Source organism: Dyadobacter jiangsuensis (assembly GCF_003014695.1).
Lineage (GTDB): Bacteria > Bacteroidota > Bacteroidia > Cytophagales > Spirosomataceae > Dyadobacter > Dyadobacter jiangsuensis.
Window position 1 is genome coordinate 1 of record NZ_PYAS01000027.1, and the last position, 57,437, is coordinate 57,437.

Here is a 57,437-nt window from a genome sequence, read left to right on the forward strand (position 1 = left end):
TGACCCCTTGTTAATTTAACCAGGCTTCTATCAGTCTCAAAAATCCAAAAAGCCTATTTACAGCCAAATTGACTCGGGCCTTTTTAGTCAGCCCCTACTGAAATAGATTATTAAAGCAAAAACTTCAATTTAATCACCTCTTTCTCCGTCAAAAAGCGCCATTTGCCGCGGGGCAGGTCTTTCTTGTTCAAGCCAGCGAAAACGGTGCGGTCAAGTTTCTGCACTTCGTAACCCAAATGCTCGAACATCCTGCGGACAATGCGGTTGCGTCCGCTGTGGATTTCAAGGCCCACAACTTGTGCGTCAGGCGTCACCAAACCTACTTCGTCGGGGCGAATGAAACCGTCTTCCAGTTCGACACCGGCTTGCAGTTGCTCGAAATCCTCTGTTGCAATAGGCTTGTCAAGTTCTGCCTGGTAGATCTTCTTGATACCGCTTGACGGGTGGGTCAGCTTTTCGGCCAGTTCACCATCATTGGTCAGCAACAGAAGCCCTGTTGTATTGCGGTCGAGGCGGCCTACGGGGTACACGCGCTCGGAGCATGCGCCGGCGATCAGGTCAAGCACGGTTTTGCGCTCTTCGGGATCGTCGGTAGTGGTAATGTAATCCTTCGGTTTGTTGATCAGGATGTACACCATTTTCTCCGGGTTCAATGCCTTCTTGCCGTATTTCACGACGTCGGTAGGGCGTACTTTGTAACCCATTTCGGTGATGATCTTGCCGTTCACAGAAATCTGGCCCGAAGAGATCAGGTCGTCGGCCTCGCGACGGGAACAAATGCCCGCATTCGCGATGTAGCGATTCAGACGGATCTCGTCGGTTTCTTCCTTGTCCTTATGTCTTGCCGAAGGCTTCTTTTTATGCTCGTAATTGTCAAGATTATAGCGCGGTGCGGTTTCGTACCGGCCTACTCGTCTCTCCAACCCGCTGCGGTCCTGCTCTTCGTCGTCCTGGAAGCGGGAGCGGTAGGGTTTGTCGTCCCTATCTTCTTTTTTTTTAAAAGAACCTTCGCTACGGTTGAATGAGCGGGCCGGACGCTCGCTGCGATCACCACGCGGCTTATCGAAGCCCGGCTTAAACTCACGGTCGCCGTTGTCCCTGTCGAAACGAGGCTTGAATTCGCGATCGCCATTATCTCTTTCGAAACGTGGCTTGTCGAAACCCGGTTTAAACTCACGATCACCGTTGTTTCTTTCGAAACGTGGCTTAAACTCACGGTCACCACTACCTCTTTCAGGGCGAGATTTGAAATCGCGTGAATCCCTGTCCGGACGTGGCCTGAACTCGCGCTCGTCATTATCGCGGTCGAAACGTGGCTTGAACTCACGATTGCGGTCTCCGCCACCAAATCCCGATCTTTCAGGACGGTCGCCGAATGGCTTTCTGTCGCCGGGACGATCGCCGCCGCGAAAATCTTTTTTACCAAAATCCTTTTTAAAACCGCGGTCGGCAGAATCACCTTCGCGACGGAATGGGCGATCGTTACCGCCTTTGTCCCATTTCTTGAAATCGGGCTTACCAAAACGTGGCTTGTCGAAGCCCGGCTTGTCGAATGCACGATCTTCTCTTGGCTTCTCGTGATCAAAGCTTGGACGTGCTTTCTGACCCTTGTTTTCGGCAGGGGCTGAAAAACGCAGACTGGATTTTTTGATGCTGGGTTTGCTGAACCGGCTTTCGGTTTCAGGCTTTGCGCGCTTGAAGAAGCCGCCTCCTCCTTGGGAGCCTTTGGAATTGTTTCTGTTTCTCATCAGGAATGCAGTATCACTACTGGATTTATTTCCTCTTACAAATTTACCTTGTAACCGATTAGTGCTTTAATTCGCACAAAATGGTATGAATTGCCACTAAAACTGGTTAGCCAACGTATCTGATGGTCAGAGTACTAGTGTTGAAAAAAATTAGCCTGCAAAGATACGGGAATTTTTCCGGGTAAAAATATTTGAATGTGTTTATGTCAAAAATGATATGAAAACGTTTATAAGTACTATCGGAGAAATGCGGCCGGAAATGGCCATTTTTACCTAACTAAACCTTCATTAACAAGTGAATTATGTCAGCTGAGGCGCAACCGTTGTGGAAACCGGGCAGGAACCTGTTGGAGCAGTCCAATCTTAAAAAATATATGGACTGGCTGTTTGTCAAAAAAGGCCTCTATTTCCGCTCCTATCACGATCTGTGGGAATGGTCGGTGACCGACCTGGAAGATTTCTGGGAAAGTCTTTGGAATTACTTCAATATCAAATCACACGATTTATACCTCGAAGTGCTGCAAAAGCCATTGAGCGGCATGATCGGCACGCGCTGGTTTACCCGCTCGAAGCTGAATTACGCCGAACATATTTTCAGAAATAAAACCAAAGAACGTCCGGCGATTATTTTCCAGTCGGAAAGATCGGAATCCGTTGAGATCTCCTGGGAAACGTTGGAAGCGCAGGTTGCGGCCGTATCGACCTGGCTGAAACAGCGTGGCGTGAAGCCCGGAGACAGGGTGGCGGCAGTGCTGCCCAACATCCCCGAAGCCGTGGTAGCATTCCTGGCGGCCAATGCAGTAGGTGCGGTGTGGTCGTCATGCTCGCCTGATTTTGGCAAGCCAGCCATTACCGAACGGTTTTCGCAGATTGAGCCAAAAGTATTGTTTACCGTGGATGGTTATGTTTATAATGGCAAAACCTACGACATTACGTCTTTCGCAAGCGAGCTTTCCGCTGCGTTGCCGAGTGTTAAAGACACGGTGCTTATCAACAATATCTTCTCGGAAACCCGGCCCGAACGGTTTACAGCCTGGGACGACATCCTGCATTTTGAGCACTTCGGGATCGATTTCGAGCCCGTGCCATTCGATCATCCGATCTGGATTCTCTATTCCTCGGGAACAACAGCGAAACCGAAAGCCATTACGCACAGCGTAGGCGGCTGTCTGATCGAGCATTTGAAAGCGCTCGTGCTGCATCAGAACGTGAAGCCGGGCGACCGGTATTTCTGGTATTCTACCACCGGCTGGATGATGTGGAACTACGCATTGAGCGCGCTGCTTTGCGGAGCTACATTGGTGATGTACGACGGCGCGCCGGCCTATCCGTCGTCGCAAGTACTCTGGACTTTGGCTGAAAAGGCTAAAATCACGCATTTCGGCAGCGGGGCGGCATTTTTTATCGCTTCTATGAAAAGTGGAGTCAGCATTACTTCCGAGCGGTTGAACCATCTGGAAACGATCGGTTCTACCGGCTCCCCGTTGCCGCCGGAGGCATTTGAATGGATTTATAAGCAGGTTAAAAAGGATGTGTGGCTGATCTCCCTGAGCGGAGGTACCGACGTATGCAGCGCATTCGTAGGCGGGTGCCCGCTCCTGCCCGTATACGCAGGCGAGATCCAGTGCCGGATGCTCGGGGCGAGAATAGAGGCATTTGATGAGGATGGAAGGCTGGTTTTGAATGAGCTGGGCGAAATGGTAATCACACAGCCGATGCCTTCGATGCCTATTTATTTCTGGAATGACGAGCATGACGAGAAATACCTTTCGAGCTATTTCGAAATGTACCCGCATGTTTGGCGGCATGGCGACTGGATCAAAATCACCGACCGGAAATCCGTCGTGATCTATGGCCGGTCCGATGCTACTTTGAACCGCGGTGGTGTCAGGATCGGCACGGCCGAGATTTACCGGGCGGTGGAAAGTATCCCGGAAGTGAAGGATAGTCTGGCAGTTTACCTGGAAAAGTCGAACGGAGAGGGGACGATATCGCTATTTGTCGTCCTTACCATGGGTAAGGAGCTTACGGAAGATTTGAAGAAGCAGATTAAGGACACTTTGCGGACTCAATATAGCCCACGGCACGTGCCCGACACGATCGAACAGGTAAGCGATATTCCTTACACGATCAATGGGAAAAAGATGGAAGCGCCGATGAAGCGGATATTGATGGGACAGGATCCGGCAAAGTGTATTAATATCGATACCATGCGCAATCCTGAATCGTTGAAGGCATTCATCTAGCAATACGCGTCGTTGGCATGTTAACGCCCTGCATTCATTTGCATTAGGCAACCAAAATCGTTTAATTCACGTTGGGGAAATATCCAATTCCCGTGACGCCAGCCCATACTCCTAATATTTACAGGTATGAACTCAGAAAGACCTCAGCCGCCGATCCAGAACTCGAAATCCGTAGTTCGTTTGCCTATCATCATCGCGATCACGCTGGCGGCGGGAGTGCTGCTGGGAAGTACGTTTTTCAGCGGTGGGAAGAAATTGTCTGACGTGGCGAAAGGTTACGGCAAGTTCAGAGAGGTACTGATGCTGGTGGAAAACAACTATGTCGATTCGGTGAATACCGAGGAACTGGTGGATTTCTCGATCTCCAAAATGCTTGAAAAGCTTGACCCGCATACGGCCTATTTCAACGCCGAGGAAGCTACCGCGGCACGGTCGCAGCTGGAATCGGGTTTCGACGGCATTGGCGTCGAGTTCAATATTTATAATGACACGGTTTATGTGGTAACTCCGTTGAGCGGGGGCCCGTCGGAAGCGGCCGGTATTCAGAGCGGCGACCGCATTATTTCAGTCAATAAAGAAAACTTGTCGGGTCCCGGTGTTACCAATGCGCAGGTGTACAAGCTGTTGCGCGGTAAGCGCGGTACGAAGGTGGATCTGTCGATTGAAAGGGTAGGGTTAAAGGATAAAATGAATTTCGCCGTGGTGCGCGACCGCATTCCGACCTATTCGGTGGATGCTTCCTACATGGTGGACCAGGAAATTGGATATATCAAAGTGAGCCGTTTCTCGGAAACCACTTTCGACGAGTTTAAATCCGCATTGAAAACATTGAAAGCCGAAGGGTTGAAAAACCTTATCCTCGACCTTCGCGGAAATCCGGGTGGTTATATGGAACGGGCCACGAGCATGGCCGACGAATTTATTGCAGGCGATAAACTACTGGTTTATACCGAAGGAAAAGACAGCCGTTTCGATCGCAAGACCCGCTCGCATGTGGATGGTCTTTTTGAGCAAGGCCCGTTGATCGTGCTTGTAGACGAAGGTAGTGCATCGGCTTCTGAAATCCTCGCAGGTGCATTGCAGGATCATGACCGTGCGCTGGTGGTAGGAAGAAGGTCTTATGGAAAAGGATTGGTTCAAATGCCGATCAAACTGTCGGACGGTTCGGAGTTGCGCCTGACTATCTCGCGCTATTACACGCCAAGCGGCAGGAGCATTCAGAAACCTTATGAGCTCGGCAAGGGCGAAGATTACAGCCAGGATCTGGCGCATCGGTACGAAAGCGGGGAGCTATTCAGCGCAGACAGTATCAAGTTCGATAAGAGCAAGGTGTATAAGACCGATGGCGGCCGTGTTGTGTATGGCGGAGGTGGAATTACACCGGATATTTTCGTGGCAAAAGATACTTTGATGAACAGCAAGTACCTGTTTGAGCTGTATTCCAAAAATATTATCCGCGAATATGCGCTGCGCTATGCGAATGAAAACCAAAAAAGACTGGAAAAACAACCATTCAAGGAATATCTGAAATCATTCCAGGTATCGGATGCGATGCTGGCCGAGCTGGTAAAAGACGCTTCCAGGGCGGGTATCAAACCCAATGAAAAGGAACTGAATTTGTCCAAATCGCTCATTACCTCGCAAACCAAGGCGATTATCGGTCGCTATGTGTGGGGAAGAAAGCAAAAGAATGGGTTGAACAACGAGGTATTCCAGGTCCTCAACCCGAGCGATAATGTTTATCAACATGCTGTACAGCTTTTCTCACAGGCGGCACAGCTGGAAAAAGGCGAGTTCAGCAGTTTGAATATTCCAAAAACCAAAAAGTAAAATTCACTCCACACCATTCACTCAATGTCCCGTATTGCATTTATTACCGGAGCCACATCCGGTATCGGTAAGGCCACGGCGGAAGCATTCGCCGGGGTCGGAATAGACCTTATTTTGTGCGGCCGCCGCCAGGAGCGCCTCGACGAAGTAGCCGCAGAATTGTCGTCCAAAGTAAAAGTAACCACGCTCGTATTCGACGTCCGTGACAAAGGGGCGGTGATCGCGGCAGTCGGGTCGTTGCCCGACAATTGGAAAAACATCGATATTCTCGTCAACAATGCCGGTAATGCGCACGGCCTGGGTACGCTCGACGAAGGCGATACCGACGACTGGGACGCGATGATCGACGGTAATGTGAAAGGACTCCTCTACGTTTCGAAAGCCGTTATCCCGTTGCTGCTCGAACGCGGCAAAGGGCATATCGTCAATATCAGCTCGATTGCCGGCAAGCAGACTTATGCGAATGGTGCCGTGTATTGTGCTTCCAAGGCTGCCGTCGAGGTAATCAGCGAGGGAATGCGCCTCGAACTGACCCAACACGGCATCAAAACAACCAATGTAGCGCCGGGTGCGGTGGAGACGGAATTCTCGCTTGTCCGCTTCAAAGGCGATGAAACCCGGGCCGAAAAGGTGTACCAGGGATTCGATCCATTACAGGCCGGTGACATCGCCGACGCGATCCTTTACGCCGTCAATGCGCCTGACCGTGTTACCATTGCAGACATTACCATTCTCGCCGGCGCCCAGTCTGCGGCTACGGTGATCCATCGCAAATAGAATTTTATTTGGTTTCTGGCCGCAATTAGGCTGGTAATCGATACCTTTGTCATTCTTTTTTAGGCCCCGACTTCTATAAACAGGAAGTCGGGGAGATTTTTGAATACCTATGAAAAGTTTCGACCAGAATTCCTCCGCAGACACAGCCGCTGCCGCAGTTCCCGCTTCCCAGACCGTATTTCCTATCCTTCTGGCGCTGAGTTTCTCCCATTTGCTGAACGACACGATGCAGTCCCTCATTCCATCGATTTACCCGATGGTGAAGGAATCGTTTCATCTGAGCTTTTCGCAGATCGGGCTCATTACATTTACTTTCCAGGTGAGTGCGTCTGTTTTTCAGCCACTTGTAGGTTCATTTACGGACAAAAGGCCGCAACCATATGCGTTGGCGGTCGGGATGTGCTTTACGTTGCTGGGGCTTATATGCCTCTCGATGGCGAACAGTTTTCATATTGTATTACTTTCTGTGGGGTTGATCGGCATCGGTTCGGCGGTGTTCCATCCGGAAGCTTCACGCGTAGCGCGCATGGCGTCCGGTGGCAAGCACGGGATGGCGCAATCGCTTTTCCAGGTGGGTGGCAATGCGGGCAGCTCGCTCGGGCCGTTGCTGGCGGCATTGATATTATTGCCTTACGGGCGCTTTCAGGTCATCTGGTTTTCGCTGGTGGCATTGCTGGCGATTGTTATCCTTTCGTGGGTAGGCGGCTGGTATAAGCAAAACTTGACCACTGTTGTGAAGAAATCTGCCAGCGCCGTAAAGCAGGAAGCTACTTTGTCCAAATCCAAAGTAATCATTTCAATAGGCATTTTGCTCCTGCTGATTTTCTCGAAATACATTTATATGGCCAGCATTTCGAGCTATTTCACATTTTACCTGATCGATAAATTCGGCGTTTCAATCCAGAGCTCGCAGATTTACTTGTTTGCATTCCTCTTTGCAGTAGCGGCTGGTACGTTCATCGGCGGGCCGGTAGGGGACCGGATTGGTCGGAAATATGTGATCTGGATTTCGATTCTCGGCGCGGCGCCATTTGCATTGCTATTGCCTTACGTCGATTTGTTCTGGACGGGCGTATTGAGCTGCATTATCGGTTTGATCTTATCGTCGGCATTCTCTGCCATCCTTGTATATGCGCAGGAGCTGATCCCGGGGAAAGTGGGGATGATCGCCGGTTTGTTCTTCGGTTTTGCCTTCGGTATTGCTGGTATCGGCTCGGCTATTCTCGGCACATTAGCCGATAAGACGAGCATTGAATACGTTTTTTGGATTTGCTCGTTCCTGCCGCTGATCGGGTTGCTCACCGGATTCTTGCCGAACTTGGAGAAGAAGTCCTGAGGGGTTTAGGCGTGTCGCTTATCCAGCAGATTTAGAAAATCAGGGATGTCGCAAACGGGTAAAAGCGTTAGGGCATCCTTTTTTAGTTTTTTATCCCTGCTGAGAAAGAAATCTATTTTGTGATGAATGGCCGTATAGTATTGCAATGCATCTTCAATATCGTCTATTTGAGAAGTTAGGGCAAGGTTGACCACGTCCTGATTGGCATCAATAATCTTTACATCCGAAAGAAGTAACAATAGAAGATCTTTGGATTTAGCGCTTCCGTAGGCTTTGGTTAGCCAATAGCTTACAATATGTACAATGGAAGGGGAAATAAAGGCTCTGATTCTCTTTTGCAGCACCAGAACCATGATTTTCCTGGCGTCTTCATAGTCTTTCCTTTTCAGAAGAAAATCAAGGATAATGTTGGCATCAAGGAAAACGCTAGTTGCCATATTTCTCTCCCCGTGCTTCGTAATAGGCTTTTACAAGGTCTTGATCGGCACTAACACCCGTGGGAGCGTCCATTTCATCAATTACTTCAAGAATGTTGCGCTTTTGTTCCGCCACCTGCACGATAGATTTCAGATGATCTTCGACGATTTGAGACACACTCGTTTGCCGCGCAGCTGCATAGCTTTTAATATATGCCAGCACCGTCTCTTCAATCGTAATGTTCAGGCGAGTTTTCATATGATAAATATGCGCATAAATTTTAAGATATGCGCATATATTTCAAACATTGATTCTCAAAATCAGCTCAGAATCAGGGCATAAATTGAAATAGTAATCCTGATCTGATGCATTGCAGACGCCCGGAAAATCTCCTCTATAATTTCCCATATCTCGGATAACCTGGAAATGCAAATGCGGTGGCCAGTCGCCGTTCTCGGGGTAGGGGCCAATGGCGGCGAAGCATTCTCCTGCATTGATGGTTTTGCCTTCGTGCAAGCCTTCTAACGAGCTTAGCGACAAATGCCCGTAAAGTGTGAAGAAGGTCGTTTCGCCTATTTCGTGCACAAGAATAATAGTAGGGCCATAATCACCGTAGTGGTCGTTGAATGCAAAACTATGAACAGTTGCGTCGAGCGGGGCGTAAAGCGGCGTTCCTGCTTCCGCCCAGATATCCACACCCAAATGAATACTGCGGGGCTTTTCACTGTCGGCAGTGAAATGTTTCCGATGCCGGTAAATGACGCGGTCTTCGCCGTAGCCGCCAATGCCGTTGAATGCACTTCCTGAAAGCATTTCATCGAAAACGTAGTTGGAGAAATCAACGGTTTCCGAGAGATCATGCGTCAGCAGATCGCTATTGCCAGCCGTAAAATCCAGCTTTCGGTAAGGTTTGCCGTTCTGCACGATAGCATGGAACGTAGGATATTCACGAAGGGCCTGGGCGAGTTCTGACATATTCATTTGGTTTTAAGCAACTCAGGCAAGTCGTTGCTGACTTGCCTGAGTTCAATTTACATTATTTCGGATCAAGTGCCTGCTTGATTCTTTGGGACACATCCTGCAAATGGTACCGGGTGTTTTTGTCAGTGCTCTTTGCGATAGCTGCATTTACAGTGGATTTCAATTGCTCCAAATGCGCCCGGGCGATCGACGGTAAGTCGGTTTTTTCGAGTTCCACCGAGCGTGTCGAGAATCCATAGGTGATGCCCACCGGGATAGACTGGACATTCGCTCTGCCAGGTTTTAGTAATGAAATCAGTTTCTCCGCATATACTTTTTGGAGATTCCGGCGGTACACATCGATCGGCTTGCCGGTTTTGGTTTCCGACCATATTCCCGCTTCAAGGTCGGTAAACAGGTCGTCGAGCGTGTAGTCTTTGGCAGAGATACCTGTTTCCATAAGCCGTACCGCACGGTCGCCGGCGAAAAGGGAGGTCAATGCAAAATCCTGCAATGCCTTGACGGCCTCCATGCCGGTTTCAGGTTTCACTTTGTTGAGGATATTCTGGTCCAAAAGCCAGGTTGGCGTTTTGAAAAGTTGTGCATTCAGGAAGTCGATGGCTTCTTTTTGAGTTGCCTTTGGAACGGTGGTAAAAGTGGGCCCTTCCATATCGTAGGTAGTCGGAGTATCGTAAATACCGCCCACATTTTTGATCACATGGCCCAGATAGCGGCGGTATTGCGTTACCACGTTGCCGTAAATTTCATCCAGTTCCTTATAGCTCTCGCCGTCTTCCTTGCTCCATTCGATCAGGTTCGGAAGAATGCGTTTCAGGTTTTTGATACCATATTCCGAAGCCTTCATGGCATTGTCGCTCAAATCTTCGGTCTGATAACGAGGATCATACGGGCTGATTTCCGTTCCGAAATGCAGGCGATTGTCTTTGTAAGCCTCTTTGGTAAGGGTATTCAATGCCAATTTTTCAGTCTGGGCATCTTTGGCATCAGGGAAATTGCTGTAACCCCATTGAATGGCCCACTTATCGTAGTCGCCGATGCGCGGGAAGAGGTCGGTAATGCCGTCCTCGGGCTGTGCTACGTAGTTGAAACGCGCATAATCCATAATGGACGAAGTGTGTCCGTGTTCCGCGATCCAGGCTTTGTCCCGTAGTTTTTCAACAGGTGTAGCCGAGCTGGCGCCCATATTATGGCGTAGGCCCAGGGTGTGGCCGATCTCGTGAGAAGACACGAAGCGAACCAGTTGGCCCATCAGTTCATCATCAAATTTCTTGGTACGTGCTTTCGGATCCACCGCCGCCGCCTGAATAATGTACCAGTTACGGAGCAGGCGCATCACATTATGGTACCAGCCGATGTGGCTTTCGAGGATTTCGCCGCTGCGCGGGTCGTGTACATTAGGCCCATAAGCATTCTGAATGTCGGCAGCGAAATAGCGGATCACCGAGTAGCGGGCGTCTTCGAGACTCATAGTTGTATCGCCTTCGGGCCAGTATTCGCCGCGGATCGCATTTTTCCAGCCTGCTTTTTCAAATGCAACCTGCCAGTCGTCGACACCTGCTTTGAGGTATTTGCGCCATTTTTCAGGCGTAGCCGGGTCGATGTAATAAACGATCGGCTTTTTAGGTTCGATCAGCTCGCCGTTTTTCTGCTTGCGGGCATCTTCGGCATTCTTAGGTTCCAGGCGCCATCTTACGGCAAATACCTCGGTATCGGAGCGCTGCGATTCTTCACCGAATGTGGCATATTGATTCGCGAAATAGCCCACCCGGCTATCGAAAATGCGTTTTTTCATCGGCGCTTTCGGCAGCAGAATGAGTGAGGAGTTCATTTCAAACGTCACGACACCCGCGTCCAGGCCCGATGGCAGGTATTGACCGATCGAAGGCACTGGTGTAGGGGTCAGCAGCTGAGGCGTTACATTGAACGTCTTGATTGTCCTGATCTCCGTATTGATCGGGTAAGTGCTGATTTTGGAAATAAAAGAGGCCTCTTTCTTGAACGCGGCGAGTTTCAGGAGCTGTTTGCTCACCGAACTCAGCGAAAATACCTGGTTATCGGCGTTGAAGAATTCGGTCACATCGACTACCGATGATTTCTCAGGCTCTTTTTTGACTGCTTTAATGTCAAAAACACCGATAATAGGGTCGGAGTTGGAGTTTTTGACGGCCTGGAAAATGGGTTTGGTGCTGTCAGGGCTTGTTACCACGATCGTCACCGACCGCAATAACAGGTTGTTATCCATTCCCCGCTCCCAGCGGATCATTTGCCGGTTCACTTCCTCGCCTCCGAAGATTCCGCCGCCCGCTGCGGTTTTGGAATAGCGGGTCACCGCCATGATATCGCGGTTCAGGAGCGAATCGGGGATTTCGAAATACCATTTGTCGTCCACCTTGTGCACCGAAATCATGCCTTTCTGGCTAATGGCATTGGTACTGTCAATGAGGTCTTTGAATGCCTTTGGGCCTTTCTTTTTGTCGTCTTTCAGCTTGTCTTTCACTGCGGAAGCCACGGCGTCGACGGCCTTGTCGATTTTGACATCCTCCTGTTTGTCTTTCTTTTTCTTTCGTTGCGCGTGCGCGTCGTGCATATACACGAATGCCAGCGCCGCGAGGAGAAGGTAACGCATTAATCTCATAGAGTTTGGTTTTTGGGATAAAGTATAAAGGTGTGATTAAATGAAAGGTTAGGGACTATTTGGCCATCAACTCTGCCAGGACGCCTTCTTTAAGGGCATATTTGGAAACCTGGATTTGCCGGATACCGTGCGTTTTGAGCACATAGTCGATCAGGCAGACGGCCACCACGATCATGTCCACACGCAGCTCAATCATACCGGGGATCGCCATGCGCTCGTCATGGTTGCCAGACAGGATGAGGGCATATGCACGGTAAAACTCTTCCAAGGGTATATTGAAGTCGGTTTCTAATGCGGGCGGCCAGTCGTTGGTTCGGTGGTGGAAGTCGATATCTACCAGGGTATCGAACGTTCCCGACGAGCCCACGAGCTTTTCCGGGGCATATTGGTGGACCGCATTTGCGAGCGGGATCAGGTTTTCGTCGAAATGATTGTAAAGGCTGCGGCGGTCGGCTTGGGAAAGCGGGTCGTTCCGCATGAACTTCTCCATTAGGCGCTGTCCGCCGATTTCGAAGCTCTGTTTCCAGAAAATCTGCGAGCGGTTACCGATGATGAATTCCACGCTTCCGCCGCCGATATCCATAATCAGCGAAGGAGCGTCACCAATGTCGGCTCCGCGGCGAACACCGTAATATATGTACTCCGCCTCGCGGTTGCCGTCGATGACCGTCACCTCGATATTGGTCTTTTCCAGAATTTCGGAGCAGAACTCTTGCCGGTTTTCCGCATTGCGTACGGCGCTGGTACCGAATGCGAACGTCTTTTCGGGCATTACTTCGAAAGAATCGAGCTTCTCGCGGAAATAGGAGAGGACAGCAAGCGCGCGGTCCTGTGCTTCGGGCGTGATCACACGTTTGTTGATACCACCTAAACCGATCCGGGCAGGCCTGCTTTCGTGGAAAACAGTCTTAAAATGAGCGCCGTTAGGCTCCGCGATCAGCAGGTGAAATGTGTTGGTGCCTAAATCAATTATTCCCAGTCTGGAACTCATATTGGGCTGTTTAATCTGTTAATGACTAGTGTTTCAATGCAATGGATACAAAAATAAACGAATTTTAACGACTTATTTCTTGATTTTCTGTTGGATATAGTTTTTCTTTGCAGTCCGATTTCAGAAACCAATTCAAAGAACATTAGAAATTATAAGCATGCTTATTATTAACATTAAAGACAACGAATCGATTGATCGCGCTCTTAAGCGTTACAAGAAGAAATTTGAAAGAACTGGTACAATGCGTGAGCTTCGTGCCCGCACAGCTTTCGAAAAACCATCTGTTAAGCGTCGTTTCGAAGTTTTGCGTGCCGTTTACAAAGAGAAAACTTACGGTCACTTAGAAGACTAGTTCCTAACGGAATGGTTCTCTGAAAGACTTCTATAGGATTATTGTATCCATATCATACGAGAGGAGCTGTCTTGAATAAGATGGCTCCTTTTTGTATGTTCGGATTATGATAACGCCGTTTCTGGAATTCCTCCAATTCGAAAAGCGCTCCAGTGCGCACACGATCAAATCGTACCAGACTGATCTCGAACAGTTTCAGAAATACTTGCTTTTTCAATACGATTGCGCCGAACCCGAAACGGCCAAGGCGCCGATGCTACGGTCCTGGATCGTGAGTTTGATGGAGGAGGGGCTCAACCCATCGTCGATTAACCGGAAAATTGCTGCGCTCCGGACGTTCTATGGATATTTAAGAAAGAAAAAGCATATTGACAGTGATCCGACGAAGATTCTGTCGGCATTGAAAGCCCGCAAGAAGCTGCCGGCATTTGTGGAGGAGAAATCGATGGAAATGCTTTTTGAAGAAGGCACATTCGCCGACGATTTCGAGGGCCTGCGCGACCGGGTGATTATGGAACTGCTCTACGGGAGCGGGATCCGCCTTTCGGAGCTGGTGGAGCTGGAATTGAAGGATTTAAACTTGCCTGCCCGTACCATTCGCGTCTTTGGAAAGCGATCGAAGGAGCGGATCGTGCCGGTTTCCACTTCTCTGGTGCAGTTACTTCAAAAATATATAGCACAGCGTGCGCCGGAGGAAAATACGGACGTTCTGCTGTTAACCGATTCAAATAAAGCTATTTACCCTGTTTTTGTGCAGCGGAAGGTGAAACAATACCTTTCGGCCGTTACGACACTGTCGCAAAAGAGCCCGCACGTACTCAGGCACACGTACGCGACGCATTTGCTCAACCGCGGCGCCGATCTGAACGCGATCAAGGAGTTACTAGGCCATGCCAACCTCGCCGCAACGCAGATTTACACGCATAACTCCATCGAAAAGCTTAAAAAATCGCATCAACAAGCGCACCCCAAAGCCTGAAACCCATTTTTTAAGGTTATATTTGCCTTCAGTGCAAATTTCAAAATATAATTTCGTCACTCCATTATGAATAATAGTTTCCAGGACGCAGTTGTAACGAAGTATAATATTTTTAATAGCCTGTTTCTGAGCTTACCCTACCGCGGTATATTCCAAACAGGCTCCCTGCTTCCGATACTGACTCAGCAAAGTGAGATTGGCTTTCAGGAAGGCAAATCTCCCAAAGAAATCATCGAGCATTTTTTTTCAGAGCTCCTGGAAACGGCTACTCCCAAGGAACGTGCGGATCTGCTTTTTGCATTTATCCAATATATCGAACGCCAGGTAGTACTTTTCGACTCGGTGGAAGATGCGGCCTTCGACGAGACCCACGACCTGACCGGCAAAGGCTCGGTAACCTACCTGACCGAACGGCTGGAAAACGACGAGCTGAAAAAGAAACTGCTCGCCAAACTGGAAGATTTCAGCGTACGCATCGTACTGACTGCCCACCCGACCCAATTCTATTCGGGCAAAGTGTTGGGCATTATCAACGACCTCGAAGATGCGATCAAGGCCAACGACTTTACAGAAGTAAACCAGCTGCTGTTACAACTCGGGAAAACGGCTTTCATTAACCATGAAAAGCCGACGCCGTTCGATGAGGCGGTGAGCCTGTGCTGGTTCCTCGAAAACGTATATTATGATGCCATCCCGTCCATTCTTGAAAAACTCATTAATGGCCTGGGAATGAGTGTACATGACTGGCCTTACCCGAATGTGTTCCGCCTGGGCTTCTGGCCGGGTGGCGACCGCGACGGTAACCCATTTGTGAACCCCGAAATTACACTGAAAGTAGCCGATCGCCTGCGCGAGACGCTTTTGCGTGGCTATTACCGCGATATCCGTCAATTGAAACGCCGCCTGACATTCAAAGGTGTCGACGACGCGGTTTCGCTGGCGGAGAAAAAAATGAACAGCACCATTTTCGGGCCATTTGAGGAAGGTTACGAAAGTGCGCAGGAGCTGATCGATGAGTTATTAAAAGCACGTGAAGTGCTGGTGAACAAGCACCAGGGTCTTTTCGTGGAGTTACTGGATAATTTTATCCTGAAACTCAATCTGTTCGGATTCTTCTTCGCGAGCCTTGATGTTCGTCAGGATAGCCGCAAACACGGCAAAGCCTGGGAGGATATCCTGAAAAGACTCGAAAAGAAAATCCCGCTGCTGAAATACAGCGACTACCAAAGCTGGGACGAGGCGAAAAAGATCGATCTGCTGCTGTCATTGAATATACCACTTCGTGATGAAGATTATGAGGATGAATTGACGAAGGACATTCTCGGTTCAATCCGTGCAATCAAAACGATCCAGGAGAAAAATGGCGAAAAAGGTGCGCACCGGTATGTGATCAGTAACAACACTTCTGCATTGAATGTAATGCAGGTAGTGTCGCTGGCCAAAAACCTGATCGCAGACGAAGAAGGCAAGCTGGCGCTCGACGTCGTGCCGCTTTTTGAAACCGTGGATGACCTGGCCAATGCGCCGGGCATTATGCGGACGCTCTACGAAAATGAATATTACCGCAACCACCTGAGCAACCGCGAGAATCACCAGACGATTATGGTGGGCTTCTCGGATGGTACCAAAGATGGCGGCTATCTGCGTGCTAACTGGTCTATTTACCGTGCTAAGGAAGAATTGACCAAGGTATCTCGCGAGTTTGGCATCAAAGTGACGTTCTTCGACGGTCGTGGAGGACCTCCTGCACGTGGCGGCGGTAACAACCATAACTTCTATTCGTCACTCGGTAAGGATATCGAGGACAAGGAAATCCAGCTTACCGTTCAGGGACAGACCATCAGTTCCAACTATGGTACCGTCACAACGGCCATGTATAACCTTGAAAGGCTATTCACCGCCGGTCTCGAAAACCACCTTTTCAAAGGACATCGCGACGATGAACTGACGGACGCCGACAAAGACCTGATCGAGGAAATGGCTGAAATCGCCTATAACTCCTATCTGGATCTGAAAAACCATCCGATGTTTGTCAAATACCTGGATAAAAAGACGCCGTTGCGCTTTTACGGGCAAACCAACATCGGTAGTCGTCCGACCAAACGTGGTAACGACGACGAAGGATTGAAGTTTGAAGATCTTCGTGCGATCCCGTTCGTGGGTTCATGGGCGCAGATGAAACAGAACGTGCCGGGCTTTTATGGTTTCGGGACTGCAATCCAGGCATTGGCGAAAGAAAACAAGGTGGAGGATATCAAAAAGCTCTATCAGAAATCGCTTTTCTTCCGCACATTGATAGAAAACTCGATGCAGTCGCTTTCCAAAGCGTTTTTCCCTGCGACCAAATACCTCCGCGATGAGGAAGAGTACCGCGAGTTCTGGGACAAAATGTACGAAGAATTCCTCCTTACTCGCGAGTTGCTACTCGAAGTATCGAGTCAGAAAGAACTGCTCGATAGTAACAACGTCACCAAAGTTTCGATCAAAACCCGTGAGCGCATCGTATTGCCGTTGATCACCATCCAGCAATACGCATTACAAATGCTCGCCGGCGATCCGAAGAACTTGCAGCTGGATGTGGAGACCTATAACCAGCTGATTATCCGGGCGATGTTCGGGATTATTAATGCGGCGCGGAATTCGGCGTAAGAAGATTTATTGAGTAATTTAATATTCAGGAGCCGGGTAAAACCCAGCTCCTGTTGTTTTCTGGCCACTCGCTTTACTCACCTCTTCCCTTATACCTGATAATCTTGGTGTGAAACCGGCCGTTTCGAAAGCGCAGAGTATCTGGTAATGCGTTGGACGATCGGGGTATCCGGGCGTTAGCCAATGTGAGTTGAAAGCTTCCCTTTATTTCTTGCGTTTTGGCATTGTAACTGTCGATTTGGATATAGTTATCCTCGGAGTCGACGGTATAGTAACTATCCCCTAAAACATCACCATCACTAAGCGAAGTATGCAAGCCGACCTGGGGTTCTTGGCTTGATTCACAGCCGACAAATGGGTTACAGGATATAAGTTTATGCCGACCGGTTTGCGGAGAAAACGGAATGTTTTGAAATAACAACTCCTGGCGATTGGCACCAGCCTCGTTATAGAGTACTGAAACTAAGCCGTAGAATACACCTTGCGGTTCGTCGAGATAACTGACGACACCATGCGTAACCTGGTAGGCATTACTATATGTTTTGCTCCAATCCGCCCCATTCGTCTCGGCGGTAAGGTAACCCCAATTTGGAAGTCGTGGGAGAGGCCCGGAATTGTCAATGATTGCATCCATGATTTTACAACCAGATAGTAATGTGGCAATTCCAAGCGATATGTATACAGTTAGTAGACGGTTCATTCTCTTTGAAAGTTTGGTTCTGACAAGTCCGTACGTCTATCATCCGCCCCTACCTTTGTATTCGATAATCTTGGTATGAAACCGGCCGTTTCGAAAGCGCAGTGTATCTGGTAATGCATTGGACGATCGGGGTATCCGGGCGTTAGCCAATGTGAGTTGAAAGCTTCCTTTTATTTCCTTCGTCCCGCTGTTATAGCTGTCGATTTGAATGTAGTTATCCTCTGAGTCGACGAGATAGAAGGAGTCCCCTGCAACGTCGCCGTCGCTAAGTAGTTCAAACAATGCGGCCCTGGGTTTGTCGCTGGATTCGCAGCCCGCGTAGGAGTTGCATGATACAAGTTTATGCCGGCCTGTCTGCGGAGAAAATGGGATGTGTTGAAATAACAACTCCTGGCGATTGGCACCAGCGGACGTATAAAGTATCGAAGTTAACGCGTAGAAAACGCCTTTGGGTTCATCAGCATAAGTAGTGGATCCATGCGTAACCTGGTAGGCATTTTTATAGGTTGTGCTCCAATATACGCCATTCATTTCAGCTGTTAGGTAGCCCCAGTTTGGCAAGCGTGGGAGAGGTCCGGCGGTATCAATTATTGCGTCGACTATTTTACAACCAGCTAGCAGCATGACGATTCCAAGATATATATAAACAGTCCGTGAACGTGTCATTTAGGAGGTTATTTTGTGATGATTACTCGGCAAGTTTCGATCCCCTGGCTAGTGAGGAGGCGAATGAAATAGGTACCAACTGGCAGATTTTTACTTTTAACGCTGGCTGAATAGCGCCCTCTACGACTTATTGTCTTGTCGTCTTTCAGTATCTCAATGACCTTTCCTGACTGATCCAGCATATCTAGTTTGACGTGCGTATCAGATTGAAGCTTGTAGGAAATGTTAATCCGATCATCTGCCGGATTAGGAGTTGCAATTAAACTGGGCAGCTCGCCTTGCAGTGCAATTGTGTCATGTCCTGCTGCTGAAACCTTGTACGGATTAGCAGGCAGCTGGGCCGTTACCGTAATGTAAGCTGTTGCAGATTGGCCGTTCGAAGTAACCGTTCCTTTCAGGTAGATCTTTTGACTTTGGGAGAAATACCACGTAAATATGTCCGACGTAGTATTGGATAGCGTGTAGTTGACTCCGTCGTAGCTGTATTGCCAGCTAAAAGTGTAGGGCGCAGAGCCGCAGCTATAATACAACTCATAGTTTTTCCCACCCGGGCTGCTTACCCATGTAGGGCCATCCACAAAAGCATTCAATGGATTAGCAGGGTCTGGCCTGAATGCGCCCACGACCGGATGCGATTCAGTAATTCTTTGGGCATTATTTTCATCTGCTGTACCAGTGGCCCGCCCGCCAACCTGAATATTAGGATTTGAAAAGTTCAATAGCCTATTTTTAGCATGTTCATCGGTAATCCCGTTCCCGACCATTACCGTCCTGTCTACTGTAAATCCCAGGAACTTTATCTTATATCCTTTGGCATAGGATGGTACAGCCGTATTGTCGTCGTCGTGGCGGCATCCATAAAGGTGTCCCACCTCATGAGCGAAGGTTTTACGAGAGGTTGCGCACCACAGTTCAACAATTGAATAGGCCTTGTCGATCTCGAGAGTCACAGTTCCAGAGATTCCTCTTACGTCCCCCCCACCGTAGTTACCATCGGTCAACAATACTACGACATCAGCCTGATACTGATTCCTGAGATTTTTGGCGGTGGCGTTTTTGATTAGATCATCCCTATCACCGCCCATTGCGTTAGAGTGTTCAGTGAAGTTCAAAGGCGCTATCCCCGCTAGTACCAAAGCCGCAGCGCTCGTAATCCCACTATTATAAATACAACTGTTAAACTGCGAAATGGACAGGTTTACGTGATCTGTAAGCGTCGTGATATTGCCTGCTAATGTAAGTGCTTTTGGCGTGTAGAGCACCAGTACCCGCGGATAAACCAATGCCTGGCAAGGCTGCATTTTTGCATTGGCATCGCCGCCTTGTTTTACAACCGGCTCCATTGCTGATGTTCGCAGGTTGTCGGGTTTTGACGTAGAAGAAGTCGTCATGCAACCAACATCCCAAGCCTTCTTCGGATCAATGATTTGCAAACAATATAGACCCGACGGTGCCGGAAATATCTCGTATACGCCCGCGGGTGTGGATATGTGTGCGCATACACGACCCGCTTTCGATATGACGATCACTGTTCCCCGGTCGTCGTCCGTTTTGCCGATCCATTCGTATTCATTAGCTGATTCGTATTGCACATGGCTGGCGACGGCGGTAATGGTGGGGCCGTCGGGAATGTGGAGCGGCAGGATCCCATCCTTTTGCGAAGTGGCTAATGCATTGAGCGTGATAAAATGATAGCCCGTAATGTCGGGATTCTTGCGCAGACGTTCGCGGTATGCAGCCATTTCCGGCGAATCGGGAACCTGGTCCGCAGATACGGATTGAATAAACGGCGTGTCCTGCGCTTGGAGGGAGAGGCCCACGCACGAGATGACCGCGAATATGCCTGTTTGGATGAAAGTGTAAAGTAATTTTCGCATAGCAGAAATAGTTTAGATAGAGCTTGTCGATGTAATTTTTTGACCGAAATGTTGCACTATTCCCGCTGCATGAAAAGCGTTTTGGCGATGAACCATCTTTCGGCTGCTCAATCCGGATCAATGGCCAGAACCAATTATCAACAACATTTTTTCTCCAAACTTTTTCCCACAACTATTAGTAGACGAATTGTTGCGAAGGCTTATATTTGATAATACTCATCATTCCAATCCTATTTTACTTCCACATCATGACACATCAGTCGGATCATCGTGCCTATTTTTTTAAGATAGATACGACTATCAAAAAGATTCGTAATGCCCTGCAAAAGCAGCTGACGGAGGCGGGTTTTGACCTCACGGTCGATCAATGGGTGCTTATCGACCACATTTTCAGGAAGCAGGGGATCAGCCAGAATGAGCTGGCGGAAATGACTTTCAAGGATCCTCCGACAGTGACGAGGATTATCGATTTGCTGGAAAAGAAAGGTTTGGTAGAACGCGGCCCGGCCGCTGGCGACCGACGCAAATTCAACCTGTTTCTGACTAAAAACGGAGAGGCTATCTACAACCAGGCATTCCCGATCGTGGCCGACATCCGTCGCAAAGGCTGGGGCAGCCTGAGTGACTCCGATTACCAGCATTTCGTGCGGATCATGGATTCTATTTACCAAAATTTTACCTGATTTGACAAAATTTTTACCAAGCCATTAAGTGGAAGAATGACAGCTTTTTACGTCGTCCTTCCACTTTTTTTGTGCAAAAGCGGAGTGTGATCGGAGCATTTGCATGAGCATCCGGTTAAACCTTTCGGCATGTTTTTGTATCTAAACCATAGAACGGTTCCGAAACCAACAGGTTTGAAGGGGCTGTTCAGGTTAATATCAGTTTCATTTATATCCATTTTTAAGGCCATGAAAAAGTATTTTTTGCTCGGCGCTCTCATCACTTCATCACTTATTACTCCTGCGTTTTCACAAGTTAAAACAGAACAGCTAGTTCAGGTACCGAATATAGAAGTGGCGGGCTTCGCCGAAATGGAGGTCGTGCCCGACGAGATTTATTTCAACATCTCGCTTCGGGAATATTTCCAGGATGAGAAAAACCAGAAAGACAAGGTCAATATCTCCACGCTCGAAAAACAGCTGATCAAGGCTGTGGCCGATGCCGGTTTGCCGAAGGAAGCATTGTCGATCAGCGGAGTAGGAGGCTACCAGAATTACGTGGACAAGAAGAAAAAGCCCGCTACATTCCTCGAAGCGAAGCAATATGAACTGAAAGTTTCGAGCGCGGAAAAACTGGATGGCATTTTGTCGAAGGTTGAAAGCCGTGGCGTTCAGTATGCGAACGTTGCGCGGGTAGACCACTCGAAACGCGAGGAGTTCAAGAAGCAGGTGAAAATCGATGCATTGAAAGCTGCCAAAGTGAAAGCGGAATACCTCGTGGCGTCGCTCGATCAAAAGCTGGGTAAGGTAATGTCTATCAAAGAATTGGACGAAAACCTTTATTTCCCGCAACCTGTATTTGCCAAAGCTAACGTACGTGCATTTGCAGCAGAAGCCGCGGATACCGTTCAGGACAGCGATGTGCAGTATCAGAAAATCAAGATCAGTTACCGTATGCAGGCTGCATTTGAAATCAAATAGGCTGTTTCACGCATAAACTCTCTATCAGGTGCCCGGTAAATAGCTTACCGGGCACAATTTTTTCGGTGTGATGTATCCGGATTTGTCAGTCCGTTCTTTTGTTGAGAATATTAGTTTCTTTAAATTGAATGTTCAATCTCAAACTAAGTAACTGGAAATCATGAGCATTAACGCGAAACACCTGGCCACATTTATTTTGGGCGCCGCTGCGGGAGTGGCTGCCCACAAATACCTTCAGACCGAGGAGGGAGAGAAGCTTCTGGAAGACCTTAAAACAAAGGCTAACAACCTGAAAGCCGAAGCGGAAGGGGCCATCGATAAAGCTCCTGAGTATTTCGAGGAACTTAAAACGAAGGGTGCGGAGACGCTGAAAGGTAATTTTCCCGATGCGGAGGCATTTTTCAAAGATTTGTTCGAAAAGTTTAAGGGTACGAAAGGCACCGCTTCCACCGAAACGGATGTCACACCAACGCCGGATCCTATTTCCTGATATCACAGCACTCAATCCCTGCCGTAGAACGCTTTGAATGTTCTACGGCATTTTTATTGCCCTACCAATCCGTTAATCTGCGCATATTGAATGAGCATGATGGTTTTGGCGTCGTTGATCGCTCCGTCGGCGACCATTTGAATAGCTTCTTTGAAAGGAATTTCCATCACCTCGATGTTCTCCTGCTCCGTCGCGCAGCCTCCGCCGTCGCTTACTTTCATATCGTCGGAATATTCGGCGACGAAGAAATAGAGGATCTCGGTAACGGAGCCGGGCGACATATAAGCCTGGAATATTTTCTTTACCGAGCTCACCTTGTAGCCGGTTTCCTCTTCGGTTTCCCGCTTGATACACGCTTCCGGATTGTCTTTGTCAAGCAGGCCGGCGCAAGCCTCAATCATCATGCCGGTTTCATTGCCGTTGGTATAGGTAGGGAGGCGAAATTGCCTTGTAAGCACGACGGTTTGCTTCTCTTTGTTGTACAGCAATATCACCGCGCCATTCCCGCGGTCGTAAGCTTCGCGCGCCTGGCGCTCCCACGAGCCGTCAGCACGCTGGTAGTCGAATGTGTATTTGCGAAGCGTATACCAATTATTGGAAAGCACTTCTTCGGAGGCAATTTTGACACGCGGATTAGCCATTGATCAAAAATGATTATTTGTGATTAATAATGATCAAAATTAATCAAAACTTTTCTGTTGGCAAAAAAGAATGAGCCTGTGGTGAATATTTAGCAATGCGGATTACTTTGCGGTTGTATCTCAACCGACGTTCCATGAAACCTGTACCTTATTGGATTGAAAAGTACAATCTCCTGCCGCACCCGGAAGGCGGCTATTATGCGGAAACTTATCGGGCATCCAAAAGCATTCCGCACCAGGCGTTACCCGCGAGATTTGGGGGTGACAGGGCATTTTCCACCGGTATTTATTTTCTGCTCGAATCACACAATTTCTCCGCATTCCACCGTATCCAAGCCGATGAAATGTGGCATTTCTATGCCGGTGAAGCTTTGGAAGTGTTTGTGATTGATGAAAAAACAGGAGATTTGAGCACTATCAGGCTGGGTAATGATCCTGACAATGGTGAAACTTTCCAGGCAGTGGTACCGGCTGGTGCGTGGTTTGCGTCACGCCCCGCGAGCGGGAGTACCTACGCGCTCGTGGGCTGCACAGTTGCGCCCGGGTTCGATTTCGCTGATTTTGAGATGGCAGGGTGCGAGGCATTATCCCAGGCCTACCCGCAGCATGCCGGACTGATCGCCGAACTTACGCGATGCTGACCAGTCCGGGAGAGCGTCAGTAGCCTACGCTTGTATCATCACCGCGAGGATCGGAGCCGCCTTCGAGGGAGCCGTCGGGCAGCACGAGTATGCAGTCCATCCGGCCGATGGAATTACGTTGCTGTTCGAGGATGTAGCCTTTGTCCTGCAACTTTTTAATGGCTTCGGCAGAGAATGCATTAGCCTCGAAAGTCGTTTTGTCGGGCAGCCACTGGTGGTGGAATTTCAACGCATTCACCGCCTGCTGCATGGTCATGCCGTGTTCCAGTACATTCAGGATGGTTTGGTAAACCGAGGTTATGATGGTGGAGCCCCCCGGCGTTCCCACGACCATCAGCAGTTTTCCGTCTTTTTCGATGATCGTCGGTGTCATGGAAGAAAGCATCCGTTTGCCCGGCGCGATTGCATTGGCTTTATTGCCGATCAGCCCATACATATTCGGGGCACCGGCTTTAATGCTGAAATCATCCATTTCATTATTCATGAAATAACCGCCGCCCTTCACGATTACGCGGCTGCCGTATCCGCCGTTCAGGGTAGTGGTGACCGACACCGCATTACCCTCCTTGTCTACCACCGAGAAGTGAGTCGTTTCGAGGCTTTCGTAGCCCGGGAGCACACCGCCATGGATATTTTTGCTGTCGGTAGCTCTGTCCCAGGAGAAATCGCTCCAACGTTTTTGCAGGTAATCCTTACTAATGAGGTCATTCACCGGCACTTTCACGAAATCGGGGTCGCCGAGGAACTTGGCGCGGTCGGCGTACACCCGGCGTTCAGCTTCAATCATAACCTGAATGGTCGAATCGCTGTGCCAGCCCCATTTGCGCAGCGGGTGCTGCTCGGTGAGCCGCATGAGTTGCAGCAATGCCACGCCACCGCTGGAAGGCGGGGCCATGGTGATCACTTTATAACCTTTGTAGCCTTCGGTTATGGTTTCGCGCCATTGTGCATGGTAGTCGGCCAGGTCCTGCTTGCTGATAATACCTTCGCCATTCTTGTTAATATCCTTTACGAGCTGCTTCGCCACTTTGCCGGCGTAGAACCCTTCGCGGCCTTTTTTCTGAATGCGTTTCAATACCTTCGCAAGGTCTTTCTGAACCAGCAAATCGCCCGCGGCCCAATCCTTGCCGGTAGGGTTGAGAAAGTAGGACGAGCCCGGATTGACAGCCAACAAATCGCTTTTGATCGAATTAAGGCTCCTTGCCTCCCGCTCGGTCAGTACCACGCCGTTTCGGGCAATATCGATGGCAGGTTGCAACACCTGTTTCCAGCTCAGTTTGCCATATTTTGCGTGGGCTTGCGCCATTCCATCTACGGATCCCGGCACACCCGACGCCAGCCGGCCCAGCGTGCTGGATTTGGGAATGATATTGCCGTCCTTATCAAGGTACATGTCGGCATGGCCTTTTCCGGGTGCTTTCTCGCGAAAATCGATGCTATAACTTTTGCCGTTTTTATCCCGTAAAACCAGAAATCCGCCGCCGCCGATATTGCCCGCCGATGGGTGTACCACCGCCAGCGCAAATTGCACGGCTACCGCAGCGTCCACTGCATTACCTCCTGCTTTCAGAATATCCACGCCCACTTGTGAAGCCACCGGATGCGCCGAGGCGACCATGCCGTTTTGTGCGACGACGCCTTTGCGATCGCTGAAAAATGGTTTCTGATTGGGGTCGTCGGAAAGGAATTGATAGAAGCCGGTAGATTCCTGAACGGGTTTCTGGGCGTAAGAAATGCCGGAAAGCGAGCCGGCGAGCAGCATTAGGGTATAGCGTAATTTCATATAGGAGTGTCAGGTTAATGTTGTAATTTATTAAATCGAACCCTTTTTCTTACCTTTTATACCAATTTATTTCGATGCATTGGGGCGATGCGCTAACTTTTGAATTCAAATTGTCCGTAACGTCATGATGAAGTTTTTACGACAGGTCTGGGAGAGTTTCCGCTTTGCCTGGGGAGCGCTCAAAACCAATGTTACCCGCACTATTCTATCGCTTCTTGGCGTAACGGTCGGCATATTCGCCATCGTGGCCGTTTTTACGATTGTGGATTCGCTTGAAAAAAGCATCCGCGACAGCCTGAGCTTCATCGGCGACAAAGTGATTTATGTACAAAAATGGCCCTGGGGCTTTGGTGGTGAATACCAATGGTGGAAATACTTCCAGTGGCCGGAGCCGAACTATGCCGAATATAAGTATCTCTACGATAACCTCGAAAGCGCCAGTGCGGTGGCCGTAATGGATTTCAGGGGTAATACTGTCCTTAAAAACGGCTCGAACAGCATCAACGCGGCAATTCAGGGGATTTCTTACGAATACAACCTTATTTCCGATATTCCGGTCCAGAACGGCCGGTACTTCATTCCACTGGAAACCAATAATGCCCGCAATGTCGCTATTGTTGGCGCGGATATTGCCGAATCGCTTTTTCCAGGCCAGGATCCGGTCGGAAAACCATTCAAGCTGGCTGGGCACAAGTTTACCATCATAGGTGTGCGTGAGAAAAAGGGGGAAAGTCTGGTCGACTTCGGCGGTAGTCCTGACAAAATTTGTCTTATTCCGTTCGCATCGTTCTCCAAATTGTTCCAATCCGGGCGGCGCAGTGCCGATATTGTCGTAAAAGGTTTCCCGAATGACGAAGGCATGAAGGAAGTAGAGGCGGAGATCGTAGGGCTGATGCGGACCAAACGGGGTATCAAGCCGCGCGACGGCAACAACTTCTCATTAAACCGGCCCGAAGCGGCAGCTGTTGCGATTTCCGGGCTTTTCGCGGTACTCACCGTGGCGGGGTGGGTAATCGGAAGCTTTTCGATCCTCGTGGGCGGCTTCGGGATTGCGAATATCATGTTTGTGTCGGTCAAAGAGAGAACCAACCTGATCGGAATCCAGAAATCGTTGGGGGCCAAAAACTATTCGATATTGTTCCAATTCCTGTTCGAAGCGGTAATGCTGAGCCTGGTCGGAGGGCTGGTGGGGATATTCCTGGTGTACCTGCTGTCGTTCATGAAACTGGGTTCGCTGGAAATCCTGCTGCTGCCGCGTAACGTGCTTTTGGGATTGGGTGTGTCGAGCATTATCGGCGTCCTTTCAGGCATCGTACCGGCTATGCTCGCCGCGCGCATGGACCCGGTGATCGCCATCCGGGCCAAATAATAACTAGGAAAAATCAAACCGTTTTGCGAAGTTCGCTTCTATCACCATCACACTGATCGACTGTTATGCGTAAATGGGTCATTTTCGCCGTATTTCTGGCAATCGTATTCGGGATTCTATATTATATCACTTTTGGGTATTACAGCGAAGGAAAGCGGGGAGGATATGTGACGAGGCTTAGCAACAGGGGCTATTTGTTCAAAACCTACGAAGGCGAGCTGAGAATGGGCGGGCTGTTCGAAGGCGATGGTACGATGAATTCCTCGCAATGGGTGTTCTCGGTAAGCGGCAAGAACAAAGACGCGATCTCAAAACTGGAAGAGGCGATTAAAAACGGCCACCGGGTTTCGCTGACCTACGAAGAGAAGTTTTTCAAATTGCCGTGGAATGGCGATACCAAGTTTTTCGTAACCGACGTGGAAGTACTCGGGCCCACGAAAGCAGTAACGCCCCCGGCATCATCGGTACCCGCACCAACGGAAATCGATACGACCAAGACATTATAACCAAAGCCGGAGCTACCCTCCGGCTTTTTTGGCTTTATAGCTTTTGCTGGTGAGCCAGGTAATCACTTTGTCGCGGTGGTCGCCCTGGATTTGCACTTCGCCATCCTTTACCGTACCGCCGCTGCCGCAGAGGCCTTTCAGCTGCTTGCCGAGCGTTTCCAGATCTGCATTCGTTCCGATAAACCCTTTTACAACGGTAATCACCTTGCCGCCGCCTTTGCGGTCGAGCCAGATGCGGAGGTCCTGCTGCTGCGGAGCCAGGGTTTCGGGTTCGTCTTCCTGATCGTTGTATTCAAACTCCGGGTTGGTGGAGTACACAATGCCCGAGCGGTTTTTCTTTGACATATTTTCAAACATTAAGGGAAGTCAGATGATCACATTCAGGCTTCCAGGCTTTATTTTAACCTCTATTCGCGTGGTATCCAGCTGCAAAGGTTCTCCATCATAGTGGATCATCGGCGGCGCGTCGGTTTCCACCACGGCTTGTGTGGCACGCTGGTAGTCGATGTAGGTCGATTGCTTCAACTGCTTCGTAAACAACCCGTAAGCGAGCGCGGTGCCGTACCATTGCGGGAACGGTCTGATCGTACACACATCGAGCAGGCCATCCTGCAAGCTGGCTTGCGGAGCTACCCAGGCATTGTTCCCAAATTGACCCGCATTGGCAAACGAAAGCGAGAACGCCTGCTTTTCCACGCCATTGAGCCGGAACGATTGCGGTTTATACGACCAGTAGGCTTTGAAAGACACATTCACATAGGTCATCAGCCCGCGCGCTTTTTGCTGGCTGAACAAATGCCCCACGTAGGCGTCGAAACCCATTCCGGCGGTACAGAAGAAGGGTATCCCATTCAATTCGGCACTGTCGATCATGGTTGGGTTGCCTTCGAAGAGCCTTTTCAGGGCTGCATCCAGCGTGAGCGGAAGGCCCAGGTGCCTCGCAAGGCCATTTCCGGATCCAAGCGGCAGGATACCGATCGGAATGTTGGTGTCCACTAATGGCTTTGCGATTTCATTCACAGTACCATCGCCGCCGACCGCCACGATAGCCTTCCATTTCTCCGCGTGCATGTGCTCGCGTACGAGCTCGGTCGCGTGGGCGGGTTCCTCTGTGAACAGGATTTGGGCAGAGCCGGCATTCTTTTTCGCGACGGAGTGGATTTGCTCCCGCACAGCCGCGCTGTTCTTGCCGATCGAAGTGCCCGAGTTGGGATTCAGTATAAATAAATAGGGATGGGTCACTGGTCAGGCAAAGAATAAGAACAGAATGAGGATAAAAACAATGATGAACAGGTAATAAAGGCCATCCACGAAGGGGTATTTCTGGCGGTCGATTTTTTTGAAAATGCTGTCGAACTTGCTCATACCTGCTGGATCAATGATATTTCGGCCATATGCCTTTCTGAGGCGCCGATCTTTCCGTTATATTTAGAATCGTCAATTGCATTACAAAAATCCATAAAAAATATGAGAAACTGGCTTTTTACCCTCATTCTGATCGGCGTTGCCCTGACGGCCCGGGCGCAGTCGCCGCGCGACAAGGATGAGATCCTCGGCATTCTGAAACGACAGGAAGCGGATTGGAACAAGGGAGATATCCGATCATTCATGAACGGCTACTGGGAATCCGATTCGCTGATGTTCGTCGGAAAGGCGGGCATTACCTACGGCTACAAGCCTACTTATGAAGGGTATCTCAAACGTTACCCTGATCGTGCGACGATGGGTACATTGAAATTCAGCTTTCTCAATTTCTCATTCCCCGGCCGCGATGTGGCTTTTGTAGTAGGGAAATTTCATTTAACGCGACCTGAAAAAGGTGATCTGGAAGGGCATTACACGCTTTTGTTTAAGAAAATCAAAGGCAAATGGCTCATTGTCTGCGATCACACGAGCGGGTAGCAAAAAAGCCGGACTGAGAAGCCCGGCTTTTTCATGAGTTTCAAGAATACTATACTTTTTTGAATTTCAGTACGACGTCAATCGCTGCCGACCCAGGAATAACAGCGGCATCGTCAACGGAAACCTGCAAATCTGAGCCGCTCAGCGTGTATTTGAAAGATTTAGAATTATTCGAAGCGTCTTTCAGTATCAAATTGCCGTCCTTAACCTCCCATTTAGCTCCATTAATTGGGATCACCGCATTAATGAGTGAGACCGCATTATCGCAATCGGCAGTTGCAATGGAATTGTCGGCCTTAAAGGTCAATTTCAAGCTGTATAGACACGGTACAAGTGCAGCGGGGTCTACGGGTAGTGTAGAACCTGGGGCTGCTGCAACGGCAGTAAGTTGCCAAGTCGCTACAATCGGATCATTGTTGGTCGGAGTCGGTTCGTCCTTATCATCATCTTTACAAGCAAAAACGACCGAAAGGATCAACAGCATGGCTAGCAAGGAGGTTTTGCTGAGGGTGTAGGCTTTTTTCATAGTTGAGAGCGTAAAAAAGTTAAGATCAATAGAATTGATTCGCGTTAGTTTTAACGCTCAAACTTAGTGAAAAATGCCTTTTGCAGGGAAGTTTTATGACTTAGCGGAAAATTTTGAAGGTTGTTCGGAGGAAAGAAACAGATTGATCAGATCGGCGGCCGCTTCATCGGGTAGCTTTTCCCCGCTTCGTACGGCTTGGTCCGCAGAGGCAATATATTTCTTTACCTCTGCATTTTCATAAAACCGGTCTTCCAGCGACTGCCGGATCTGTTCGCGAAGCCAATCCACGCGCTGAAATTGCCTGTTATGCTGCAAGAAACCGCCTTCGGAAGTTTGCGCATGGTAATCTGAAATCAGTTTCCAGATCGGCTGCATTCCGGTCCCTTCCAATGCCGAACACGCCACCACCTGAACGGGCACTTTGGAAGCGGTTTCAGGAAAGAGGTGCAGTGCCTGCCGGTATTCAGAAACCGCCTGTGCAACGGCACCTTCATTGCCGCTATCGGCTTTGTTGACAGCTACGGCGTCCACCATTTCCATAATGCCCTTCTTAATGCCCTGCAACTCATCGCCCGCGCCCGCGAGCATGAGCAGCAGAAAAAAGTCGGTCATGCCTTTCACCAGGGTTTCCGACTGGCCTACACCCACCGTTTCGACCAATATAATATCGTAACCCGCCGCCTCGCAGAGCAGGATCGCCTCACGCGTATGCCGCGCGACGCCCCCGAGTGAGAGGTTCGTGGGGGAGGGGCGGATGTAGGCATTCGGGTCACGTGCGAGTTTCTCCATGCGCGTTTTATCTCCCAAAATACTTCCACCGGACTGCTTGCTGCTCGGATCGACGGCCAGCACGGCCACGCGCTTACCCAACGAAGTGAGGTAGCTACCGAATGCCTCGATGAATGTGCTTTTACCCACGCCGGGCACTCCGGTAATGCCAATGCGAATGGAATTGCCGGTATGCGGCAAGATATTTTGGAGGATTTGTGAGGCCAATGTCCGGTCCTCGGCCAGGCTGCTTTCGATGATCGTGATCGCGCGGCTGAGCGTGGTGCGGTCGCCCGAGAGGACGCCTTTGGCATAGGTTTCAACAGACAGTCGCTGGCGCATTGGAATGAAAATTTGACGTCGGTAGACAAACGGCGTTGTCCGTCGCTAAAATGAAACTTTTTGTCCTAAAACAGGTGAAAAGGTGTATATTGCTCGTTTACAACCCAATATTTCCAATTTTTAACCATTATAATGAAAATTTCAATATTTCGTCTGGGCGTCATTGCAATGAGCAGTCTGGGCTTCTTCAACAACACTATCGCACAGGAGGCGGAGAAGGTGAAATATGATGCGCATGTCCTTTTTCACCCGCTTTTCAACTTCCAGCCCGGCAATGAGTATCGGACGGGAAGCGGCGCCCCCGGCCCCAAATACTGGCAGAACCGTGCGGATTACAAGATCAATGTAGCGCTCGACGAGGAGAAAGGGACTGTGAGCGGAGAGGTGGAGCTTACCTATAAAAATAACAGTCCTGAGAATCTGGAATTCCTTTGGCTGCAACTCGATCAGAATGCATTCGGCAGCCATTCGAGAGGAGCGCAAACGACGCCTGTTACCGGCGGCCGTTTCGGCAATATGGGGTTTGATGGCGGAGATTCCATTAAATCTGTAACTGTACAGCAAGGCAAGGGCGCATTTGTGGATGCGGAATACAAAGTGACCGACACCCGCATGCAGATCCGTCTGACAACGCCCGTGAAAGCGAATGGCGACGTGATTAAGATCAAGCTGGCCTATTCATTCAAGATCCCCGAGTACGGCTCCGACCGCATGGGAACGCTGGAAACGAAGAATGGGATCGTGTACGAAATGGCACAGTGGTACCCGCGCGTGGCGGTTTTCGACGACATCGAAGGCTGGAACCTGCTGCCTTACCTGGGCGCGGGCGAGTTTTACTTGGAATATGGCGATTTTGAATACAATGTGACTGTTCCCTGGGACCATATCGTGGTTGGCTCGGGTGAGTTGCTCAACCCGAATGAAGTACTCACTGCCGAGCAGCGTAAAAGACTGGCGGATGCTGCGAAAAGCGACCAGACCGTCGTGATCCGTAGCGCGGAAGAAGTTACCAACCCGAATACAAGACCCAAGCAATCGGGTACATTGACCTGGCGCTTCCGTTGCGTGCAGGCGCGCGACATTGCGTGGGCTACTTCCAAGGCATTTGTTTGGGACGCGGCCCGTATGAACCTGCCGAAGGGTAAAACCGCATTGGCGCAGTCGGTATACCCGGCCGAGGACGGCGGGCTGGATGGCTGGGGCCGTTCTACCGAGTATGTGAAGGGCTGTATCGAGTTCTATTCCAATTATGTACATGAATATACCTACCCTGTGGCGACCAATGTGGCCGGTATCGTAGGCGGTATGGAATATCCCGGAATCGTGTTTTGCAGCAGCAAAAGCCGTAAGGACGATTTGTGGGGCGTAACCGATCACGAGTTCGGCCACAACTGGTTCCCGATGATCGTAGGTAACAACGAGCGTAAATATGCGTGGATGGATGAAGGTTTCAACACTTTTATCAACTTCCTTTCAGGTGATAACTTCAACAATGGCGAGTACAAAACGACCCAGATGAATGATATGCACCGTCTGGCACCGATGATTTTCCGTCCAAAGGCCGATCCGATCATGACTATTCCGGACGTGGTTCAAGCCGTGAACCTGGGCTGGGAAGCGTATTACAAGCCTGCATTAGGCCTCAAAATGCTCCGCGAGCAAATCCTCGGTAAGGAGCGCTTTGATTATGCATTCAAAATCTATGTACAGCGTTGGGCATTCAAGCATCCTACGCCTTACGATTTCTTCCGTACCATCGAAGATGCGGCGGGGGAAGATCTGGGCTGGTTCTGGAAAGGCTGGTTCTTTGAGAATTATAAGCTCGACCAGTCGGTAAAAGAAGTGGCTTATGTGGAGCAAAACCCGCAAAAAGGCTCTTACATCACGATCGAAAACCTCGATCAGCTGGCAATGCCGGTGAAAGTGGATATCGAAGAAGTAAGCGGCAAGAAAACACGGGTTGAACTGCCGGTTGAGATCTGGCAGCGTGGCGGAGCGTGGACATTTAAAGCGGCTACGCAAGGGCCTATCCGGTCTGTAACGATCGATCCCGAGCATAACCTCCCGGATATCAATCCTGAGAACAATGTCTGGAAACCGGCCTCCTACAATGCCGAACCGGATGTGAACTAAGCATTCAGACTTATATAAAAAGCCTTCCAACCGTTGCGATTGGAAGGCTTTTTTATGCCGTGATGGGTGGGGATCAGATCGTCAGCAGCATGGCTCCGTACGAATAACCGCCGCCAAATACCGTGATCACGATATTTTCACCCTTCTTAAATTTATCCTTATTCTCCGAAAGTGCAATCGCACAACCCGCGCAGCCTGTATTACCGAGGTACTGGATATTCGAAATCAGTTTTTCGGCGGGAATACCCAGCGTATTGATCACGTTCAGGCTAATGCGGTGGTTGGCCTGGTGCGGGATCAGATAGTCGAGGTCGTTGATCGTCAGCCCGCATTCCTGCAATACCTGCTGGCTCACTTTGGGCATATATACACACGCATTCTGGAACACATCGCGCCCGAAAGGCATCACTACGCCCCGGTCGTTAGGCCGGAGTACTACTGCCTCCGTGGCTTTCCCGCTGGTGGCTGCGCCGCCGGTGATGAGCTTTTTGATCTGCATATCGCCTTCGGTCTGCCGTTCTTTGGAAATCAGCAGTGCCGAAGCGCCATCGCCCCACAAATGACCTGAAACCGTATCCATTTCATTGTAATAGGCCGTATTATGGTCGGAAACGACTACCAATGCCTTGGAAGCCTTGCCCATAGCAAAGTAGCCTTCTACGATCTCGATCGCATTGAGCAACGACGAGCAGGCGGATGAAATACTTACGACCGGAATGTCGGGAATTTGAAGCTGGTGTTGGACGGCGTGGGCCAGCGTGACGATCGTGTCGTAAGGCGTGTAAGTGGCTCCTACGATCAGGTCGATCTCGTTTTTACTATATGGGATATTTTCAAGCAATGTTTCGACCGCCTTCATGGCCATGGTCGATGTATTTTCGTCTGCTGATGCTTTACGTCTTTCTGAAATTCCTGTTCTTTCCGTTATCCACTCGTTAGATAGGTTGTTGAGATTTGTAAAATATTCATTACCAATAACTTCGCTTGGCAGATAATGACTAACCGTATTAATATACATGATTGAGAAGTTGACTTCGCAAGCTACAATTCTTTTCGATTCCGAAAGTTAAATATTTCGTAGAAATCGTAGCACTCCATATTTGAACAATTCAATAATAAATTTATAAAATTATAATGCCTGCGTCTGTAAATTAGATTGTTAGGAATTAAAAATGTCGCGATAAAACGACAAAAGTTTTGCTTCCTCCGATGACCAGTTGTAATGCGCCTCCGCCGCTTTTCTGCCATTCCCGCCCATCTGTTGCCTGAGAGCGCTGTCGCTGATGCAGCATTCCAATGCGTCGCGCAGCATTTTCGCATTGTACGGTGAAATGCAGAATCCGCATTGTGCACCTTCGACAATTTGCCTGTAAGCGGGAAAGTCCGAAGCAATGACGGGCAATTGCAGCGCCATGTATTCGAACAGCTTTGTCGGGAACGATTCCGGGTAATCGGCCACGGGTTTCAGCAGGGCAATGCCTGCCGCCGACCGCCGCGCATATCGTAGCGCCAGTTTCTGATCGGTGTAGCCATGGAAGGTGATATTGTTACTTACTTCCTGGTAACCGGCAATCGCTTCCAGCTCCGCTTTCGCCACCCGCACGGGGCCGAAAAGATGCAAATGGCAGTCCGGATGGTTGTTTTTCAACATGGCTAAGGCGCTGATCATCGTATCGAGGCTACGCTCCATGGACACGACGCCCAGATAAAAGACTTCGGGCCTGTGCCCAGGCGTACCTTCGTGCGTGAGCGAATCCATTACGGGCAGCGACACATAATTGTGGATCACCACGAATGGCTTTGCCAGGCGGCGGTATTCTTCCAGGTAAGCATCGTCCGTAAAGACGCAATGAAACTTCCTACGGGCCAGGTTGTCGAAAAACCGAAACAGCCGTTTGAAAACCGGACCATTGTTGTACCGTTTGATCGCAAACTTCTTGAACAGGTTTTCCTGTACCTCATACACCACTTTCGCTCCTGTCCATTGGAAAAGAAATGCCAGGGGAATCAGCTCCGGCACAAAAATGTGGACGATATCGGGCCTCAGCCGCAGGCATTTGAACAACACAACAGGATGTGCAAACAGGATTCGGGGTAATAGCCGCCCGAATTTCGGCAGATTGATCAAATGCAGCTTTTCCTTCCAGCCATTTTCAAGACCGGGTAATGCACAAAACACTTCATAATAGCCTTGAAGCGAAGGCGCGATCTTGTACATAATGCGCGAGTCTGCCGACGGGTGCACCGTACTAAGCAGCAGCACGCGTTTCATGCGCGGGTTATGATTGCAACGCCCGACGAGGTACCGATCCGTTCCGCACCAGCTTCGATCATGGCAATGGCCTGTTCGTAAGTCTTGATACCGCCGGAAGCCTTGATTTTCACCTCAGCCGGTAAAATCGACCGCATTTTGCGCACGGTTTCCGCATCCGCACCGCCGGGACCAAAACCCGTCGAGGTTTTGACAAAGTCAGCCTTTGCTTCCGCACAGATTTCACAAGCAGTATACAGGTCGAACGAATCGAGGGCGGCGGTTTCGATAATCACTTTCAGCAGTGCATTCTGCGCGTGTGCGAGATCGGCGAGCTGTTTCAATTCCTCACGAATGCTCAGGTACGCCATCGATTTGAACTGGGAGAGGTTCATTACCACATCCAGCTCGGTAGCGCCATTGTCTAATGCTTCTTTCGCTTCCGCTACCTTCGTAGCCGTGGTAGAATAGCCCATGGGAAAGCCCACTACCGTCGCAATGTCAATTTTTATCGGACAAAATTCCAGCATTTCGACGACATATGGTACGTAAATGGGCGCCACGCACACCGCTTTGAACTGGTGTATCCAGGCTTCTTCACAAAGCTTGCGGATGTTGGTTTCGCTGGCGGTCGCTGTGAGCAGCGTGTGGTCGATGTAGGAAGAGAGATTATCCATAAAAAGGAAAAACCCCGCCGGAAAGGCAGGGTTCCAAATGATATGAGTTGCTTTTTAAGCTTTGCTTTTTTCTTTTTTAGCCGCTTTTTTCGCAGGCGCTTCTTTCACTTCTTCCTCCGTTGCAACTTCCGCTGCCGGTTCAGCAGCCACTTCTGCGTCGCCTTCGGTTGCTACAAATGCTTCGGGGATATGTTTCGAAAGCAGGTTGTACCAGGTAATGACTTTCTTGATGTCCGATACATACACTTTCGTGCGGTCGAACTCCGGAAGTACCTCAGCAAGAAACTCGATGAGCTCTTTGTCCGATGAAGTTTTAACCGACAATGTAACCTCTTCGCCGTGGATTTCACGGATTTTGAGGAACACGTCCGACAGGGCAACAGATTCTTCTGCACCGTCTGTAAAGATCGAAACATCTTTCAAAACGGATACGCGCGCAGTTGGCCCGATCAGCGTTTTTTCACGTTTCTCGTCCAGGCTTTCAACGATTACGCCCGCACGGCTTGGTTTCAGAATGCGGAACAACCCTGGCTTGCCGGATACATTGGCTACTTCTTTCAACAAATCCATTCCTGTTGACTCTACTTTTTCACTCATCCTTTCTTACTATGGTTATATCTTGATGTTAATGTTGGATGCGGCAATTGAATTTTTGCGCAAAATAACGGAAAGATTGCCCGGGAAACAACCGATATCCTATTTTGTCTTCACAAACGACTGATTATAAGTTTCTATTGTCGCCAGGATAGGCTCCCGGCCCTCATTTTTTTCCGCCGAGGTCACGTACATTTCAGGAACTTCTTCCCACATTTCGCTCATTTTACGTTTATAGGCTTCCACCTGGGCGGCTACCTGGCCCGGTTTGAGTTTGTCGGCTTTGGTAAATATGATTTCAAACGGAATGCCGGCTTCGCCCAGCGCGGCCATAAATTCGAGATCGACGGCCATAGCGCTGTGGCGGACGTCCACCAGCACGAACGTACAAATGAGGTTTTCGCGGTAATGCAGGTAATCGTGGATCATTTTCTCCCACTTGTCGCGCTCCACTTTGCTCACTTTGGCATAACCATAACCGGGTAAATCGACCAGGTACCAGGTGTCGTCGATGATAAAATGGTTGATCATCTGCGTTTTTCCTGGTTGCTGGGAGGTTTTGGCCAATGCTTTTTTGCCTGTCAGCATGTTGATAAGCGACGATTTACCCACATTGGAGCGTCCGATAAATGCGTATTCGGGAAGGACGGGCTCCGGGCATTTCTGGTAATCGGAGTTGCTCATCACATACTTAGCTTCCTGAACTTTCATGGTATTCTGGTGTTAATGAAGTTGCGAAGTTACCCTTTTTGAGCTTCTTATCCGCAAAAGGTGCGGGATAGGCTCGTAGTCCATAATTGTGTAAAATAAAACAAAGGCGTATTTTCGTTATGGAATACACAAATCAAAAATCTTATTATTCAAATGAAAAATCTTAAAAATCTCGGTTTCGCGATCGTGGCGCTGATGCTGGCCATGTCGGTGGCAGTGGCCGGGGAAGGAGATAAAAAAGCAGCAAAAAATGCTGACAAGGGAATCCAGTTTACGGAAGGTAAATGGTCGGAACTCCTGAAACAGGCGAAGAAAGAGAATAAACTGATCTTCCTGGACGCGTACACCACCTGGTGCGGCCCGTGTAAAATGCTGCAAAAGAATGTTTTCACACGTGACGACGTAGCGGCGACTTTCAATGGAAATTTCATTAACGTGAAGATCGATATGGAAGCTGGCGAAGGACCTTCACTGGCAAAAAGATACCCCATCGAAGGCTATCCGACCCTATTCTTTATCAATGGAAAGGGCAAGGTAGTGAAGCAGCTTCTCGGCTATCAGCAGCCTCAGGATTTGATCAAAGCAGCTAAATCCGTACAAAAAGGACCTGCTATCTAAATTATGAGTGTACTTATTTGAGGTATCAAAAGAAAGCCCCGCAGTGTTGAACTGCGGGGCTTTTATATGGGCTATTGTTCTTATTCGTAGTAGTTCGGAACGCGGTGGCCGCTACTTTCCAGCAAACGGTCCTTGCGGAACAACTGAACGTCGGCGGCAACCATGTCGTTTACCAGCGCTTTCAGGTCGTATTTCGGTTTCCAGCCAAGCTTTTCCATTGATTTGGTAGGATCGCCGATCAGCAATTCCACTTCCGTAGGACGGAAATAACGCGGATCAACCGCTACTACTTCCTTACCGACTTCGATCTGGAACTCAGGGTTGTTGCATTTAACCACTTTCGCGATCTCATCCACACCTTCGCCGCTGAATTCCACCTCGATGCCAACTTCCGCAAATGCCATTCTCACAAACTCGCGGATGCGGGTAGTAACACCGGTTGCGATCACGAAATCCTCTGGCGTGTCCTGTTGCAGGATGAGCCACATGGCTTCCACGAAGTCTTTGGCATGCCCCCAGTCGCGCTGTGCGTCGAGATTACCGAGGTACACCTTGTCCTGCAAGCCCAATGCGATGCGTGCCACCGCGCGGGTGATTTTGCGGGTTACGAAAGTTTCGCCACGCAGGGGTGATTCGTGGTTGAACAGGATACCATTCACCGCAAACATATTATAGGCTTCGCGGTAGTTGACGGTGATCCAGTAGCCGTAGAGTTTCGCAACCGCGTAAGGCGAGCGCGGGTAGAACGGCGTGCGCTCCGACTGCGGTACTTCCTGTACCAAACCGTACAATTCGGAAGTGGAAGCCTGGTAAATTTTGGTTTTTTGGGTCAACCCCAGCAGACGAACCGCTTCGAGGATGCGGAGTGTTCCGATACCGTCGACGTTGGCGGTGTATTCAGGTTCTTCAAAACTTACCTGCACGTGCGACATTGCGCCCAGGTTGTATATTTCATCCGGCTGAACTTCCTGGATGATGCGGATTATGTTCGTGGAATCGCTCAGATCTCCGTAATGAAGGTGAAAGCGTACATTTTTCTCATGCGGATCTTCATAAATGTGGTCGATCCGCTGGGTGTTGAACAGCGAGCTGCGGCGTTTGATACCATGTACTTCGTATCCCTTGCTCAAAAGGAGCTCGGCCAAATAGGAGCCATCCTGGCCGGTGATCCCTGTAATTAGCGCTTTCTTCATTCTGTTGGTAGTATGTATATGTGGATAAAGTTATCCGGTTAATAAGTAATTACATTAATTGTGGTCGGAAGCCGGGTTGACCATCAGGCTCCGCTTAATATCCACCCTGTCGGCGAGGATTACAGCGGAAGCATATTGCTCACGGATCAGATCAAGGTATTGCTCTGCGTCGCTCCGGTACATAAAATCGCCCACCTTCACGCGGTAGGTCGGCTGAGTGTACGAAACGTAAGGGTTCAAATCCGGAAAGGCCTGGTAAATGTAGGACTTCGCACCATCCGCTTCCTGCCGCACATTTCCTACGTAAATCTGGATCCTGAAACCATTGATGTAGCGGATCGCCTTGTTCTGCTTTGCCAGCGTGTCCAGTACCGATTCCAGTTTCTTGTTGACATACAGCGGTTTGTCTACATCGGCCTTCGGCACATTATTGCTCTTGGCGGGTGTCACCGGTTCTGTACGGCTCACGACAGCGGGTTCTACGTATTCATAGCGTGGCCGGACCGCGGAAAGATCTTCCCTGTACTCGGAACCGGAGCTTACAACCGACTTTTTAGCACAACCCGAAATCAGAATGATACCAAGATGCAGAGCCCATAAAAATTTCTTTTTTAGCGTCATATCCTGAACCATTGTAACTGAGCCCACAAACTTAATCAAAATTGGATGAATCACCATACCACTTAATTTTGAATGTAATACCTAACTTTACCCGGTTTATCCCCGATTTCAATGCTAGTACAATCCAACGTTTCGCTTCGTCATCTCAATACATTCGGGCTCGATGCCGATGCCAGATATTTTATAAATGTGCAGTCCGTCGATGAATTAACGGCCGTTTTGCGTGATCCCGAGTGGAAGGGAACACCGAAATTCATCCTCGGCGGAGGAAGCAACATTTTGCTTACACAAGATATCGATGCGCTCGTGATCCATCCCGGCATCAAGGGCATTACGGTACTGGAAGAAACTGAGGAAACGGTCGTGCTCGCAGTAGGCGCAGGCGAGGTTTGGCACGATTTCGTGATGTATTGTGTGGATAATGGCTATGGCGGTGTGGAAAACCTCTCGCTCATACCCGGAACCGTGGGAGCAGCTCCAATGCAGAACATCGGGGCGTATGGTGTGGAAATTAAAAGTGTGATAGAGTCCGTCGAAGCGGTGGACATCGAAAGTGGTGAAAAACGCATTTTCAGTAATGCGGAATGCGAGTTCGGATATCGTGAAAGTGTATTCAAGAAAGCGTTGAAGCATCAGTATGTGATCACCGGAGCCACTTTCAGGCTCAGTAAGAAGCCTGTTTTGAATGCAGCTTACGGTGATGTGCAAAAAACATTGCAGGAAATGGGCGCTGAAAACCCGACGATCCGGGACATCAGCGAGGCTATTATGCAAATTCGCCGCAGCAAGCTGCCCGATCCGGCCGAAATCGGGAATGCGGGGAGCTTTTTCAAAAATCCCGAGATACCGGTTGCTCAGTTTGCACAATTACGGGAAACCTTTCCGGAGGTGCCCGGTTATCCGGTAGATGCCGAAACGGTGAAAGTACCTGCCGGCTGGCTGATTGAACGGGCCGGTTGGAAGGGTTATCGGGAGGGTGAAATCGGTGTTCATGCGCGTCAGGCGCTGGTACTAGTCAACTACGGCGGCGGTACGGGAGCGCAAATCAAGGCATTATCAGAAAAAATTCAGGCGTCTGTAGCTGATAAGTTCGGCGTACGGCTCAACGCAGAAGTCAATTTTATATAGTATCCTATGCATCGCAAAAAGTTATATACCTCATTTGCCCTGCTCGCAATATTCATCCTTGTTTTCTTCCTGAAAGACCGGTTTACCGTCGATCCGTACCAGGACGAACACCACTACCTCCCCACGGCGGTGTTGTTCAGCAAAGAGCCGGTTCCCTCGCTGAACCTGCTCCAAACTTACAATGAGCTGAACACCCCGATCCCCTTCATTCTCGGCGGATGGGTGCTGCGGGTTTTCGGGGAAGATATCCAGAATCTCCGCCTGCTTACGGCATTTACGAGTTTTGCGCTGCTGATGCTTTTCGTCTGGTACAGTCCCGAACGCACGAAGCGATTTTGGCTTTGCCTGGGTGGTTTGCTGGTTTTCCCCAACTACTACCTGGTCAGCGTCTATTACTACACCGATATTTTCGCGATGGTGTTCACGCTCGGAGGGGTAATCGCCTATTTACGCAAATGGCATTGGGTCGGATTCCTGTCTTTGGCCGCGGCGGTTTGCTGCCGCCAGTACATGCTGGCTTTTCCGGCGGCGATCCTGGCCTATGAAGTGTTTAAAAACATAAAATGGAGCGCCAATCCGGTGATTCTGGTAAAAAGCGTATTGGCGGATCCAGCCTGGATCTGGTATGCGCTGGCTGTGCTCACAATTGTTCCATGGGTGGTTATCTGGCATGGGCCGGCACCTGCGTCGGTTATGGCCGATCAGCATTATGATTCGGATAAGCTGGTGAACTACAATTTCGGCTATTTGATGTACGCATCGGTAGTTGTAGCGGTGTATTACATTATTCCGGAAACCTTGGTAACGCGCCGCATTTCGCACTTTCTCGAATATCCGCGAGAACATCCGGTGATGTTCGGCGGCTTTCTGGTGGTCATTGCGGTAATTATTGCCTTTTTTCCTGCCAAACAGGCCTATAACCCTTATTTCACCTGGCCGTATTTAGGTTATGTAGATGAATTGTTGATGAAAATCGGCATTGGCGGATTGCTGAAACAGCTGGTTTTCGGGGTGCTTATGCTGGTCACGTTGGTTCGTTTTGTATCTCCGCGTTTTAACCTCGCCACCTGGGTTTTCTTGCTGAATATCCTCTTGCTGGGTAAGGCACAGCTGTCCTGGGACAAATACTCCCTGCCGATGATCATGGTTTTGTGGTTCCTGGCGATGTACGACGAGCATTGGCTTCCTTCCGAAACCCGTGCCGGTAACAAACCGGAGGCATTAAATGTAAAATATTAAAGATATATTTATAACCGGGCATTGATCTGCCATTTGTGTACCTGTGCCCGGCCGGGCCCGGAGAATTTTCAAGCCATCAGAAACAGCTTCTTTAATGAAATGAACTTTACACACTTCAAACTTTTCCTGCTTTCCTTCCTTTTCTGCTGCACATTAGGCAGCGCCAGCGCCCAGCGTTTTTATTCGGTGGTTTTCAATAAGTTGCCGCGTGATATGCAAGTGTACGCACGTGCAGACGACAACCTGGCCGATGTGCCCATTTCCGGTGTTATCGAACTGGCAGGATGGGACCATATGTCGGTGGTAACGTACCGGAACAATGTGCGGATAGGCTACCAGAAATCGGCGATCACTTATGGCACTGGTACGACCGGCACATTCAGCATGACGCCGAAAATCAAGGCGGAAATGGCTGATTACTCCTTTGAAGTATACGCTTGTCATCAGGCCGACTCGGCGCTGATCGTGCGGCGTAATGAGGTGGTGGCAGGTGATTTCTATGTGATCAGCGGGCAATCCAATGCAGCCGCGACGGTTTTTGGAGCCTGGTCGAGCAAATACGCGCGTACCGTCGCCCGTACACCCGATCAGACGCCGGCTATTTTACCCGGCGACACGCTTTGGACCGCCGCCGCGTGGTCGTGGACGTATGTAGGCGCGTGGGGTCTCGAAATGCAGAAGGAGATTTTAGAGCGCGACAGCATTCCTACCTGCGTGATCAACGGATCATTGCCCGGTGCAAAACTCACCGATTTTCTGGGTAACCGGAGTTCCAACGACTCTATGAGTATCAGCTCACTTTACGGCAGTTTGCGAAAAAGGGTAAATGTTGCTAATCCTGCCCGTATCAGGGCGTTTATATGGATGCACGGCGAGCAGGAGGTATTCGAAAACATCCCCAATTATGCCACTGAGTTCGATCAGTTGCGTAAATATTGGGTACGGGATTATCCGCAGGTCGACCAGTTTGTGGTTGTTCAGTCGAACATCATTGTCCTGAGAAATGACACGCCCAATCCGATGGGTGGTTCCATACGCGATTTCCTGAGACGGACTAAATACATTTACCCCAAAACAGATCATTTCGCGGCCGTTGGAACACCTGATTATGACGGTGTGCATTACCACAGGTCGGGGTATGAAGAATTTGGCCGCCGGATGTACCGCTTTTTCGCTCCCGGCATCTACGGCTCGAAAGATTCGGACAATGTGCGGAGCCCGGATATTAAAAAGGCATTCTATACTAACGCGGAGAAAAAGGAGATTAACCTGATCTTCGACGAAGGCCAGGAACTGAAATGGCCCGCGGATACTACCCTCAAAGGGCAGGACGGCAAGCCGCTGGTATTGAGCCTGAAAAACTTCTTTTTTCTGGATGGAGATGAAAAGAAAGCCGTGTTTTCAGCTGGAAAGGCAGCAGGAAACCAGGTGACGTTGACACTCAAAGAAGCGTCCAACGCGACGAAATTGAGTTACCTGCCCTCATTCTACCCGGATAACCTGCCGTTGCAGGTGCCGTATTCATTTAATATAGGCATTTACACAGGTCCATATCTATTGAATAAGCGGGGCCTGGGCGCATTTTCTTTTGACAACGTGGCGATTGGCGTGCTGTTGCCTAATGTTGCGCTTTCGGCCAACCGTACCTACAATTCGGTGATACTGACCTGGCCCGCGATAGAGACGGCTACCAGCTATGTTTTGCAACGCAAAAAATCTGACTCGGCTCCTTACGAGACATTGAAAACACTCAATGGGCAGACTTTATCCTTCGAAGACAAAGACATCGAGCTCAACGCGAAATTTACTTACCGAATCCAGGCATTCAGCGAGATTTCACAGTCGGGATATTCGACCGTCGCAGTTGATTTGAGTCCAATCCTCGGCAACGAGATCGGTGCCAAAAACATGCTCTGGCAGCTTTTCCCTAACCCGACCGACCGGGTATTGCGCGTAGAGTTTAAAAATGCGGCCACGGGCGCGATGGCGATTTTCAATGCAAAAGGTCAAGTTCTGCACCGGAAAGCGCTGAAAGCGTCGAAAAGCGAGGAAATCAATGTAGCCGACTGGCCAACGGGTACCTATTTGTTGAATTTCGAAAACCAGGACGGTGTAAGGACTGCGCAGCAGTTTATCAAACGTTAGGCATATTTAAGGGTCTTTCGCGGGAGGCGGGGCAATGTATTTTTCGTAAAACGAGTCAGGTTTTCCGAGATACTGTTCCGCCTCCTGCTTTGACCAGCGTTGCCGTAATGTTTCATACAGGCTAGGGTAGGCATCATATGGAATCGCCACGAACCCCGTATTCGGCGGACTCCACAGTGCGGTGATGTAGTTAAGCCTCGCAGCGCGGTAAAGCCGCCCGATCCCCACCGCTGCGGGAAGCACCAGCGCGAGCATGATGATGATGCAATTGGTATTGCCCCGCAATATGGTAAGCACTTTGGGCAGCGGCTGGCTCGCGAGCGGATACAGCAAGCAGCAGCCGATTAATATCAGTACCGGCATCATACCGCGCAGCAGCATATCATTCACCTTCCCGACCCGGACCAGCGGAAACAGTAATGTAATGCAGATCAGCGTCCAGAACGGCACTGCAGAAATGCCGGGTAGTCCGGCACGGCGTGCTATCAGGTATGCAAAGGCAAAAAGCAACGTGTCCGCGACCGTGTTGACCAGGTATTCTCTCAGCAGATTGTCTATATCACCACGAAACTCCCATATCAGCCCATTCTCGGGCGGGTGCGGGTGCGACTGAAATAATAATAGCACAGGCACCGCTGCGATGGAAGGCAACACAATCTGTGCGATCAGCTTACGAAAAGTAATGCCCCAACGAACCCATTGGAAAATCAATAGGAGCCCCGTGATCAGGCCGACAACCAATGCAGGAAAGGCGGCCCACCAAAGCGCCAGCACCGTTGGGAAACAAAGCAATGCATAATCCAGCCGGTGACGGATCATATGAAAAAGCATTCCCCCCAGCATGAGTGAGGGAATAAACTGGTTCGGTGCCCAGAACAGATTCTCAATATTCGACCAATGTTCGACGCCAATCTGCTCGTATCTGTATAATTGAATAGATCCGTGCGATGCTACGCCCTTGAATATCCTCGGAAAGTCTCCTACGCACAACACGAGCAGCGCCGCCCACCATTTCCGATCGAGCGATATGCAAATCCAGAGAAGTCCTAATGCAATACCGAGGCTGGTCCAGATCAGGATCGCGATCAGGGAAATATCGCCGGCCAGCCTGAAAATGGCGGCCGGCACGAGATAGTACCCGAAATAGTAGGCCATTACCGGACGGTTTGCCGGGAAACGAAGCGGCCAGTCGTTTTGCAGAAGGTCCTGAAACTTCGCATTGTGGCACCAGTGATCCATGGTTTGAAATGCGAAACCGGTAACGCCGGAAGCGAGTGTCAGCAACAAGGCAAGACCTGCTGCAATGCAGATATCTTTTAAATGTATAATGCATTTGGGAAATGCGATTTCCTGCAATATACTTTTATGAAGAAGATGGATAAGAAGTGCTATTCCTGCTAGTGAAAGTGCGGCTTTGGCCCAATATAAATAGAATATAATATTGGGTATTAATAAATAAATAATTGAAACGAGGTAAAGCGTTTTGTTTCGCATTTAAATAAAATAATGTGTGTATAACTTATTTGAATTATCAACCGGTAAATAGCGGTTTAAAACTCCATTTCTATTTCCTGGCCAGGATGTAAAGTTTTCGCAAATAATCCCGGTTCACGATGCAGAACCTGATGAGGTTGCTCCGGCCTCCGATTTTCAGTTTTTTGCTGATCCTTCGCTTGTAGTTTTCAATGCTTTTAGGCTCAATGACGAGGCAGGCCGCTATTTCGGCTGTGGTGAGGCCATCTGTTATGAAGGAAAGAACGTCCCATTCGCGGTCGGTGAGTTGGAGGAGCCTCTGGTTGATCGACTGGTAATCATCGACCAGTAGTATGGAAGCATTTTCTGATACAGGGGTCATGAATAGCGTGTTGATAATGGTAATCCGAAAAGGGTTTTGATCGTCGGTATAGCTTGGACGAACGGCAAAGTTATTTGTTTTATTAAAAATAAAAACCCCTCAATAATTGAGGTGTTTGGTGCAAAGTTTTGATGGGTAAATGAAATAGGTGAAGAAAAATAGTAGACATAGTTTTACGGAAACTACTTTACATATTTCGTTATGCACACTAATATTAAATTCGCCGGATACTTTCTGGCCTGGTTGCTTTTGCTAAATGCAAATGACTTGTTTGCAAATGGCCTGGAAAATGAAGCGGATATTGATCCGGTTTTGTTTTCAATGTCTGCGGATAAATCCGTGGTGAAAATCGGAGAAGCGTTTTCGATCGACATTCAGTGTACGCTGCGTGACTTTTCGGATCTCCGGCTGTTTCCGGTGTCGCTGAATGGCGAGTTTGTTTTGAAAGTCGTATTTCCGGATGGCTTTGTGCAAACGGGGGGTAATTATTATCATACGGTTTCTGGGAAATTGCTGAGGCCGGGTGAGAAGATTGTGTACAGAATTACGGGCAAGTTTGTATCGAAACCGCCTTCCGGAAAGTTTATGCTGCTGCGAGGAACAAAGCAATCGGTCGAAGTTGGCCGGTTTCTTTACCGCGGTGAGCTGGCCCTAGCGGTTGATGACGCGGAAATAGCTGAGGCGGCTGCGCGGCAGACGGCTACGGCTGCTTTCAGTCAATGTCTCGAGGCAGAATTGATGTCCGGAGCCAATGGCCCTGTGACCAGTGACCCCAATGCTTCAAACGGCCAGACGCGCGGTGCGGAAAACCAGTACAACCACTTTGTCGATTACATGGTGAATGTCCCTTCCGCGGGGGCTTATCAGGTCACGTTGCGGTATTATTCTTCTGCGGTGCCAGTGCTGAGTGTGACGGTCAATGGAGCCAATGTACAGACGATTTCGCTGCCGAACTCCGGCTCCTGGAACATTGCCTACACCGATTATACCTTCTCTGTAAACCTGAATGCGGGTGCATCGACGTTGAAAATTGCCGGTACGGGCGGTGGAAGCTGCCGTCAGGACAAGATTTGTGTCACAGGGGATGGTCAGACGTGCCCCGTTTTGAGTAAGGTGAGACTGCATTGGCGCACAGCAGATTTCAACCGCCTGAACGGAGCAAAGATTCAGGGCTCGAACGACGGTTCTGTCTGGACGGATATTTACACGATCGGAGTCAACGCTACCGGCAGCTGGCAGGAGTTTACTTTTCCGAATGCCACGCCCTACCAACATGTGCGATATGCCGCCAGCCCGACCGGTTACGGCGAGTTGCGGGAGATTGAATTTTACAGCGGGGCTACCAAACTTTCGGGAGCAACCTTTGGTTCCGATCCGAATGTGGCTGCTATGGGCTGGCAATATGCCGTTGACGGAATAGTAAATGCATCGTGGCATGGGCAGTACGTGGGTATTGGCGCCCATGCAGGCCCGAGCAACTTCGTGGGTATATCGATTACCGGATGTGCGACAACTTGTATCAAACCTGCCATTGTGCAAACGGCCGGGACAAATGTATGTCCGTCGACCAACCAGCAGGTAACATTGACGGCCTCGGGCTACTCGGGCAATGTGAGCTGGATGCTGAATGGAGTATCGGCTGGCAGCGGTACTTCCCTCGCAACAGCTAATGCGGGTTCCTACACCGCTTCCAGCAGCAACGGGGCCTGTACGAGCGGACAATCCCAGGTATTCACGGTGACGCAGGCAGCCAATTGTGCGGCTACCGCATTAGTACCGAAGATTTCTTCCAGCGGTTTTCCCGAGATCCTCACATTATCAATTGTCGCGGACCCCGCCAATCCCGGAGGCTGGTTGCTGAGCGATGTCGGAACAGTGAGTTTACCAGCCGGTTATGAATGGTCCTATTTCATCGGCAGCAAATGGCTGCGGACCGGGGCTAATCTGACCAACGAACCGTGGCAATCGAGCAGCCCGGGAAGGGTTGTCAAAATGGCTACGAAGATCGGGCTTGATACGCTCAACCGCTGGCCGTGTCCGCCGGAGGGCTGCAACTACTATTATCAAAACGACGCCGTCGCACAGCTCGCGCCCGGCGCGCGGGGAGGTCTCACCACTTTTATCTTTAACTGACCATGAAAAAGCTGATCCTGTTTTGGGTGCTCCTGAGCACCCTGCCCCTCCATGCCCAAACTATACCAGTCACTTTCAAGAACACGATTCCTTCCGGCTACGACCCGACTTCGCAGGTACCCGGTTTCATGGAAGTGAGCCCGAATATCGCAATGCCCGCGGGCCATGTACTCGTAAAGCCGCCTACCAAGCAGTCGTATACCTGGGCGCAGACGTTCGCGAAGGGTGGTACGCACTATAACCGAAATGAACTAGGCAATGAAGGCTCCCTGGCCGCATTCAGGAGTTCTTATCCCGATAAGGAATACAATGGCGTCCCGACTATCCCGACGATTTTTGGATTGCCGTGCATCGGACCGGAAGAATGGGTGGATGGATACAACAAGAAATGCTGGCCTAATGGCCCGTTCACCGATGCGGAGGCCCGCGCGAAGGCGCATGAGGTATGGAATAGCGGCAATGCGTCCAATCTCTGGATCGGGGAGACGATGGAAAACTTCCCATTTATGCCTGCCGACAAGCCCATGTGGAACTCATTCTATGATGAGCTGGCGGGGCTTTACGAAGCGAAGAAGGCACAGGACCAGAAGCCGTTTTTCCTCTGCCATAACTATTTTGCGACAGGCCCCTATTACCTGGGAAACACCTCCAAAACCCAGGCCGACTGGGAGGTGATGTACACGCAGGATCCTTCGCAATGGCAGATGAAAACCTGGTTTCATCCTGGCGGGACATTGTCACGCACCAACACCGTGATGGAGGGCATTTACTTCGGAGCATTCGACCTCAATCCGGGCCAGGCGATGAATTCGCTTTTTTGCATGGAGCTTTGGCAAAAACTCGGCAAATACACCGGGATGTTCTTCTATAACCACCACGAATGGGCACCCGAGTCTTTTACGGATAAAGTTACATTTCCCGAGGGCACATTTTTTCGTGCCGACAAGCCTGTACACGACCCGGCATTTCAAATCCTGATGGGTTTTCTGGCACACGAATACGGCAATGTTTTCGTCGATTGGGGCACCTTCCTGAAACAACCGGCAAGCAAGAAACCCATCGGGTACTATCAGCCGGTGCACCAGAGCATGGATTACTGGCGACCCAATGCGGGCGGTCCGGCCACATTTCCCTACTATTACCAATTGGGGGTGGGATTGCCGCCACAGGATTTTTATTCACCGCTCGCCGTCAGCAGCGATTACAGTTATTTCGGGAATTTGTTGTGGATGCAAACGGGCGGAACCGTTGCAGGCGGCACGCCGTATTATTGTTCCTATCGCCTCGACGGCAATGCGTGGATCGATCGGAAGGCGTCAGGGTGCGACATCGTGAGTGCGTATTTTGCCAAAAGAGGTATTGCGAGGTGCCGCATTTCGGGCAACAAGATGGTGTTGTATTATTTCAATATGTATGCGGATAACCTCCGGCACATTATCGAGGTCAAGCACCCGACCAACCCGGCTAAAAGTTATACTGGTACGGTCTGTGGAAGTGGTATCCACGTGGTGATGCTGGATGTTTAAGGATTCGGTATCCCGGTTCTTTGCGGGGTAGGCTTAGCTTCCCAGGCCGTATCTTACAATGCAATACAGCGCACGGAAACCATCTTTCCAGTTGATTTTCTTGCCCTCATCATATGTACGGCCGTAGTAAGACACGCCTACTTCGTAAATGCGGATTTTGGGAATTTTGGAGATTTTGGCCGTTACTTCCGGCTCGAAGCCGAAGCGGTTTTCGACCAGTTTCAGACCCTTCAGCAGATCGGCCCGGAAGAGTTTGTAGCATGTTTCCATGTCCGTCAGGTTGAGGTTGGTAAACATGTTGCTCAGGAACGTCAGGAACTTGTTCCCGATCGTGTGCCAGAAAAAAAGGATGCGGTGTGGTCTTCCGCCCATGAAGCGGGAGCCATACACCACATCCGCATATCCTTCGATAACCGGTTTTAGCAATATATTGAATTCCTGGGGATCGTATTCAAGGTCTGCGTCCTGGACGATAATGTAGTCGCCCGTCGCGCGGCGGATGCCTGTGTGCAATGCCGCCCCTTTCCCCTGGTTGTATTCATGCCGGAAGTAAGCTACTTCCAGCTCAGGATTCTCTTCTATGAATTTTTTAGCAACTGCCTCCGTATTGTCGGCAGAACAGTCATTTACAATTACAATCTCCTTCTGAAAATTACCTACCAGTTCAACGGATTTGAGTTTATCCAGCACATTTCGGATTGTTTTTTCTTCATTGTAGGCAGGAACGATAACCGATAATTTCATCAGGGAAAGATATAGTGAGACTGTTTAAGAGTGAATCGTTATTGTTTCGGGGTTATTCGTTATTCAAAACACAATGAAGCTGCTCCAAGCAGTCCGGCGTCGTTAGCAAGCGTTGCGCGTTTGATATTGATTGTTTTCAGGTAGTAAGGCGTCAGCCAGTACTTGAAACGATCGTTAATAGCCGGCAAAATAAACTCAAATGAGGCAGAAATACCACCACCGATCAAAATTGTTGTGATATCGAGTATCCGGATCATCGAAACGAGGCCTTCGCCCAGCAGGTAACCCATCTCATGGAAAACCGCTTTTGCAAGCTCGTCGCCAGCGGAAGCAGCCGCTACGAGGCCGGTGGTTGAAATCGTGCCGTCGGCAGGAAGTTGGGTCGTGCCGGTGTAAGCCGCGCGCATCGCATTAGCCATGTCGAGCAGTTCTTTTTTACCGATGTTGCGTTCGAGAACCTTTCCGTTTTTGGAAGGAACGTGACCTGGCTCCATCGCATTACCCCCGCCGCCTTTGAATACCTTCTTGTCGATAATCGCCGCGCCGCCGATACCGGTGCCAAGGGTTACGAAAATGTAATCTTCCGGAAGTTTGTCCTCCCCAAAATAATATTCACCCAAAGCAGCCGCGTTGGCGTCGTTTTCGAGGTAAAAATCATGCTGCGGAAACCGTGCTTTCAAATCCGGAACAATGGTGATCCCGTCGATTTCGGGGATTGCCGTGATTTCGATCAGCGTGGTCCTGTCGCGGGAAATGAGCCCCGGAACACCGATTCCTACTTTTTTGACTTCGGGATATTCAACGAGTTGGAGCGCAATTGCATCACCTAATCTGTCTATAAAATGCCCGGAGCTACGCCAGCTGGCAGTATCGTGACTGTAAAAATTCGAGATTCTTCCATCCGTAGCGTCAACGATCCCCATTTTTACGTTGGTACCGCCCACGTCTATACCGAGGTATTGTTCCATGAAATGAAAATATGGGTTTAATAAATAATTTTAAAAATGCGGCAATTTAGTAAAATTGCTCTATTGTTCACTCATTAATCCAAATCTCCCAGCTGCGGGCGGATCAAAATCTCTTCCACAACTGCCCTGGGAGACAATGCATAGGCGGCCCAGATCGACTCGGCCACGTCGCCGGAATCCATAAAGCGGTCCTCAGGCAGCTCGGTGCCCTTCCAGCTGTCGGTGTAAGTCGCACCGGGTAGAATGGCGGTTACACGTACTTTATGCGGCTTCATTTCTTCGCGCAGTACCTTGGTCATCCCGTACAATGCGAACTTCGAAATGCAATAGGAGCCGCCGTTTGGGTAGGCGATAATGCTGGCGGTGGAGCAAATGGTGAAGATATGACCCTTTTTCTGCTCCATCATGCCGGGCAAAAGCCCCCGCGTGAGATGGTAAGCGCTGTACAGGTTGGTTTCCATCGTTTTTTCCAGCGTGCCCTCCGTTTCATTATGGACCTGTCCCGGGATAAATACGCCGGTATTGTTGATAAGTACCTCCACCGCCGGGTTATGCTTGTGGATAAATGCAATGAAAGCGTCCACATCGGCGCGTACCGACAGGTCGGCCGTTAAATAAGTCAGTTTTGATTGGGGAAAACTTTCGCTGAATGTTTGTTGCAGTGCGAGCAGGTCGCTCTCGTTTCTTGCGCAGGTAATTACATCGAAGCCTTGTGCTAAAAATTTTTCTATCGCTGCCCTTCCGATCCCTTTTGTTCCACCGGTTACAACCGCTAATGGATTCATTTTTCTGATTACTTCTTTTTTTGCCTAATTTTCCCGAAAATATTGAATACAATTAAGATATCATGTCTGTAATCGGTAAATACTTCATTTTTTTAGGGACGCTGTTCGGGAAGGGCGAGAAATTATCGGTTTATTGGCGGAGGCTGATGGAGGAATGCGTGGGCATCGGCGTGAGTTCGATCTTCATCGTCGCGATCGTTTCCACCTTCATCGGCGCGGTGTCTTGTATTCAGACGGCCTATAACCTCGTTAGCCCCATTATCCCTATTTCCACCGTGGCATTGATCGTCCGCGATATGGAAATCCTCGAACTCGCGCCGACCATTACCTGTATTGTGCTCGCAGGAAAGGTAGGGTCCAATATCGCCAGCGAATTGGGTACGATGCGCATTACCGAGCAGATCGACGCTTTGGAAGTAATGGGGATCAACTCCTCGTCGTACCTGGTGCTTCCGAAAGTGGTTGCAGCGATGCTCACATTCCCGATGCTCGTTATTTTTTCTGCATTCCTGGGCATTTTGGGCGGTTACCTGGCAGGGACACTCACGGGCGTAATCACCGAACGGGATTATTTATACGGTATCCGCGATTCCTTCGTGCCCTACAATATCTTTTTCATGTGTGTGAAACCTTTTGTTTTCGGCTTCCTGATCGCCTCGATTTCCTCTTTCAAGGGATTTTTTACTTCGGGTGGCGCGTTGGAGGTGGGTAAGGCAAGCACACAGGCGGTAACCAACAGCTGTATTTCCATTCTTGTCGCAGATTACCTGCTCGCGCAACTGCTTTTGTAAGCGTTCTCAACCGGACACAAAATGATTGAAATCAATAATATCTCGAAGGCATTCAACGGTAAGGAAGTTTTAAAAGGGATTTCGGCCCAGTTTCAGAAAGGAGAAACGAACCTGATCATCGGCGGCAGCGGTACGGGGAAAAGTGTGTTGCTCAAATGCATGATCGGCCTCGTGAAGCCCGACGAGGGCAACGTCCTATACAACGGCCGCGATTTTTACCATTGCGATAAAGACACCCAACAGTCTATCCGCCGCGAGATGGGCGTACTCTTCCAGGGTGGAGCATTGTTTGATTCCAAAACAGTGGAAGAGAATGTGCGGTTTCCACTGGACATGCTTACCACGCAATCAACGGAGGAAAAACGGGAGCGGGTAGCGTTTTGTTTGCAAAGGGTAGGGCTGGAACAGGCGGCGAAACGGATGCCATCGGAGATCAGCGGGGGGATGAAGAAGCGCGTCGGCATTGCACGGGCCATTGTGATGAACCCTGCCTACTTGTTCTGTGACGAACCCAACTCCGGCCTCGATCCGCTCACGTCGGTGAAGATCGACGAGCTGATCAAAGAAATCACGGAGGAATATCAGATCACGACCATTATTATTACGCATGATATGAATTCCGTCATGGAGATTGGCCAGAATATTATGTTCCTGTATCAAGGCCATAAACTTTGGGAAGGCGTGAACACCGATATTACCAAAACCGATGTGCCGGAATTGAAAGAATTCCTTTTCTCCAATAAACTGCTGCGCGAAATGCAGGAATAGCCTGCATTATCGCTTTCGGAGAGCTGGGATATTTTTCCTTTCCAGCAAAAACACCGCCGCCACGCACATCGCGAACACAGCCATGTGTACCGGAACGGAAATCCACAGATTTGGTATTTTAAACATCGAAGAGGTGTAAATCAGCAATGCGCCCCCGCCAATGTAACCGATCGCGGAAGTGAGGTCGTACGGTACGGGGTAATACTTCTGCCCGAAATAATAGCAGAGCGCCAGCATCACAAAGCCCGACAATGCGAATGCGATCGCGAATCCGTGGTAGCCGATCTGAGGTACGAGCACGAAGCTCGTCGCGATGGTAATGCCCGCGCCTGTGAGCGTGAGCCAGGTTCCGTATTCGGTTTTGTCGGTCAGTTTAAACCAGGTCGCCAGGTTGTAATATACGCCCAGGAACAAATAACCCGCCAGCAGCCAGGGCACCACGCCCAGGCCTTCGTGGTAAATCTTCTTTTTCAGGAACAACTCGGCAAATAGGTCGAGGTTCAGGCATATGCCCACCCACATAAGCACGCATATGATGATAAAATACTTGGTAACCTTCGCGAAAACGGGCGGTGCATTCTTGTCCTCGCCTTTGGAAAAGAAAAATGGCTCCGCGGCGTATTTGAATGCCTGTATGGCCAGGTTCATGAAGATCGACAACTTGTAACATTGCACGTAAATACCGATGGCGGTTTCGTTGCTGCGGCCCGGGTAGAAGTTCGCGGGGAGCAAAAACTGGATGAAGGCCCGGTCGAAAAGCATATTCAGCACACCGCCGACATTCATGATCATCACGGGAAATGCATACACCCAGACGGGTTTGAAAAGCGCACTGCTGAACACAAACCGGAAATCGGCGAACTCTTTCCTGAGCATCCAGAAAAATGCGAGGTTGGCGATGAGGTTGGCCAGTACTATATAATCCGGGGCATGCAGCGGGTTGTAGAACAGATCAACGGCTGGTTGCAGGAATGCCAGGTATTCGCCTGCATGGATATCGCGGCAGACGAGCAGGAAGAACAAGTTCAGGAAAATGTTGATCAAAATGTTGGTAACCCGGATGATCACGAACTTTTTACCCTTGCCTTCCAGTCTCAGCCTCGCGAACGGGATCGAAACGATACCGTCGGTGGCCATGATGATCGCGAACATCCTGACAATCGGCGTAGAATCAGGATATTTGATGAGCTCGGCAATAGGCCTTGCGAAGACGAACATCAGCGTGGAGCAGATCAGGCTGACCAGGATCACCGCACTTAATATCAGGTCGTAGTATTGTTTCCGGTCTTTTTCATCGCGTGCAAAGCGGAAAAACGCGGTTTCCATACCAAATGTATAAAGCACGAGCGCCAGGCCGGCATAAGCAAATAGCTGCCCTTGTGCGGCGATTTGCTGAGGTTCAAAAAGATCGGTATGCAGGGCCACCAGCAGGTAGTTCAAAAAGCGGCCCAGCATGGTGCTGATGCCATAGGTGGCGGTTTCACTGGCCAGTTTTTTCAGTACGCTCATTCAATGCGGGATTTTCCTTCGCAAATATAGAAGAGTAACTGCCAATAAAAGGAAAAGGCCCTTCCCGTTTGAGGGGAAGGGCCTGCGGTTTTTTTATCGTCAACCCCGGACATCCGAGATAATACTGTCAACTACGCGCTCGATACGCTTCCAGCCTTCATCGGTTTGAAGGTCCACGTCAAGCATTTTTTCACGATAATCAGAGGAGATGGTCAAAAAATAAATGCCTGCTGAAATGAATGCGATTAACGCGCTGGTGTCATTGTAATAGGGCAGGTCGCCTATTTTGTTGAGGATACGCGTCGCAATCTGGTTGCGGGCGTCTGAAAGCATCGACTTTCCGGTTCCGATCTCCCAGCGGAGCAGGTCACGCGTAGCTTTGCGCTGGCGCAGATCGTTGGTGAAAGTGTGCATGAGGGACGTGAGAGCTTTGTTCCGTTCGTCCGGTGTTAGCTCCGGGATGTTGTCAATGTAATCTGTGCTGAGGGTTGACGTGTACTCTCCCGACCTGACATACTGTTCCATCAGGCCGTCTACGCTTTCAAAGTACCTGTAAATCAGTACTTTGTTGACTCCGGCAGTGCGGGCGATCAGGTTTACGCCCACTTTTTCGGTGCCATGTTGTTCAATTACTTCGCCGACCGCCTTGAGTATTTTACTCTTCGTGCGCTCGCGATCACGCTTTTTTACTTTTTCTACTTTCATATGGGTGCTGTTTAGGTTAAAACATAGTAAATGTAACATTTCATATCCAAATTTTATAGCAGAAAAGTTACATTAAGTAACCAAATTTTTAAAAAGGTTTCCTTAATGTCACCGTGAGGTCGCAAAAAGTTGGAAATGCTATTAAATGGCCTTTTACCCTCCGAAATTTGGAAGTATTCTAAGGTTAGGAGCGGGAATTGGATGGAAATAAAAAAGAGCTCATTGAAAAATGAGCTCTTCGATTACTGTTGGCCGACAAGGACTCGAACCCTGAATAAGACAACCAAAATGTCCTGTGTTACCATTACACCATCGGCCAAAACCGTAAACAGTGGTGCAAAAGTAATGGTAGCGAGGTCACGTGTCAAGCTTTTTGGAAAAAAAATTAAATACTTTTTAGCTCAACATTGCTAGCGATCTTTTTTACAAGGCCTTGCAAAACTTTGCCCGGTCCTGATTCGATGAAGATTTCTGCACCGTCGGCTACCATTTGCTCCACAGACTGCGTCCATCTTACCGGAGCCGTGAGCTGCGAGATCAGATTTTCTTTAATAACGGATACTTCCGTGGCTGGTTTTGCATTCACATTCTGGTAAACCGGGCAAATCGGCTGCTCAAACTGCGCCGCGTTGATAGCCGCTGCGAGTTCTTCGCGGGCTGGTTCCATCAATGGAGAGTGGAATGCGCCTCCGACAGGAAGTACCAAAGCGCGTTTTGCACCGGCGGCTTTCAGAAGCTCATTGGCGCGCTCAACGCCTTCGATGGTTCCTGAAATGACCACTTGTCCCGGGCAGTTATAGTTCGCCGGTACGACGATTTCATCCGTAATGCCTGCGCAGATTTCTTCGATCACGTTGTCGGCGAGGCCGAGGATCGCGGCCATTGTCGACGGGCGGATTTCGCAGGCTTTCTGCATCGCCGCCGCACGTTTTGCCACGAGTGAGAGACCGTCTTCGAAAGAAAGGGCTCCGGCTGCAACCAAGGCCGAAAATTCGCCAAGCGAGTGACCCGCTACCATGTTCGGTGCGAAATCGGGGGTGATTTTCGCCAGGATCACGGAATGGATAAATATCGCCGGTTGGGTCACGTTGGTTTGTTTCAACTCCTCGTCGGTGCCTTCGAACATGATTTTCGTGATTTCGAAACCGAGGATTTCGTTCGCTTTTTCAAACAATGCCTTGGCGGAATCGGAGCTTTGGTAAAGATCCAGACCCATTCCTTTGAACTGCGAGCCCTGACCAGGGAAAACATATGCCGTTTTCATATGGATGATTTATGGTTATTCATGATGAAACAAAAAGCCCGGCAAAAAACCGGGCTACAAAGGAAATACTTGAATGTGAAAGAAAAAAGAATCTATCGCAGCAGCTGCACCCATCCTTTCAGGGTCACAGGCACACTTTGTTTTTGCGAAGATTCGAAATAGATTTTTACTTCATAATAATACTGACCCGCAGCAAGGTCTTTACCGCCATTGGTTTTACCGTCCCAATTGATGTTGACATCCTTGGTGGAATACACCTGCGCACCCCATCGGTTGTAGGCTTT

General features: G+C 49.6%; 54 protein-coding genes and 1 tRNA gene (1 of these 55 running past the window's edge). 23 read left to right on the forward strand and 32 right to left on the reverse strand.

Annotated elements, in window-relative coordinates:
• Positions 1-110: 110 nt before the first annotated feature.
• Positions 111-1,748 carry a pseudouridine synthase gene (locus CLV60_RS32370; RefSeq protein ID WP_106599551.1) on the reverse strand — a complete coding sequence of 546 codons (1,638 nt, stop codon included), beginning with the start codon at positions 1,746-1,748 and terminating at the stop codon, positions 111-113.
• 302 nt (positions 1,749-2,050) lie between these two features.
• Between CLV60_RS32370 and CLV60_RS32375 the strand changes: the two genes are divergently transcribed.
• The 4 genes from CLV60_RS32375 to CLV60_RS32390 all read left to right on the forward strand — a co-directional run bounded on the left by CLV60_RS32375 (position 2,051) and on the right by CLV60_RS32390 (position 7,937).
• A complete protein-coding gene (locus CLV60_RS32375; protein ID WP_106599552.1) occupies positions 2,051-3,994 on the forward strand; it encodes an acetoacetate--CoA ligase in 1,944 nt (647 codons plus the stop codon).
• A gap of 126 nt (positions 3,995-4,120) precedes the next feature.
• Positions 4,121-5,824, forward strand: coding sequence for a S41 family peptidase (locus tag CLV60_RS32380; protein WP_106599553.1), 1,704 nt, complete (start codon positions 4,121-4,123; stop codon positions 5,822-5,824).
• A gap of 24 nt (positions 5,825-5,848) precedes the next feature.
• Positions 5,849-6,601 (forward strand): SDR family NAD(P)-dependent oxidoreductase, encoded by a 753-nt coding sequence (locus CLV60_RS32385; RefSeq protein ID WP_106599554.1) that lies wholly within the window; start codon positions 5,849-5,851, stop codon positions 6,599-6,601.
• 109 nt (positions 6,602-6,710) lie between these two features.
• A complete protein-coding gene (locus CLV60_RS32390) occupies positions 6,711-7,937 on the forward strand; it encodes an MFS transporter (protein WP_106599555.1) in 1,227 nt (408 codons plus the stop codon).
• A gap of 5 nt (positions 7,938-7,942) precedes the next feature.
• Here CLV60_RS32390 and CLV60_RS32395 read toward each other — a convergent pair whose 3' ends face one another.
• From CLV60_RS32395 to CLV60_RS32415, 5 genes are all read right to left on the reverse strand, one after another.
• Positions 7,943-8,374, reverse strand: a complete 432-nt coding sequence (locus CLV60_RS32395) for a type II toxin-antitoxin system VapC family toxin (RefSeq protein ID WP_106599556.1) — start codon at positions 8,372-8,374, stop codon at positions 7,943-7,945.
• A complete protein-coding gene (locus tag CLV60_RS32400) occupies positions 8,364-8,612 on the reverse strand; it encodes a DUF6364 family protein (RefSeq protein ID WP_106599557.1) in 249 nt (82 codons plus the stop codon). The genes CLV60_RS32395 and CLV60_RS32400 overlap by 11 nt, the downstream gene beginning before the upstream one ends.
• 42 nt (positions 8,613-8,654) lie before the next feature.
• The gene (locus tag CLV60_RS32405; protein ID WP_106599558.1) at positions 8,655-9,329 is read right to left on the reverse strand and encodes a peptidoglycan DD-metalloendopeptidase family protein; all 675 of its coding nucleotides are present in this window, start codon (positions 9,327-9,329) and stop codon (positions 8,655-8,657) included.
• 61 nt (positions 9,330-9,390) lie between these two features.
• Complete coding sequence (locus CLV60_RS32410) at positions 9,391-11,961, reverse strand: zinc-dependent metalloprotease (RefSeq protein ID WP_229211236.1); 2,571 nt, start codon at positions 11,959-11,961, stop codon at positions 9,391-9,393.
• Between the two features lie 64 nt (positions 11,962-12,025).
• Complete coding sequence (locus CLV60_RS32415) at positions 12,026-12,961, reverse strand: Ppx/GppA phosphatase family protein (RefSeq protein WP_106599560.1); 936 nt, start codon at positions 12,959-12,961, stop codon at positions 12,026-12,028.
• Positions 12,962-13,118: 157 nt separating this feature from the next.
• Between CLV60_RS32415 and rpsU the strand changes: the two genes are divergently transcribed.
• The 3 genes from rpsU (at position 13,119) to CLV60_RS32430 (ending at position 16,941) form a co-directional block, all read left to right on the forward strand.
• The gene (gene rpsU, locus CLV60_RS32420) at positions 13,119-13,313 is read left to right on the forward strand and encodes a 30S ribosomal protein S21 (RefSeq protein WP_015813375.1); all 195 of its coding nucleotides are present in this window, start codon (positions 13,119-13,121) and stop codon (positions 13,311-13,313) included.
• A gap of 106 nt (positions 13,314-13,419) precedes the next feature.
• The gene (locus CLV60_RS32425; RefSeq protein ID WP_106599561.1) at positions 13,420-14,292 is read left to right on the forward strand and encodes a phage lytic cycle repressor MrpR family protein; all 873 of its coding nucleotides are present in this window, start codon (positions 13,420-13,422) and stop codon (positions 14,290-14,292) included.
• Positions 14,293-14,358: 66 nt separating this feature from the next.
• Positions 14,359-16,941, forward strand: a complete 2,583-nt coding sequence (locus CLV60_RS32430) for a phosphoenolpyruvate carboxylase (RefSeq protein ID WP_106599562.1) — start codon at positions 14,359-14,361, stop codon at positions 16,939-16,941.
• 73 nt (positions 16,942-17,014) lie between these two features.
• Here CLV60_RS32430 and CLV60_RS32435 read toward each other — a convergent pair whose 3' ends face one another.
• The 3 genes from CLV60_RS32435 to CLV60_RS32445 all read right to left on the reverse strand — a co-directional run bounded on the left by CLV60_RS32435 (position 17,015) and on the right by CLV60_RS32445 (position 20,184).
• Positions 17,015-17,641 (reverse strand): hypothetical protein, encoded by a 627-nt coding sequence (locus tag CLV60_RS32435; RefSeq protein ID WP_106599563.1) that lies wholly within the window; start codon positions 17,639-17,641, stop codon positions 17,015-17,017.
• A gap of 39 nt (positions 17,642-17,680) precedes the next feature.
• On the reverse strand, positions 17,681-18,172 hold the full coding sequence (locus tag CLV60_RS32440; RefSeq protein ID WP_146151638.1) for a hypothetical protein: 492 nt from the start codon (positions 18,170-18,172) through the stop codon (positions 17,681-17,683).
• A gap of 143 nt (positions 18,173-18,315) precedes the next feature.
• A complete protein-coding gene (locus CLV60_RS32445) occupies positions 18,316-20,184 on the reverse strand; it encodes a M12 family metallo-peptidase (RefSeq protein ID WP_106599565.1) in 1,869 nt (622 codons plus the stop codon).
• 248 nt (positions 20,185-20,432) lie between these two features.
• Here CLV60_RS32445 and CLV60_RS32450 point away from each other — a divergent pair, with 248 nt between their 5' ends.
• The 3 genes from CLV60_RS32450 to CLV60_RS32460 all read left to right on the forward strand — a co-directional run bounded on the left by CLV60_RS32450 (position 20,433) and on the right by CLV60_RS32460 (position 22,317).
• The gene (locus CLV60_RS32450; protein WP_015813381.1) at positions 20,433-20,867 is read left to right on the forward strand and encodes a MarR family winged helix-turn-helix transcriptional regulator; all 435 of its coding nucleotides are present in this window, start codon (positions 20,433-20,435) and stop codon (positions 20,865-20,867) included.
• A 228-nt stretch (positions 20,868-21,095) separates the two neighbouring features.
• A complete protein-coding gene (locus CLV60_RS32455) occupies positions 21,096-21,827 on the forward strand; it encodes an SIMPL domain-containing protein (protein WP_106599566.1) in 732 nt (243 codons plus the stop codon).
• 160 nt (positions 21,828-21,987) lie between these two features.
• Positions 21,988-22,317, forward strand: coding sequence for a YtxH domain-containing protein (locus CLV60_RS32460; RefSeq protein WP_106599567.1), 330 nt, complete (start codon positions 21,988-21,990; stop codon positions 22,315-22,317).
• 53 nt (positions 22,318-22,370) lie between these two features.
• Here the strand turns inward: CLV60_RS32460 and nudK are convergent, their stop codons facing one another.
• Positions 22,371-22,958, reverse strand: coding sequence for a GDP-mannose pyrophosphatase NudK (nudK, locus tag CLV60_RS32465; protein ID WP_106599568.1), 588 nt, complete (start codon positions 22,956-22,958; stop codon positions 22,371-22,373).
• Between the two features lie 134 nt (positions 22,959-23,092).
• Here nudK and CLV60_RS32470 point away from each other — a divergent pair, with 134 nt between their 5' ends.
• Positions 23,093-23,599, forward strand: coding sequence for a cupin domain-containing protein (locus tag CLV60_RS32470; RefSeq protein WP_106599569.1), 507 nt, complete (start codon positions 23,093-23,095; stop codon positions 23,597-23,599).
• 16 nt (positions 23,600-23,615) lie between these two features.
• Here CLV60_RS32470 and ggt read toward each other — a convergent pair whose 3' ends face one another.
• Complete coding sequence (gene ggt / locus CLV60_RS32475; protein WP_106599570.1) at positions 23,616-25,382, reverse strand: gamma-glutamyltransferase; 1,767 nt, start codon at positions 25,380-25,382, stop codon at positions 23,616-23,618.
• Positions 25,383-25,506: 124 nt separating this feature from the next.
• Between ggt and CLV60_RS32480 the strand changes: the two genes are divergently transcribed.
• Positions 25,507-26,751 (forward strand): ABC transporter permease, encoded by a 1,245-nt coding sequence (locus CLV60_RS32480; protein ID WP_106599571.1) that lies wholly within the window; start codon positions 25,507-25,509, stop codon positions 26,749-26,751.
• A gap of 65 nt (positions 26,752-26,816) precedes the next feature.
• The gene (locus tag CLV60_RS32485) at positions 26,817-27,257 is read left to right on the forward strand and encodes a DUF8785 domain-containing protein (protein ID WP_106599572.1); all 441 of its coding nucleotides are present in this window, start codon (positions 26,817-26,819) and stop codon (positions 27,255-27,257) included.
• 12 nt (positions 27,258-27,269) lie between these two features.
• On the opposite strand, the gene CLV60_RS32490 is transcribed toward CLV60_RS32485, so the two are convergent.
• Together CLV60_RS32490 and CLV60_RS32495 are read right to left on the reverse strand one after the other, a co-directional pair.
• On the reverse strand, positions 27,270-27,602 hold the full coding sequence (locus CLV60_RS32490; protein WP_106599573.1) for a translation initiation factor: 333 nt from the start codon (positions 27,600-27,602) through the stop codon (positions 27,270-27,272).
• Between the two features lie 21 nt (positions 27,603-27,623).
• Positions 27,624-28,499 (reverse strand): diacylglycerol/lipid kinase family protein, encoded by an 876-nt coding sequence (locus CLV60_RS32495; RefSeq protein ID WP_106599574.1) that lies wholly within the window; start codon positions 28,497-28,499, stop codon positions 27,624-27,626.
• Positions 28,500-28,724: 225 nt separating this feature from the next.
• Here CLV60_RS32495 and CLV60_RS32500 point away from each other — a divergent pair, with 225 nt between their 5' ends.
• The gene (locus CLV60_RS32500) at positions 28,725-29,159 is read left to right on the forward strand and encodes a YybH family protein (RefSeq protein ID WP_106599575.1); all 435 of its coding nucleotides are present in this window, start codon (positions 28,725-28,727) and stop codon (positions 29,157-29,159) included.
• A 49-nt stretch (positions 29,160-29,208) separates the two neighbouring features.
• Here CLV60_RS32500 and CLV60_RS32505 read toward each other — a convergent pair whose 3' ends face one another.
• A complete protein-coding gene (locus CLV60_RS32505) occupies positions 29,209-29,685 on the reverse strand; it encodes a lipocalin-like domain-containing protein (protein WP_106599576.1) in 477 nt (158 codons plus the stop codon).
• 93 nt (positions 29,686-29,778) lie between these two features.
• A complete protein-coding gene (gene meaB / locus CLV60_RS32510; RefSeq protein ID WP_106599577.1) occupies positions 29,779-30,795 on the reverse strand; it encodes a methylmalonyl Co-A mutase-associated GTPase MeaB in 1,017 nt (338 codons plus the stop codon).
• Between the two features lie 132 nt (positions 30,796-30,927).
• Between meaB and CLV60_RS32515 the strand changes: the two genes are divergently transcribed.
• Positions 30,928-32,928 carry a M1 family metallopeptidase gene (locus CLV60_RS32515; protein ID WP_106599578.1) on the forward strand — a complete coding sequence of 667 codons (2,001 nt, stop codon included), beginning with the start codon at positions 30,928-30,930 and terminating at the stop codon, positions 32,926-32,928.
• A gap of 73 nt (positions 32,929-33,001) precedes the next feature.
• On the opposite strand, the gene CLV60_RS32520 is transcribed toward CLV60_RS32515, so the two are convergent.
• From CLV60_RS32520 to yihA, 5 genes are all read right to left on the reverse strand, one after another.
• Positions 33,002-33,946 carry a 3-oxoacyl-ACP synthase III family protein gene (locus tag CLV60_RS32520; RefSeq protein WP_106599579.1) on the reverse strand — a complete coding sequence of 315 codons (945 nt, stop codon included), beginning with the start codon at positions 33,944-33,946 and terminating at the stop codon, positions 33,002-33,004.
• Positions 33,947-34,087: 141 nt separating this feature from the next.
• The gene (locus CLV60_RS32525; protein ID WP_106599580.1) at positions 34,088-35,200 is read right to left on the reverse strand and encodes a glycosyltransferase family 4 protein; all 1,113 of its coding nucleotides are present in this window, start codon (positions 35,198-35,200) and stop codon (positions 34,088-34,090) included.
• Entirely contained in the window at positions 35,197-35,856 is a 660-nt protein-coding gene (gene deoC, locus CLV60_RS32530; RefSeq protein ID WP_106599581.1) for a deoxyribose-phosphate aldolase, read from the reverse strand. Before deoC ends, CLV60_RS32525 begins: the two co-directional genes overlap by 4 nt.
• Positions 35,857-35,910: 54 nt before the next feature.
• The gene (locus CLV60_RS32535) at positions 35,911-36,453 is read right to left on the reverse strand and encodes a DUF5606 family protein (RefSeq protein WP_106599582.1); all 543 of its coding nucleotides are present in this window, start codon (positions 36,451-36,453) and stop codon (positions 35,911-35,913) included.
• Between the two features lie 99 nt (positions 36,454-36,552).
• Positions 36,553-37,161: a ribosome biogenesis GTP-binding protein YihA/YsxC gene (gene yihA, locus CLV60_RS32540; protein WP_106599583.1), complete on the reverse strand. Its 609-nt coding sequence runs from the start codon at positions 37,159-37,161 to the stop codon at positions 36,553-36,555.
• A gap of 153 nt (positions 37,162-37,314) precedes the next feature.
• Between yihA and CLV60_RS32545 the strand changes: the two genes are divergently transcribed.
• Positions 37,315-37,779, forward strand: a complete 465-nt coding sequence (locus CLV60_RS32545; protein WP_106599584.1) for a thioredoxin family protein — start codon at positions 37,315-37,317, stop codon at positions 37,777-37,779.
• Positions 37,780-37,859: 80 nt separating this feature from the next.
• Here the strand turns inward: CLV60_RS32545 and gmd are convergent, their stop codons facing one another.
• Positions 37,860-38,972: a GDP-mannose 4,6-dehydratase gene (gmd, locus tag CLV60_RS32550; protein WP_106599585.1), complete on the reverse strand. Its 1,113-nt coding sequence runs from the start codon at positions 38,970-38,972 to the stop codon at positions 37,860-37,862.
• A 54-nt stretch (positions 38,973-39,026) separates the two neighbouring features.
• Positions 39,027-39,440, reverse strand: a complete 414-nt coding sequence (locus CLV60_RS32555) for an SPOR domain-containing protein (RefSeq protein ID WP_229211237.1) — start codon at positions 39,438-39,440, stop codon at positions 39,027-39,029.
• A gap of 264 nt (positions 39,441-39,704) precedes the next feature.
• Between CLV60_RS32555 and murB the strand changes: the two genes are divergently transcribed.
• The 3 genes from murB to CLV60_RS32570 all read left to right on the forward strand — a co-directional run bounded on the left by murB (position 39,705) and on the right by CLV60_RS32570 (position 44,105).
• Positions 39,705-40,721 (forward strand): UDP-N-acetylmuramate dehydrogenase, encoded by a 1,017-nt coding sequence (gene murB / locus CLV60_RS32560; RefSeq protein WP_106599587.1) that lies wholly within the window; start codon positions 39,705-39,707, stop codon positions 40,719-40,721.
• Positions 40,722-40,727: 6 nt separating this feature from the next.
• Positions 40,728-41,960, forward strand: coding sequence for a hypothetical protein (locus CLV60_RS32565; RefSeq protein WP_106599588.1), 1,233 nt, complete (start codon positions 40,728-40,730; stop codon positions 41,958-41,960).
• A 99-nt stretch (positions 41,961-42,059) separates the two neighbouring features.
• Complete coding sequence (locus CLV60_RS32570) at positions 42,060-44,105, forward strand: T9SS type A sorting domain-containing protein (protein ID WP_106599589.1); 2,046 nt, start codon at positions 42,060-42,062, stop codon at positions 44,103-44,105.
• Positions 44,106-44,111: 6 nt separating this feature from the next.
• Here the strand turns inward: CLV60_RS32570 and CLV60_RS32575 are convergent, their stop codons facing one another.
• Both CLV60_RS32575 and CLV60_RS32580 read right to left on the reverse strand, forming a co-directional pair.
• Positions 44,112-45,461, reverse strand: a complete 1,350-nt coding sequence (locus tag CLV60_RS32575) for a hypothetical protein (RefSeq protein WP_106599590.1) — start codon at positions 45,459-45,461, stop codon at positions 44,112-44,114.
• Between the two features lie 208 nt (positions 45,462-45,669).
• On the reverse strand, positions 45,670-45,960 hold the full coding sequence (locus tag CLV60_RS32580; RefSeq protein WP_106599591.1) for a helix-turn-helix domain-containing protein: 291 nt from the start codon (positions 45,958-45,960) through the stop codon (positions 45,670-45,672).
• A gap of 201 nt (positions 45,961-46,161) precedes the next feature.
• Between CLV60_RS32580 and CLV60_RS32585 the strand changes: the two genes are divergently transcribed.
• Together CLV60_RS32585 and CLV60_RS32590 are read left to right on the forward strand one after the other, a co-directional pair.
• A complete protein-coding gene (locus CLV60_RS32585; RefSeq protein ID WP_106599592.1) occupies positions 46,162-48,093 on the forward strand; it encodes a galactose-binding domain-containing protein in 1,932 nt (643 codons plus the stop codon).
• A 2-nt stretch (positions 48,094-48,095) separates the two neighbouring features.
• Positions 48,096-49,619: a hypothetical protein gene (locus CLV60_RS32590; protein ID WP_106599593.1), complete on the forward strand. Its 1,524-nt coding sequence runs from the start codon at positions 48,096-48,098 to the stop codon at positions 49,617-49,619.
• 33 nt (positions 49,620-49,652) lie between these two features.
• Here CLV60_RS32590 and CLV60_RS32595 read toward each other — a convergent pair whose 3' ends face one another.
• The 3 genes from CLV60_RS32595 to CLV60_RS32605 form a co-directional block, all read right to left on the reverse strand.
• Complete coding sequence (locus tag CLV60_RS32595) at positions 49,653-50,363, reverse strand: glycosyltransferase family 2 protein (protein ID WP_106599594.1); 711 nt, start codon at positions 50,361-50,363, stop codon at positions 49,653-49,655.
• 59 nt (positions 50,364-50,422) lie between these two features.
• The gene (locus tag CLV60_RS32600; protein WP_106599595.1) at positions 50,423-51,331 is read right to left on the reverse strand and encodes an ROK family protein; all 909 of its coding nucleotides are present in this window, start codon (positions 51,329-51,331) and stop codon (positions 50,423-50,425) included.
• A 74-nt stretch (positions 51,332-51,405) separates the two neighbouring features.
• Positions 51,406-52,116, reverse strand: coding sequence for an SDR family oxidoreductase (locus CLV60_RS32605; RefSeq protein WP_106599596.1), 711 nt, complete (start codon positions 52,114-52,116; stop codon positions 51,406-51,408).
• A 62-nt stretch (positions 52,117-52,178) separates the two neighbouring features.
• On the opposite strand from CLV60_RS32605, the gene CLV60_RS32610 reads away from it, so the two are divergent.
• Positions 52,179-52,907, forward strand: a complete 729-nt coding sequence (locus CLV60_RS32610) for an MlaE family ABC transporter permease (RefSeq protein WP_015813410.1) — start codon at positions 52,179-52,181, stop codon at positions 52,905-52,907.
• 21 nt (positions 52,908-52,928) lie between these two features.
• The gene (locus CLV60_RS32615) at positions 52,929-53,675 is read left to right on the forward strand and encodes an ABC transporter ATP-binding protein (RefSeq protein ID WP_106599597.1); all 747 of its coding nucleotides are present in this window, start codon (positions 52,929-52,931) and stop codon (positions 53,673-53,675) included.
• A 6-nt stretch (positions 53,676-53,681) separates the two neighbouring features.
• Here CLV60_RS32615 and CLV60_RS32620 read toward each other — a convergent pair whose 3' ends face one another.
• The 5 genes from CLV60_RS32620 to CLV60_RS32640 all read right to left on the reverse strand — a co-directional run.
• Positions 53,682-55,184: a lipopolysaccharide biosynthesis protein gene (locus tag CLV60_RS32620; protein ID WP_106599598.1), complete on the reverse strand. Its 1,503-nt coding sequence runs from the start codon at positions 55,182-55,184 to the stop codon at positions 53,682-53,684.
• A gap of 99 nt (positions 55,185-55,283) precedes the next feature.
• A complete protein-coding gene (locus CLV60_RS32625) occupies positions 55,284-55,889 on the reverse strand; it encodes a TetR/AcrR family transcriptional regulator (RefSeq protein ID WP_106599599.1) in 606 nt (201 codons plus the stop codon).
• A gap of 248 nt (positions 55,890-56,137) precedes the next feature.
• Positions 56,138-56,208: transfer RNA gene (locus CLV60_RS32630), tRNA-Gln, on the reverse strand.
• A gap of 66 nt (positions 56,209-56,274) precedes the next feature.
• Positions 56,275-57,153: an ACP S-malonyltransferase gene (gene fabD, locus CLV60_RS32635; protein WP_106599600.1), complete on the reverse strand. Its 879-nt coding sequence runs from the start codon at positions 57,151-57,153 to the stop codon at positions 56,275-56,277.
• 92 nt (positions 57,154-57,245) lie between these two features.
• On the reverse strand, positions 57,246-57,437 hold part of the coding region annotated (locus CLV60_RS32640; protein ID WP_146151639.1) for a T9SS type B sorting domain-containing protein (this coding region is incomplete at its 5' end). The annotated region continues 132 nt past the right edge of the window; 192 of 324 annotated nt are visible.

Bases quoted from the DNA above. Each gene is read 5' to 3' on its own strand.
- deoC (WP_106599581.1), bottom strand. From the start codon at position 35,856: ATGGATAATCTCTCTTCCTACATCGACCACACGCTGCTCACAGCGACC.
- CLV60_RS32450 (WP_015813381.1), top strand. From the start codon at position 20,433: ATGACACATCAGTCGGATCATCGTGCCTATTTTTTTAAGATAGATACG.
- CLV60_RS32535 (WP_106599582.1), bottom strand. From the start codon at position 36,453: ATGAGTGAAAAAGTAGAGTCAACAGGAATGGATTTGTTGAAAGAAGTA.
- ggt (WP_106599570.1), bottom strand. From the start codon at position 25,382: ATGAAATTACGCTATACCCTAATGCTGCTCGCCGGCTCGCTTTCCGGC.
- CLV60_RS32570 (WP_106599589.1), top strand. From the start codon at position 42,060: ATGAACTTTACACACTTCAAACTTTTCCTGCTTTCCTTCCTTTTCTGC.
- CLV60_RS32480 (WP_106599571.1), top strand. From the start codon at position 25,507: ATGATGAAGTTTTTACGACAGGTCTGGGAGAGTTTCCGCTTTGCCTGG.
- murB (WP_106599587.1), top strand. From the start codon at position 39,705: ATGCTAGTACAATCCAACGTTTCGCTTCGTCATCTCAATACATTCGGG.
- CLV60_RS32405 (WP_106599558.1), bottom strand. From the start codon at position 9,329: ATGTCAGAACTCGCCCAGGCCCTTCGTGAATATCCTACGTTCCATGCT.
- CLV60_RS32390 (WP_106599555.1), top strand. From the start codon at position 6,711: ATGAAAAGTTTCGACCAGAATTCCTCCGCAGACACAGCCGCTGCCGCA.
- gmd (WP_106599585.1), bottom strand. From the start codon at position 38,972: ATGAAGAAAGCGCTAATTACAGGGATCACCGGCCAGGATGGCTCCTAT.
- CLV60_RS32375 (WP_106599552.1), top strand. From the start codon at position 2,051: ATGTCAGCTGAGGCGCAACCGTTGTGGAAACCGGGCAGGAACCTGTTG.
- CLV60_RS32525 (WP_106599580.1), bottom strand. From the start codon at position 35,200: ATGAAACGCGTGCTGCTGCTTAGTACGGTGCACCCGTCGGCAGACTCG.
- CLV60_RS32615 (WP_106599597.1), top strand. From the start codon at position 52,929: ATGATTGAAATCAATAATATCTCGAAGGCATTCAACGGTAAGGAAGTT.
- meaB (WP_106599577.1), bottom strand. From the start codon at position 30,795: ATGCGCCAGCGACTGTCTGTTGAAACCTATGCCAAAGGCGTCCTCTCG.
- CLV60_RS32430 (WP_106599562.1), top strand. From the start codon at position 14,359: ATGAATAATAGTTTCCAGGACGCAGTTGTAACGAAGTATAATATTTTT.
- CLV60_RS32445 (WP_106599565.1), bottom strand. From the start codon at position 20,184: ATGCGAAAATTACTTTACACTTTCATCCAAACAGGCATATTCGCGGTC.
- CLV60_RS32610 (WP_015813410.1), top strand. From the start codon at position 52,179: ATGTCTGTAATCGGTAAATACTTCATTTTTTTAGGGACGCTGTTCGGG.
- CLV60_RS32490 (WP_106599573.1), bottom strand. From the start codon at position 27,602: ATGTCAAAGAAAAACCGCTCGGGCATTGTGTACTCCACCAACCCGGAG.
- fabD (WP_106599600.1), bottom strand. From the start codon at position 57,153: ATGAAAACGGCATATGTTTTCCCTGGTCAGGGCTCGCAGTTCAAAGGA.
- CLV60_RS32440 (WP_146151638.1), bottom strand. From the start codon at position 18,172: ATGAATGGCGTATATTGGAGCACAACCTATAAAAATGCCTACCAGGTT.
- CLV60_RS32565 (WP_106599588.1), top strand. From the start codon at position 40,728: ATGCATCGCAAAAAGTTATATACCTCATTTGCCCTGCTCGCAATATTC.
- CLV60_RS32505 (WP_106599576.1), bottom strand. From the start codon at position 29,685: ATGAAAAAAGCCTACACCCTCAGCAAAACCTCCTTGCTAGCCATGCTG.
- CLV60_RS32460 (WP_106599567.1), top strand. From the start codon at position 21,988: ATGAGCATTAACGCGAAACACCTGGCCACATTTATTTTGGGCGCCGCT.
- CLV60_RS32620 (WP_106599598.1), bottom strand. From the start codon at position 55,184: ATGAGCGTACTGAAAAAACTGGCCAGTGAAACCGCCACCTATGGCATC.
- CLV60_RS32380 (WP_106599553.1), top strand. From the start codon at position 4,121: ATGAACTCAGAAAGACCTCAGCCGCCGATCCAGAACTCGAAATCCGTA.
- CLV60_RS32585 (WP_106599592.1), top strand. From the start codon at position 46,162: ATGCACACTAATATTAAATTCGCCGGATACTTTCTGGCCTGGTTGCTT.
- CLV60_RS32605 (WP_106599596.1), bottom strand. From the start codon at position 52,116: ATGAATCCATTAGCGGTTGTAACCGGTGGAACAAAAGGGATCGGAAGG.
- CLV60_RS32600 (WP_106599595.1), bottom strand. From the start codon at position 51,331: ATGGAACAATACCTCGGTATAGACGTGGGCGGTACCAACGTAAAAATG.
- CLV60_RS32400 (WP_106599557.1), bottom strand. From the start codon at position 8,612: ATGAAAACTCGCCTGAACATTACGATTGAAGAGACGGTGCTGGCATAT.
- CLV60_RS32520 (WP_106599579.1), bottom strand. From the start codon at position 33,946: ATGTATATTAATACGGTTAGTCATTATCTGCCAAGCGAAGTTATTGGT.
- CLV60_RS32425 (WP_106599561.1), top strand. From the start codon at position 13,420: ATGATAACGCCGTTTCTGGAATTCCTCCAATTCGAAAAGCGCTCCAGT.
- rpsU (WP_015813375.1), top strand. From the start codon at position 13,119: ATGCTTATTATTAACATTAAAGACAACGAATCGATTGATCGCGCTCTT.
- CLV60_RS32500 (WP_106599575.1), top strand. From the start codon at position 28,725: ATGAGAAACTGGCTTTTTACCCTCATTCTGATCGGCGTTGCCCTGACG.
- CLV60_RS32455 (WP_106599566.1), top strand. From the start codon at position 21,096: ATGAAAAAGTATTTTTTGCTCGGCGCTCTCATCACTTCATCACTTATT.
- nudK (WP_106599568.1), bottom strand. From the start codon at position 22,958: ATGGCTAATCCGCGTGTCAAAATTGCCTCCGAAGAAGTGCTTTCCAAT.
- CLV60_RS32580 (WP_106599591.1), bottom strand. From the start codon at position 45,960: ATGACCCCTGTATCAGAAAATGCTTCCATACTACTGGTCGATGATTAC.
- CLV60_RS32625 (WP_106599599.1), bottom strand. From the start codon at position 55,889: ATGAAAGTAGAAAAAGTAAAAAAGCGTGATCGCGAGCGCACGAAGAGT.
- CLV60_RS32410 (WP_229211236.1), bottom strand. From the start codon at position 11,961: ATGCGTTACCTTCTCCTCGCGGCGCTGGCATTCGTGTATATGCACGAC.
- CLV60_RS32485 (WP_106599572.1), top strand. From the start codon at position 26,817: ATGCGTAAATGGGTCATTTTCGCCGTATTTCTGGCAATCGTATTCGGG.
- CLV60_RS32470 (WP_106599569.1), top strand. From the start codon at position 23,093: ATGAAACCTGTACCTTATTGGATTGAAAAGTACAATCTCCTGCCGCAC.
- CLV60_RS32515 (WP_106599578.1), top strand. From the start codon at position 30,928: ATGAAAATTTCAATATTTCGTCTGGGCGTCATTGCAATGAGCAGTCTG.
- CLV60_RS32415 (WP_106599560.1), bottom strand. From the start codon at position 12,961: ATGAGTTCCAGACTGGGAATAATTGATTTAGGCACCAACACATTTCAC.
- CLV60_RS32545 (WP_106599584.1), top strand. From the start codon at position 37,315: ATGAAAAATCTTAAAAATCTCGGTTTCGCGATCGTGGCGCTGATGCTG.
- yihA (WP_106599583.1), bottom strand. From the start codon at position 37,161: ATGAAAGTTCAGGAAGCTAAGTATGTGATGAGCAACTCCGATTACCAG.
- CLV60_RS32395 (WP_106599556.1), bottom strand. From the start codon at position 8,374: ATGGCAACTAGCGTTTTCCTTGATGCCAACATTATCCTTGATTTTCTT.
- CLV60_RS32595 (WP_106599594.1), bottom strand. From the start codon at position 50,363: ATGAAATTATCGGTTATCGTTCCTGCCTACAATGAAGAAAAAACAATC.
- CLV60_RS32370 (WP_106599551.1), bottom strand. From the start codon at position 1,748: ATGAGAAACAGAAACAATTCCAAAGGCTCCCAAGGAGGAGGCGGCTTC.
- CLV60_RS32590 (WP_106599593.1), top strand. From the start codon at position 48,096: ATGAAAAAGCTGATCCTGTTTTGGGTGCTCCTGAGCACCCTGCCCCTC.
- CLV60_RS32435 (WP_106599563.1), bottom strand. From the start codon at position 17,641: ATGAACCGTCTACTAACTGTATACATATCGCTTGGAATTGCCACATTA.
- CLV60_RS32385 (WP_106599554.1), top strand. From the start codon at position 5,849: ATGTCCCGTATTGCATTTATTACCGGAGCCACATCCGGTATCGGTAAG.